Here is a 57202-nt window from a genome sequence, read left to right on the forward strand (position 1 = left end):
TTGCTTGTACCCTATAATTAAGAAGGGCAAGTTAAGCACGAAAAGGAAAACACCAAGAGGCAACCCAGACAGGTGCGAGGTAATAATCGAGATACCTACGATTCCACCGTCGATAATATTGTTCGGTACGAGAAAAATCTCGAGTGCTACTGAGAACAGGGAAGCACCAATCAGGATACCGAAGACCCTCTTGAGCAATTTTCCAATGGGTAATTTCTGATGAGTCGATTTTGCAAGTGGTTGTTCCATCGTTCCTCTCCCCATTGTGAAATTTTTTACTTACTTAGTTATTATAGCATTCATTCTTATGCGATTACTGCACAATTACACTTTTTAGTAAAAAATATTCGATTCAGACTTGTTCAGACTCATTTATACGCTTGAAATCTCGTTCAGGCGTGAAAGTGGGGATAGCGAGTGTTCTGTATTGACTGGTCATACAGAAATTGCTATTTTCAAACTGTTAGGAAAATAGTTGGGGGGAAGGATAATGGGTTTCTTGAAAAAGGAGATAGAAGTATCATCATCTATAGAGCTGGTTTGGTGGGCGTGGACACGAAAGGAACGGCTTGTTCAGTGGTTTGCACCTGATGCAACGATTGAGCCGTATCTGGGCGGAGCATACGAATTGTACTTCAATCCAGCAAATCGCGACCAGATGGGGACGAAAGGGTGCATCATTACCCATTTTGAACCGAAGGAGCGCTTGGGTTTTACATGGAAGGGACCGGATGAATTCGCAGATACCATGAATCACGAGGATGCCTTGACTTACGTGCTTGTCACCTTGTCTGAAGCAGAGGGGAAAACGCAAGTATTGGTCGAGCATTTCGGTTGGAAAGAGGGAGAGGAGTGGGAAAAGGCTCGGGGCTGGCATGAAATGGCTTGGTCTCATGTATTGGGGAGCCTGAAATCTTCACTTGAATCGGGCAAAGGAGATCTGTGCTGCTCTCCACAGGCTGCTCATCAAGGGTAGAATTTGAGGATTCGTCTTGGCGAGCTAATGTGATGGTACATATACAGACTATGAGAGACAATCAGATAATAGACGTCGGGGCGCTGATCCTGATCATTCCTACGCTTCACATCTTCCCTTCCTTCGGGCGGCGCTATCATCTGCCTGTTCGAAGTGAGCGTCATCTTGTGGGAGTCGCGCAAATAACTTTGGAGTGGAGGCTGAAATGAAAAGCTTCGAGGAATTGTACTGCGAAGAGGATTCAGCGATGGAAGAGATAAAGAAATGGCAGTCAGCATCAGACCGGAAGATTACTCTTCTGCCGTCTGAACGGGAGAAAGGGAAAAAACAGCTCGTTGATTTACAAGTAACGACGAGGTCAACACTAGGTGCTGTTGCTTTTGAAACAGGCGGGATTCTGATTCACCAAGGATGGCTACGGATTCTAGGGTCTGGTCATCCTCATTTCCCTCGTTCCATCACTTCTTGGAATCAGCAATGTGCCATGAATCAGATGCTGTTGGTAGCAGACGATGTCATAGGGGGATTCTTTGCGATCAATGGTGGAATGTTTCCGGAGTCGGTAGGCGGTATATGGTATTTCGCTCCGGACAGTCTTGCGTGGGAGGATCTTGAAATTGGCTATACCGACTTTTTGCACTGGGCAATGACGGGGGATATCCATACGTTTTATGCGACATTTTTCTGGAAGGATTGGGAGAAGGACATTTCCAAGCTAAAAAGCGATGAAATGTTTGCTATTTATCCTTTTTTGTGGTCAAAAGAAGCGCGTGAATTAACAATGGAGGGGTGCTCAAAAAAGACGGTACCTGCATTGGAAATTTGGGAGATGAACCCAAAAGTTGTGTAAAGGAAAAAAGAGCGGCCCACGAAGGACCGCTCTTTTGCTTTTATTGTTTGGTTGCTGCAACCTCAGCTTGAGCGCTGTGATTATCCAAGTACTCATCTGGACCGATAATTCCCGCAGCACGATCTTGTTTTTCCAGTTCAAGTGCTTTCGGAACGGAGAGCCAGTAAGCAAAAGCAATCCCGATAATACCTGCTCCCAATTTACCGATCATGACCGGCAAGATAATGTTTGGTTGGAAGTTAGCAGAGAAGGACAAGTGGTCACCCAGCAAGAAAGCTGAACAAACCCCGAAGGAAATGTTGATAACCTTGTCTTTTGGTGGCATGGAACGAATGAGACGGAACATCGCCAGGATGTTCGCGCTCGTTGCGAGCAAGCCTGCACTACCAGAAGGGCTCATTCCCAGCTTATTACCCAATACTTCGAGTGGCTTCGCCGCATATTTACGCAGCATGTATACCATTGGGAACGCACCTGCGAGCATGATACCGATGTAACCAGCGGTCTCCAACGCACGGTATTGGTCAGTTGGATCGGCGATGATCGGATCGAAGCCCCATGCTCCAAAAATCTTTGTGAAGATGCCAGTAAAGTGTTGCACGATCGAGAATACGAGTACAAGCTTGATAGCTGCATCCATTGTCTTTCCGAAAATCATGAAGCCTTTAATCATCAAGTCTGGCAAGAAGCGAAGACCTGCAGCAATCGCTAATACGAAGAACAAAATCGGTGAAAGGTTCAAAAGTACTTGACCAAAACCAATAGCAAAAGCGTAAGTAGATTCAGCGTTCGTCGAGATTTCATTGCGAACTTCTGCATTTGTCAAAACAAGAATGGCGCTGGAGATAAAAGCACCAATCGGAACTGTCAAAATACCGGACATTACGCCAAGCGCCATGTATTTATGGTCGCGCTTGTCCAACATAGCGAGTCCCATTGGGATGGAGAACACGATTGTAGCACCGGCCATCAGACCGACGATCATCGCCATAATCCAACCTTCCGTGGAGGTCTTCAGGAGGTTTGCCAACTGATAGCCACCCATGTCAGATGCGAGAATCGCAGTTGCCGCAATCGCAGGATCTGCTCCAATTTTGTTGAAGATGGGTGATACCGCTTTTTCTACGAACCAAGAGATGTACGGGAGGGACGCCATAATACCAGCAGCAGGAACGAAGATGTAACCTGTTGAGTGAATCCCTTCCATGAACTCCTTACCGAGACCTTCATCGCTGTTGCGGATCGCGGCAATGGCACCAATCACTGCACATAACATGATGATGTAAATAATGACGCTTCCAATGTGCTCCATGGATATCCCACCTTTTTTGCGGATGTAAACAATAAAAGCACTTAGGATCTCATTAAATAAATGAGATATACCCTAAGCGCCTTTGCTTACTTGTATGAACTTGTTTACAGGTAATGGTAATAACAGCCAACTGGAACCGCTTTCATAGCTCGCTAAAAATAAACGGAAAATACGTGTCGCGTTTATTCCATTGTGTACATTCTGAATATTTTATGCTAGAAAGCGCCGTTGCTTTACTCTGCATTATAAAGAGATTATATGGGGAGGCATGACTAATGTCAACTGCCCTTTAGGAACAAAGAACGAATTATGTGAGGAAAAAGTGCTGGAAAAAAAAGCCACCCTTGTTATTCGCAAGGGCAGCTTTATGTGTAATTTACAGTTTTACTACGTTCTCAGCTTGTGGACCACGGTTGCCTTCAACTACGTTGAATTCTACGCGTTGGCCTTCTTCGAGGGTTTTGAAACCGTCGCCTTGGATTGCGCTGAAGTGAACGAATACATCGTTTCCGCCTTCAACTGCGATGAAGCCATAACCTTTTTCTGCGTTGAACCATTTAACTGTACCTGTTTGCATGGGTGTTACCTCCAACAAAATAAAATGAATATGTAACTTTTATTTATATAAAATAAAATTCACACATTGTAAAAGGTTCAAACATAAGTGTAAACCCTTTACAATATGTGAACGCTTTAAATAAGAATCTTTTGTTTAAGGTAATAGTATCACAGATGAAAGCGGAAAGCAATCGCTCAATACACGAAAGGACGGCCCGAGTACGAAATCTCTGAGCCGTCCATTACGAACACGGAGCAAAATGTTACTTAGGAAAAGAACTTCACTCTCTCATCCAAAGGTTGGAATTGTTTTTCACCTGGTTGGGCGGTTGGTTTGCCAAAAGGCATTTGTGCTCTCAGCTTCCATGTGCTAGGGAGCTGCCACGTTTGTTGGACTTCTTCATCGATGAGTGGATTGTAATGCTGCAAGGAAGCACCGAAGCCCTCGATTTCCAATGCAGTCCACACAACAAACTGAAGCATTCCAGAAGATTGCTCGGACCAAATCGGAAAATTATCTTTGTATGCTTCGAATTGCTGCATCAGATTCTCGACGACGCTCTGGTCTTCAAAGAAAAGTACGGTTCCGTAGCCGCTACTGAAGGCATTCATTTTTTCTTCGGTCGAGCCGAAATGTTCAGCGGGAACGATTTTACGCAGCGTTTCCTTGGTAATGTTCCACAGCTTATCGTGCTCTGCACCCAAGAGAACTACAACGCGAGCGCTTTGGGAGTTGAATGCGGATGGTGAGTACTTTACTGCTTCCTGCACGATTTCTTTAATGCGCTCATCAGATACAACATTTTCCTTGCTGATCCCATAGTACGTTCTTCTGTTTTGTAAGGCTGAATAAAAATCTTTACTCACTCTTCATTCCTCCTGCGACTTGTTTTTACCTTAACATGATGCATTGAAAGGGAGGAGCTTATACTTGCGTTTGGATTTCTAATTGCAATAAACTGGATTTCTTTCGGTTACAATGGGGATGTGGCAAGGTACAAGCATGTAAGGGAGGATATTATGATTACTAAAATGGCAACGGTAGCTGTTTACGTAGAAGATCAGCAACGCGCAAAGGTGTTCTGGACAGAAAAGGTTGGATTTGAAGTCAAGCAAGAGCACCCGATGGGACCAAACAGCAGTTGGCTGGAGGTAGGACCAGCAGGTGCCCAGACTGCCTTGGTACTCTATCCGAAAAGTATGATGAGCAACTGGCAGGAACAAAAGGCCTCGATCGTTTTTGAATGTACAGAAATTGAAAAGACGTACGAAACGATGCGCGCGAACGGTGTTGTTTTTCAAGGAGAACTGAACAAGATGCAGTGGGGGACCTATGCGACTTTTCAGGATGAAGATGGCAACAGCTTTTTGCTAAAAGGATAAGCGTAATGACGACCTCTGGCCAAATGCGGCTGGAGGTTTTTCAACAGGACGAATCAAACAATCGCGCGAACGAGGTAATACATATGCGTAGTTGGCAGACCGTCAGAAGTCGCATAGTGGTCAAAAATCGGCATTACACTCTCCATGTGTTGTTCGATGACGGACGTGAGAATAGTGGGACTTTGCCCGAAGCAACGCATGCGAATGACATCGAGCGGGGTCTGAAAATACTCGGTGGCGATCACCGTCTGAATATCTACTCGCTGGAAAGCAGCTTGTCTGAGTCTCTCCTGTAGATTTTGCAGGATCGGAGTGTCAGTTGGACGTGAACCAAATAAATGAGGAAACCATTCGAATAACTCGGCGGACAACTGGTCGCCCGGATGTAATCCGATGAATGAGCCTCCTCTTTTGACGACCCGTGCTATATCTGGATAGGCGGAGGTAGGTCCCTTGCGATTGTAGGCGCAGTCGAACGTATCGTCATGGAAGGGGAGGGTATATTTCGTATTGGTGACAACGAAGGAGACGTTTTCGGGTGTTTGCGTACAGACCTTTTGCACAAAGTTTTCTGTCACATCTAAACCGACAATTTCTTTGGCAGAACGGCTCCAGTGCAGTGTGAATGCGCCGTGCCCGCAGCCAATATCGAGAACGGATTGATTCGGAACCATACGACTAATTTGTTCCATAAAAAGCGACTCGCCATTTGGTTCCGTAATGGTAGAGCGCCACGGGTATACGTATTCACCAGTCATTTCGCCCAGCTGAGCGTACCAGGCCAGAGAGTGGGGGGCGAGCCAGTCGGAATGGGTGTTCGGATTCTGTGGATGAAGCATGAGCGGTCACCTCTCATCTAACGAAAATGCACAACAGGTTTCATTGTAATAATTTCCCTGTCTTTTGACAAACTCTTTAAACGGCTTTACACGAACGAAAAGTAGCGATAACGTGGAAGAGGGAAAGCGGTTGAAAGGAGCCAGGGCAAATGATTTTGTCACAACAATATAGAAGCATTCTGGTCGTGACCTCTGTTGACGCAGAACGGGATGCGGTTATGCGCGGCATACAAGGAGATAAGCGTTTCACAGTCATCGCTGGGGGAGTAGGGCCAGCAGCAGCCGCAGCGAGTACAGCCAGAGCGCTTGCTTGCACGGACTACGATCTGGTCATTTGTGCAGGAATATGCGGCGGATTCGTGGGACAAGCAGAGATTGGGTCTCTCGTTGTCGCGACAGAGATTATTTGTGCGGATTTGGGGGCAGAAACGCCTGAGGGCTTTTGCAGTGTGGACGAGCTCGGATTTGGATCAGCTCGGGTAAGTGTCGATCAGGAATTGGTCGAGCGGGCAACGGAAGCAATGAGGGCAGCAGGCTTGGCCGCCAAAAAAGGCATTGTACTTACACTATCGACCGTGACGGGCACAGCAGAAACAGCCGCGGCTTTGGCACAGCGGATGCCAGATGCGCTAGCAGAAGCGATGGAGGGGTATGGCGTTGCGACTGCTGCCCAGGCTGCCAGACGACCTGTTCTGGAAATTCGCACGGTATCGAATGCAATTGGACCGCGGGATAAATCCGCTTGGCGGATAAAGGATGCGTTGGAATCTCTGGAAAAGGGAAGCTCTGTACTACGGGAGGTACTATCATGAAAATTGCGTTTTCTCCATGTCCGAATGACACTTTTGTTTTTCATGCTTGGGCACATGATTTGATTCCGGGAGCGCCGAAGCTCGATATTATGTACGCAGATATCGATATTACAAATACGCTTGCTGCACAGGGGGAAGGCCCTGAAGTAATGAAAATCTCCTATGCGGCATTGCCTTGGGTGATGGACAACTACTCGTTGCTCCCTTGCGGCGGTGCACTGGGCAGAGGATGCGGGCCACTCGTTTTGACCCAAGGTAATTCTGGCGAGAGTGCGAACGATCCAGCACGCCTGTCCAACAAACGTGTAGCGGTCCCGAGTGAGCGCTCCACAGCTTATTTACTTTTCCGGCTCTGGGCTGCACAAAATGTCCCAGGTGGTGTTGGCGAGATCGTCGTCATGCCGTTTCATGAGATTATGCCTGCTGTACGAGACGGCAAGATCGATGCGGGACTCGTGATCCATGAAGCGCGTTTCACGTATCAAAACTACGGACTATCTCTCATGACGGACTTGGGCAACTGGTGGGAGTCTGATACCAGTCTGCCGATTCCGTTGGGTGCCATCATCGCGAAAAAATCAATGGACATTGAGGCTCTGACCAATTGGACGCGCTCCTCTGTCGAACATGCATGGGCGAATCCAACCGCATCACAAGAATATGTCATGTCCCATGCCCAAGAGCTGTCCCAGGAGGTAGCGAAAGCGCATATTAACTTGTACGTGAATGAGTTTACGAGAAATTTGGGTAACGATGGTTATGCAGCTGTCGAGGCGTTGCTCGGTCGTGCAGCCGAGGAAGGGCTTGTGCCAGCATTTGATTTGTCGACATTACGTCGATAGCTGAAATAATGGGAGGGGGCAGCTTACAGGGCTGCCCCCTTTTCCTGTTCGAATGAAGCGTTAGCCAGCGTAGATCAATCCGCATGCCAGTCGTTTTCCGCTATTTCCTGCCGGCTGCGAATGAAAGTCATCGGGACTTTGATGGATGATCACGGTTCTGCCGACCACATCTGCTGCACTGATTTTGTTTGTGAAAAAAGTCATTCGTGCATAGCCGTCATTGGAAAACAGCACAGGGAAGTCGCCTACGTGGTTGCCGTGTGGCTGATGCGTAGGGTTCCAGTGACCGCCTGCTGCGGTAAAGGGATCATTCGGATTTCCTACCGTACAGACGCCATGCTCATGCAAATGAAAACCAAATGGCCCGATTTGCGGTTGATTGCCAGCGGGTGGCTGGAAAGCGGGAAGACCGCTGACCTCCACGAAAACTTCGGTACCGTAGGGGACATCGGTAAACACAACATATCCATTCAGATTCGGTGCCAGTGGACCGCCCTGAATTTCGGCAAAGGATTGTCCTGTTCTCCGCCCATGTTGTGAGGACACGGCTCGCAAGTCATATTCGTATGGGTATTCATATGGTTGGTATCCGTTCATGGTACACCACCTTACATTTATCCAGTTTGCCATATCTTATGTTAGAGATGGGCGTATGGTTACTGGGCTATGTAGGAGAACATTGACGCTGATAATTATTTTCATCTACAATCAGGTGGAATTCCCCGGCATGGGCAAAAGGGTGGGCAAAACGTGAAAAGAGTGCTGTTGATAGAAGATGAGATCAATATGGCCCGATTTATTGAACTGGAGTTGCGCTACGAATCGTTTGCGATTACAGTCGCGCATGATGGACATAAAGGACTCGAGCTGGCTTTGCAGGAAGAATGGGATGTCATATTATTGGACGTCATGCTTCCAGGGCTTGATGGTATAGCGGTTTGTCAAAAAATTCGCAGCGTGAAAAAAACGCCGATTATTATGCTGACAGCCAGAGACAGTATTATGGACCGCGTCTCAGGCTTGGACAGTGGTGCCGATGATTATATTCCGAAGCCATTCGCGATCGAGGAGCTGTTGGCACGCATACGCGTTGTGTTTCGCCGTCAGGAAGAGCAGCAGAATGTCCCCGGAACCATGCTTGCGCACCGAGGGCTGGTGGTCCAAATGGAGGGACGTATCGTCACCAAAAATAATCAACCTGTTGAGTTGACCAAAAGAGAGTACGATTTACTCGTGACATTCATGAAAAACATCAATCGAGTCCTGCCTCGCGAGGTGCTACTCGATACGGTGTGGGGATTCGAGGCTGCTGTGGAGACCAATGTTGTGGATGTGTACGTTCGGTATTTACGCAATAAAATCGATTCGCCCAATGAGGACGGCTATATCTCGACTGTACGCGGAATTGGCTATGTGATGCGAAAATGAGAGGACCATCGAGATTCTTAAAGCTCCCGATCAAATGGAAGCTGACACTCTGGTCGTCACTTCTGCTTTTTCTCGTATTCATTGGCTATAATAGCTTCCAATATTTTTTTGTAGAGAAGTGGATGTTTAATAAAGAGCAGCAGGTTGTGCAACAAACGATGCGAGAGTTCCTCAACTACGCACTGGAAAAAGAGCAATCTTTTGAGGGAAAGGACATCGCAGAGCTGCGCAGCTTCCTTGAGAAAATCAATCAACGAAACCAGATGATTCGCATTCTGGACGAAGAGGGTAATCCGATTGTCGTTGTCTCGGAAAATTTTCAAGATATCACACTGCCACCGCTTCCGCCTGTTCAGTCGATTCGCACCCAGACCCAAGAGGTGCGTGGTGACCTGTTGATCATGAGCAGTCCGCTTACGATCTTTCAATTTAATGGGACCGTCATGATTCTGAAGAATATGAAAGAGTTTGAGCAGTTGAGTGGTGCGCTTTTTCAGGTCATGGCAATTGGGTGCTTGACCGCTGTGATCATAAGCGGTCTGGGTGGTAGATTGCTTGCGCGTCAGTTGCTTAAGCCCCTGCAATCGATGAATGAAACGATGAGCAACGTCCGGCAAAAAGGGTTCCATGAACGTGTACAGTTTCACGATAATCAGGATGAGATCGCGACCTTGATGAAAATGTTCAATAAAATGATGGATCAGGTGGAGCGTTCCTTTTTGCAGCAGAGACAATTTGTCGAAGATGCCTCGCATGAGCTACGGACGCCGATCGCGATTATCGAAGGGCATCTGGGAATGCTACGGCGATGGGGAAAAAATGATCCAGCTGTTTTGGAGGAGTCCTTGCAGACTTCGATTCAAGAGCTCGCCAGACTAAAAGGACTGGTGCAGGAGCTGCTCGCTTTGACGAGAGCGGAGCATGTGGAGATCGAAGAGGATGTCGCGCTCCATGATCCGGATCGGGCTGTCTGTCACATGATCAAGAAATTCGCCATGATTCAGCCGACATTTACGATCGACCAAGAACTTGGGCCTTTGGCTGGAGAAATCCTTGCCATATCAGAAGAACACCTGGAGCAAGTGCTTCTGATCCTTTTGGATAATGCGGTCAAGTATTCGGGGGAGAGCAGGAGAATCTGCGTGAGGGCCATGGTGCAAGAAAATGTAGCCTGTATGGAAATCTTAGATGAAGGAATCGGTATACCCGAGCAGGATTTGCCATATGTCTTGGACCGATTGTATCGGGTAGACAAAGCAAGAAACAGCGGAGAGAGCGGGTATGGGCTCGGCCTTGCCATCGCCAAACGATTGCTTGCACGTTACAACGGAAGCATAACGATCCAGAGTGTGGAGCAGGAAGGGACGACTGTGACTGTTTTTGTACCGCTTCGTTCAGCGAATTTCAACCGATCCGCATCTCAAATAAAAAATTGAGGATGTTTTTTTATTTTCACAGCATTTTCTCATTTTTGTTCGTTACAATAAGCCTTGTCAATTGGCAATGATATTCATTATCAATAATCACTGCGATAGAGAGGGAGAATCAAAATGAGAAACAAATCGATGCTGGCGGTCATGCTGAGTACGATGCTGACATTGCCTTTCCTTGCTGCATGCGGAAACGGCGCGAATACTGCCCAGCCGCAAACAGAAGCGCCAAAGGCACAAGAGCCGGCTGCCACAGAGCAAGTCGTGAACGTATTTACAGCGCGCCATTACGATATTGATAGCAAACTGTTCGCAGAATTCACGAAGCAAACAGGCATCAAGGTAAACGAAGTGAAGGGTACAGCAGAAGAGCTGGTTGAGCGCTTGAAGCGTGAAGGAGAGAGCTCCGAAGCGGATTTGTTCATCACGGTTGACGGTGGTGTTCTGAACTATGCGAAACAAAATGACGTGCTGCAACCGATTCAATCTGCTGAAGTAGAGAAAAACGTACCGAAAGAACTGCGTGATCCTGACAACCAATGGATCGGTATGGCTACCCGTGCGCGTGTGATCGTCTATGCGAAGGATCGCGTGAAGCCAGAGCAGTTGTCTACGTATGAAGATTTGGCTACAGATAAATGGAAAGGCAAAGTATTGGTACGCTCTTCTTCCAACCTGTACAACCAGTCACTCGTTGCTTCTTTTATTGAGCTGAATGGCGAGCAGGCTGCATTGGATTGGGCAAAGGGTCTGGTAAACAATTTCGCGCGCAAGCCTGAAGGTGGAGACCGTGATCAGGCAAAAGCTGTTGTTGCCAAAGTCGGTGACGTAGCGATCATGAACACCTACTATGTTGGACAAATGCTGAACTCTAAAGATGCAGAGGAAGTAAAAGTTGCGCAAAACATCGGTGTCTTCTTCCCGAACCAAGAAACGACAGGCACACACCTGAACATCAGCGGTATTGGTTTGACCAAGCACGCGAAAAACAAGGACAATGCCGTGAAATTGATTGAGTTCGTCACAGGGAAAGAGGCTCAAACGATGCTGACAAACGGAAGCTACGAGTTCCCTGTCAATGCAGAGGCTGACAAGCCAGCTCTTTTGAAAGAGTGGGGAGAATTCAAAACGCAAAAGCTCGACTTTGCTAAGCTCGGCGAGTATAACAAAAAAGCGGTAGAACTGCTGAATCAAGCAGGTTGGAAATAAGCATGACGGGAGCACTTTTGCGTAGAAGCCTGAGACGAAAACTGAACGGGTGGGTAACGCTGAGCGTGATAGGGGCCTTTTTGGCCCTTCTCCCGTCTCTTTATATTTTTTTCGGACTCTTTCAAAAACAGAATGAAAACTGGCAGCATATCCAAGAGTACATGCTGCTGGATTACGCGCTGCAATCGTTATGGCTCGTGCTCGGTACCGGAGCCTGTACGATCATCGTAGGTGTGACCTTGGCCTGGCTGGTCGCTGCCTACGATTTTCCATTACGTCGCTTTTTTTCATTTGCTTTCGTGCTACCGTTGGCGATTCCTCCGTATATCGCAGCATACACGTACGGCTCCATGCTCAGCTATACGGGGAGCATCCAGACGTTTTTTCGCGATACATTCGGATTGACGCTCGATCAACGCTACTTTGACATTATGTCGATGAAGGGCGCTATTTTTATATTCACCCTGTTTTTGTTCCCGTACGTCTATTTGATTACGAAAACCTTTCTTGAAAAACAGAGTGCTGTGTTCATTGAAAATGCCAGATTGCTCGGAAAAAACCAAGCGCATATCTTTTTTCGCATCGTTCTGCCTATGTCGCAGGCAGCCATCGTCGGTGGCGCGAGTCTGGTGGCATTTGAAGTGCTCAATGATTTTGGCGTGACGAAGCATTTTGGGATTCAGTCTTTTACAGCGGCGATTTTCAAGACGTGGTTTGGCATGTATGACGTAGATTCGGCCATTCGTTTGTCCGCCTGGCTCATGACGTTGATTATCGGGATCTTTATCGTCGAACGACTCGTGCGTAAAAGGAAAAAATACAGCTCTCCTACGAACAGGAGCACGCCGCTCACACGCAGAAAATTGCGTGGAATGCCGATGTACGCTGCCGTAATCTTCGGATTGGTTATTGTTTCGTTTTCGTTTGTAATCCCTGTTGGGCAGTTGGTTGTCTGGGCGACGTGGACGTATGGGGAAGTGTTGAACGAGACTTTCTGGAAGCTCTTGAACAATACGCTGTTCATCTCCTGTATCTCCATCACCATCTTGATGTTGCTCGCAGTAATCGTAGCGAATGTCATCCGATTCTCCCGAGGCTCGATATTCGCTGTGGCGCTGACTCGCTTGATTTCCATGGGCTATTCCATTCCGGGGGCAGTCTTGTCCATCGGTGTAATGGCGGTGATGATGTCCGTAGATAAAGAGCTGAGTTCCTTTTATAGCTGGCTGGGCTTAGGGGCAAACAAGCTGGTACTCAGCATGTCCTTGTTCATGTTGACGTTTGCCTATATCATCCGCTTTCTTGCAGTCGGATTCAATGCAGTTGAAGCGGGGTTTGAGAAGACGGGAAACCGTTATTCAGAAGCGGCACGTATGCTCGGGATGAGCATGACACGAACCTTTTTCAAGGTGGATTTGCCATTAATCAAAGGGGCTGTGCTCACTGGTTTTATCCTGGTGTTCATGGAAATCGTGAAGGAATTGCCGCTTACCTTGCTCCTTCGTCCCTATAACTTCGAGACGCTGGCAACGAAGGCGTATCAATATGCGAGCGATGAACAAATTCATCAGGCCGCGATTCCTTCGCTCTGTATCATTGCAGTGGGGATCGTCTCCGTTATTTTCTATCACTGGTTAGGAGAGAGACAGGCAAAATGACTTTTTTTGAAGTGAAAAACCTGACGTTTGGTTATGCAAGCGGGAACGGCAGCGTCATCCGGGATTTTTCCTTGCAGATGGAGCAGGGGGAAGTTGTCGGGCTGCTGGGGAATAGCGGCTGTGGAAAAAGTACATTGCTTCGCTTGATAGCCGGACTGGAGTCCCCGAAGAGCGGTCGCATCCAGATTGATGGAAAAGTGTTGGTCGATCAGGGGCAGTTTGTGGAGCCCGAGCAACGCGGGATCGGCATGATTTTTCAGGACTATGCGCTGTTTCCGCATTTGACTGTCGAGCAAAACATCTTGTTCGGCCTGCATCGATTGTCCAAAGCAGAGCGTCTGATTCGTTTGAAAGAGATGTTGGCACTCGTACAGCTCGAAGGCTACGGCAAGCGATATCCACATGAGCTGAGCGGGGGACAGCAGCAGCGTGTCGCATTTGCGCGTGCACTGGCACCTAGACCGGCTATCTTGTTGATGGATGAGCCATTCAGTAATCTGGATGCTGAGCTGAAAACGAAAATACGCGATGACTTGAAGCGAATGCTGCGAGCTGCCAAGATGACTTCGATCCTGGTCACGCATGACAAAGCAGATGCGGAAACGATTTGTGATCGCATCATTCGCATGACTCGTTAAGGGCAAATTGTAGCTATCAGCCTCCAAAGTGCATAGTCGTACCGTGCGTTGTTGTATAATGTGCATACGACAAATTTTGCAGTGTACGGTCTGCTGTTCTTTTGATCTGCACCGTTCAAATAGAGGAGGATGGAACATGAAAATTGAAATTTGGTCTGATTTTGCCTGCCCGTTTTGCTATATCGGAAAGCGCCGTCTGGAAGGAGCGCTGTCTCAATTTCCGCATAAGGATCAAGTAGAGGTCGTATATCGCAGCTTCCAGCTCGACCCGCAGATGGAACGCGATACCGATATGGACATGCATGAAGTACTGGCAGCCAAGTACAGCATTCCGCTCGAACAGGCCAAGGGGATGAATGACCAAGTAACCCAAATGGCAAAAGGTGTTGGTCTCGACTATCATTTTGACACGATGATTCCGACCAATACATTCGATGCGCATCGCTTGACGCACTTTGCTCATGCGCATGGAAAAATGAGGGAAATGAAGGAGCGCTTGCTGAAGGCGTACTTTACCGAATCACTCCATCTCGGTGACCACGAGGTTCTGGCACAGCTTGCTTCTGAGGTGGGCTTGGACAAGGAAGCGACGCTCGCCATGCTGGCAGGAGACGAATACAAAGAACAAGTACAAGAGGACAAACAAAGAGGCAACGATTTGGGTGTCACGGGTGTACCGTTCTTTGTCATCAATAACAAATATGCAGTCTCTGGTGCGCAGCCAGGAGAAGTCTTTTTAGGCGCATTGAACCAGGTATGGGAAGAAGAAAGCGCAGCTCCTGCTCTGAAATTCGTGCAGAACGACGAGAAAAAAGACGAGCAATCCGGCGACAATTGCGTGGATGGCTCCTGCAAAATATAAGCGACACAAAACTAATAATTGTTGGTGATACCCCTTACCAGTAAAATCTTAAAAGCCGATCCTCCTGAAATAAAGGGGAATCGGCTTTTCTCATGAACGATCGCCTGAAATCACTGAATAACGAGATTAGTTCCTAACACTGTGAACTGTTTACCAATAGAAGAAGCAAATTGGGATGAAGCAGCGCTAACGCTTCCAATTTGCTTGCCAGAGCTGAAGTCATGACTTCCTTGGAGAGTAATATTCTCGAGACCAAAAAAGAAAAGTGTCAATGTGAGCATTGCCGTATTCTGGGCTTCAGTTCCCTGATGCACGGTGCGCTTCGTACTCGCGTAATTGGCTACATGGTTATTTCCATCAAACACTTTACCACCTTCATATTGCCATACACCAGCAGAGTCATCCACATTCGTCAGACTGAGTCGATTTAATGTCAGGTTCAAGTTTGTTACCTCCTGTAGTAGCCTTGTGCCTTGTTTCTACTGGTCATCATATGCCCTGGGTGCCCAAAGTTGTCGGCCTAACACGCCTATTTCCATTTGATTCATGATGTGGAATTATGTGGATTATCATAATATCCCTTTCAGGTCGAACCATCGGCTCCATTTCTTTGATGGGCCCTAACAACTCGTTACCGTCTATTTTCGGTGATTATTCAAGCATATTGGTGACATCTGGTTTCGTTTATTGCTCAAATACAGGCCGCATACAGCCGATTCCTTTTTGGGAAGTCGTTTTTTTATGGGAAAATTTTCTTCCCCACTGAAACAAAAAGGGAACTCATTCGAATAATGGACAGAGCGAAAAACGGCTGGGGCCCCAGCCCACTATCCAAAAAGAGTGAGGAATGGACGAACCATGAAAAAATGGGCGAAAAGTATATTTGTACTCATGACAGCGAGTCTGGCTGTAACGGCACCCATCAGTGCTATGGCGGCAACAGAATCGAGCGTATCGATTCAGGCTGAGAGCAAAGGCGATAGTGTAATCGATGAGAAGCTGATCAAGAAAATCGAAAAGTCTGTAGAGAGACTCGTTCAAGTTGTGCCTTATCTAAAGGACTATCCGATCACCGAATTTGAGATGAACGCAGAGACATCCCGGGTTGAAGTCAAAAAGTATCAAACGAAGGAAAAGAAAGCTCCTTATGTTCGAATACACGTTGACCAAAACACAGGTGAAGTCAAATTCTTCAGCCATATCACAGGCAAAGGAGGTTTCTCTTCCACCTATCCCCTAGAAGATGCGAAGAAAAGGGCAACGGAGTTCATGAAGCAATGGTATGGCGAGGACATGGCGGACTATCAGTTGGACGAGGAGGCCTCCAAGCGGAATTCTTCGATTTTGTTTCGCAAAATGGTAAATGGGATTCCGTTCCGCAATGATACACTGAATTTCGCCATCAATAGCGACGGGCAAATTCAGCATCTGGCAAGAGGCGACGGGTATGCAGAGCCAGTTGAAATGGAACGGGACCTTAGAAAAATTCAATTCGCTGATCCAAAAAAGGTGCATGCAAAAGAAAAGGTAGAAGCGATGTTTGCTTCTGCGATGAAGCCCTACTACGGACAGAGTGCGGATGGGCAAAGCTACAGGTTCTTGTACACTCCTTCTCTCGAGGAAATCAATGCGAGCATGGGAGCCGAACTGCCGGCCAAACCGAACAACAAAATCATCCAGTTCCAACCAAAAGCAAAGCAAATAATGATCAAGTCGAAAGAAGAGGCAGCGGCTTTCTTGGCAGCTAAGACAGGATACAACCCCACAAAAGGACGCGCAACTTTTCAGGAAGCGAGCGACCCGAAAACTGGAGTCAGCAATTATTTGTGGACGACGGAGGACGAGTTCATCGCCAATATCTTCTTCGAAACCAAGACAGGAAAGGTCACGAATTATCAAGTATTGGACACAAAGCGGAAAAGTGAGGCAGACAAAAAGCTGAGCGAAGAGCAGGCGCTAAAGGCTGCTGTGGAAGCCATGTCTGAGTTCCTTCCTCTCACCGATAAAGAAATGGTCGTCACCGCCAATCGATATGAACCCGATCAAAATTTGTACAACTTTGACTTTACCATGCTTCATGAAGGGTATCCGGTAGATGGTATGCTTAGACAGGCACACATAGATGCAGCCACGGGAAAAGCGACTTTACTAGATTGGAGAATCGCTCAAACGATCAAGCTGCCGGACATCAAGAATGCCATGACACAAGAGGAAACAGCCAAGAAATTTCTCGAAAAATATCCAATGAAGCTGTATTACTCCTTGGATGAGGAAAATAAAAACGTAGCCGAGCTCGTTTATATTTCGCCACTCGTTCCTAAAGAAGAAATCGATGCTCTGACCGGTGAGTTCTACACTTATGGAGAAGGAGAAGCAACCGAATAAGAAAGGGGGGAGTCACTTGTCAGGCGATTTGGCGGAACGAATCGGGGTAATTTACGAGGCTCACTATGATGACATCTACTATTTCTTGCTCTACTTTACGGGCAGACAAGAAGATGCAGAAGACATGGTGCAGGAAGTATTTACACGACTATTAAAAATACTGCCGAGGTATGACGGTCGGGTCGCAATGAAGACATGGCTTTTTTCCATCGCCAAGCATGTCGCGATTGATCATTACCGCAAGCAAAAGTGGCAGCGTTTGTTCTCAGACAACTGGTTGGCCCTCATGAAGTCTACGGAGGGCCTTCCAGAAGAGGAGCTGGAGACAAAAGAAGAGGTGCATAGTATTCAACGGGCTTTGCAAAAGCTGAAGCCCGATCAGCGTATCATAGTAATTTTGCGATACATAAAAGAGTACAGCGTAAAGGAAACGGCCGAGATTTTGGCGATTCCAGAAACAAAAGTGAGAGTGGACTGTCACAGGGGACTAAAGGCGTTGCAGAAGATACTCGGCAACGCTTGCGAGGAGAGGATTGCCAATGAGTTTGCCAGATGAAAACCACGTAATCGAATTACTGAAACAAGTCAGGCAGGAGAGCACCCCACCTCGTCAAGTGTGGAAGCAGATGGGCAAGGAAAGGCTCATTCGTGAGGCGTATCGCATGCAGCAGACAGCGAAGATCAAGCGAGTTGTCACCGGAGCAGGTTCCCTTGCAGCAGCCGTATTCATGGGTGTGTGGCTGAGCTATCATTCACCGCTGAAGCCAACTGTTGATCTGCAAAAAACGATCTCACCTCCAGCCGTTATAACAGCTACACCACCGAATGCTATCCCTTCCCTACCAGTTGAAAGTAAGGCTAAGCCAGAGGAGAAGCAAGAAGCTGCCGTAATTACTCGCGATGATCCACAGCCACAGACATTAGCACCAGAGACCGCACCGAACCCAATAGACAGGAGCCACCCCACACCAACACGTGAGAAGTCACCATTGGAAGTACAGGCAGAGGCCTATTTGCAAAAGAAGCTGGGAGAACAAAGCAAACAGTTTGAAGTGGATCATGCTCACTCGAATTTGGCACAAGGAGAAGTGGCTTTTCGCAAAATCATCAATGGCATTCCTCTTCAGGAGAATAGCGCGATGGTCCGCATCTCCCCCAAAACAGGTGAAATGACCTTGCTTCTTTACCCTGATCTCGAAGATAGTGGCGTAGCGTCACAGCCTGCCAATCGTGAGGGGACGATTGACAAAGTAAAGGCAGCCCAGCAACTGGGGAGTACGCTTCGGCTCGTTTATGCAGGAAAGAAACAACCAGGCCTTCAATACGTAGTAGCATCAGATGTTTATGTGAACGCGAAAACAGGCAAGCTGATCGGCCAAGAGAAAGCAGAGAAAAAATCCGTTGCTGTTTCGGGACAAGGAAAACCACTCGTGCTGAAATCTTCTGATGAGGTCGCAGAGCTGCTTGAGCGCAAGTTGGACATAAAGGTGGAGCAAAAAGCATTCATTGGTGTAAATCCGCATGGTATTTCATACTCTTGGAACGATGGACAGGGCAACGGCGTTTCCGTTGAGACGACAGATGATGGAGCATTCCTCGGGTTTTCACAGAGGACTGCGGATGGACGTAAGAACCACCGGGAAACGACCTATGAACAGGCAAAAGCGCTCGCGATAGCCCACCTGGAGAAATTCCTTCCAACCGATGTGCGTGAGTTGTCATTGGAAGCGTCGCAAGAGTCGCCTAGCACCATTCAGTTTACCTTTGTCCCGAAGGTCAACGGGATTCCCGTCATAGATCATTCTTATAAAGTGTCGGTCGAGCAGGCTAGCGGGCTTGTTACCGAGCTTACGGGCAACTTTTCGGATTTATCATGGTTACACACTGATCAGACAGCTAAAACGCTCTCCAAGGAAGAGGCACTTGATCAATTTGTGCAGCATGCTCCACTGGAACTCGTGTACTTGCCAGCGGAAAAAGGGGCGGAGCCAGTACTTGCTTACCAAATCCGCCGGGATTCCGAACAGCCATGGGCAATAGAAGCCACGACAGGCAAGGTCATCAATTAAAGAGCAAGCAACGAACCTCCATGAAAAGACGCTTCATGGAGGTTTCATTCTTTACTGGCGTTGGCTCGCAAGCTGTTTCTGTAAAGCAAGCGCAAGCTCGAAGGACTCGACTGCATGATCAACATCGATGATCGATTCTGTATGTTCCGCAAAGCATTGAATGGCATGACGCAAGCTCTCTTCATACGGATTGACAGGTTCGAGAACGAGGGCATTCTTGCCTGAGGATGTGTATTCCCATAAGAAAGATTCCGTTTGACCATGGCTATCGGCTTCCTGAAAAACGAGCTTTGCCTTCTCAAAGTACGCTTCGTAACCGACAGTGAATGGGTACGAGGTCGGCATCTGCGAGGAGGAGACTATTTCAGCATGCGCATCAGGGTAACGAAAGTGCGAGTGGACGATGGACTGTTTTTTATCCGATGATTCTGCCCCCCATGCGCTCATACTGGCATTGTGACCGAACAGCCATGTTACGAAGTCCAGCTCATGAATCATCAGATTCGTCGTAATGGAGGACAAGCCTAAATCCCCCCATAAGGGAGCTGTTTCTCTTTTAAGCGAGAGGGAGAGAAGCTGTCCGTACTTGTTTTCTGCATGTGCACTACGAAGGTAGGTGTACGCCGGGTCAAATTTGATAAACTGATTCACCAACAACTTTTTCCCCGACCGGTCCCTTGCATGCTTCATGGCTTGTGCATCGTCTAGCGTATAACAAACCGGTGTTTCGCAGAATACATGCTTTCCGGTTTCGAGTGCTTCTACAGCGTATTGCCGATGCAACTGTGAAGGCAGGCAAATATCCACGACATCGATAGTAGGATCGCGCATGATCTCGTCCATATGCTCTGTAATCTCCACATGCAGCTCTTCCTGTAGCTTTTGCAGCTTCGATTTACTTCGACCGAAAACTACCAATCTATCTACACCATCCATTTTTTTCAGCAGATGTGCATGGTACGCACCAAAGCCGGTCCCTAATACTGCGATATTCATCTTGCATCCCTCCTATCCTGATAGCTCTATGATATCTTTGTATTGTTGACAGCATCGTGTCATCAATTTGGTCGCGTTGAAAAATAGAGTAGTTTGTTTGTAGTGGAGGCTGGAGATGAGACTGCATCGATTGATTGCGATATTGCTACTGATCGAATCAAGGGGAAAAATGAAAGCAAAAGAACTCGCTATAGCACTGGAGACGTCTGTTCGCTCGATTTATCGGGATATTGACGCACTGTCCCAGGCAGGGATTCCGATCACGGCAACCTCGGGGCCTGGCGGTGGAATTTATTTGATGGAAGGATATACGGTCAATCTGAAACAACTGTATGTCGATGATGTCGTGCACTTGTATTTGACCGGGATGGGGATTCATGTAGGGCAGGATACCGAGACTGGACACAAATTAACGTCTGCTTTGCTCAAACTGGAAAAGACGCTGCCTCAGACTTATCAGCCGGATATCGAGAAAGCGAAGAAGCGTTTCTATTTCGATGAGACGCCGTGGTGGGAAGAGAGAGTAGTCATACCGAATCTGGAGGTTTTGCGGGCAGCGGTTTGGCGATCAAGCAAAGTGGTCATTTCCTACCGCAAAATGGATGGGAGCAGCTCGCTACGTACGGTATGTCCCTACGGTCTCGTCGTGAAAAAAACGGAGTGGTATCTCGTTGCTTTCTGTGAAAAAGCGCAGGAGATTCGAACATTCAAGTGCGAGCGGATTCCTTCTGTTCATGTACTGGAGGAGACATTCGGGATTCTAGAGAGCTTTTCGTTGGCAGGTTATTGGACGAATCAGGAGGCGGCGTTTAAGCAGGCTTGTCGTGAAGTCGAATATTTTCCTGTCGTGATCAGATTGCATGCTGAAAAGCTGGCCGTGCGAGAGAGGCTGGAGGTGATTTCCGCTGTGCAGCACGGAGAGTACGAGCAATTGACGGTTAATTTGTACAGTTATGAAAGAGCATGTCGCGATATTTTGGATATAATCGGACATATGGAGGTAGTGGAGCCAGCGGAATTAAGAGCTTTTGCAGAAGAGAGGCTGCGAGAATGTATGGCACTGTATACGTAGCGTACGCCAAAAGGCTTCACATCAAGTCGATGCGAAGCCTTCAGCGGGAAAGCATGGGATAACTCGAGTGAACATGTTGTTTGAAGCTCTCATAGTCCGAGGCATGTATATGAGAGTCGTGGTCACTGATACATACATGCTTCATGTTAAGGCGCTGAGCGAAACGATTGCCAGCTTCCGTAATATTATCCATGATGATTGATTGGATGCGGCAGCCACTCTGTTCGACATGAGCCAGTACATCGAGATAATGATGCAGCATCATGGGCAAGGCAGCGCTTTTCCGATAAGATTGATCGACAACGACACAGGACAGAAAATAATAGACTTGCTCGGGAGAAGTAGTTAAATCTTCAATATCCGCAGTCGTCATCAGGCTGTCTTTAAACGTCCCTTGCGCAATTTGCAGGTAGATATGAGGCTTGACGGGAAGCAGGTTCATAAAAGCGATGATGCCCCCATTCTCTTCGATCGCAACGACCGAATCGGGACGAAACAAATACCAATTGTAGCTCTCTTGGTACGGTGTAATAAATTCAGCATCATAATATTGAAGCTCGAGTTGTTCCATTTGTCTAAAATGCTCAAGGTGCAGATGCTCCATGATCTTCATAAGCAAATCTCCTTCTTTACGGAAAGCGGCTTTGCCGTAGAGCTTCGGCTCGCTGCAAGCTTTCTTTTGGTCCAAGGTGGAGTCTTGGGATGATCTGTGCGCCATGTTTTGTGTGGTGTTATTCCGTCTTACTAGGCGACAGCTCGCAGATATAGTGTATAAAGCGCTGGGTTTCCTTTGCCCGCTTGATTCTGTTCGAAAATAAAGATGGTTCGTTTGGGTGGTAGCGTATTCGCAAGGATTCTTTCAGTAAAAGATGCCATTCATTTGGGAGTTCTTGCAGAGCCTGTTCTACGGCTTTTCTCTTCGGAATAATGTCCTCATGGATGAGCGCGTAATAGATTCGGCATAAGGTGAAAACGGCGAAGTCTACCCATCCATCGAGCAAGAATTTCCGCATGCTTTTTCCTTTCGGTGACCAATAATCATGTACATTGTATTTCATCGTTTCCCCGACATCAAACCACTGGGTAGGGATGTGTAATGCTTCAATACTTTTCCCCATAACGGTAATGCCCTGTTGCTTGAGGATCCACCACGTCACATGATTGACATCATAGTGGCCGGATGATTTGAATGTCCCATTGTCAACGTAAGGATAAGGCTCCAAGGATAGATTGGTTTTTCCGATGTCATCCAGCTTGATATACATGCCGTCCATTCTTTTAGCGAGTGGGTTGGCGTTTTGGAGAGCATAATGAATGTTCTTGAGCGTTTTTATTTCTGCATTCGTTAACCCACTATGCAAGATCGTTACAAAATCAATATCGCTGTTATCTTCCTCGAAGCCTGACAGCGCAATAGAGCCATACAAATACACACCGTAGATGGCATCAGGCAGTTCTGCCATGAGTCGTTGCGTATAGTCGTGTAAGAAAGGTCTAACACTTTCTGGGATTCTCTTGTCCATAAGGAAACTCCTTCTCCCCAACTTTTTCGAAGTCGCCTGTGAAATTGATCATTTCCATAATTTTCATACCACCAGTAAATGAGATAAAGTTTACTTGGTTTTTAATTTTCTCGCAAGATGAATTCTAATCTGATAGAAAAATGGTTTGATAGCCAAGGAGGGACACGGTATGATAATTTGGATGGTAACAATTGTTAAAGGAGGCGTTTATTGTGATTGAGTACATGCTAACAAAGGTCAAATTTTTGATAGGGAACTCGCGTAAGTAGCCCGCAAACCCGCGATATTCCCCGAGGATGAAAGGGGTATTATTGTGAGTCAATTATCAACCGGTATGATTATTCGGAATTTTCAAAATGAAGACTTCTCGTTACTTGGCGAGCTATATCAAGCCGTTACCTCAAAAGAAAACGCCACGTTTTGGTGGGTCGGTGAAGAAGCAAATTGGAGTAATGTCTATTGTGCATTTGAAAATGGAAAGATGGTGGCGAAGGGGCAAGTCAGTATTATTACGATTATCCCTCCTGGACGTTCAGCAGCAAATAAGCATTCGATCTACCTGAATCTGAAGGCGCTACCGGAAAGAGACAATGACTTCGATTTGCTAGAAAACGTGTACCAGCACCTATTTCTAAGAGCCTTGCAAGTAAAAGAAACGTTGCCAAGTGAATACCAAACGATGCTGTGTGTCGGTAACGATTCATCCGAAGTAGAAAACAACCGCTTTTTTATCCAAAAGGGCTATACCCATTGGAATAGCTTGTTTCAGATGAAGCGTGATTTACTAGAACCCATCCCCGCGTTAACGCTGGATGAAAACTTTCACTTTTCGTATTGGAAAATGGAGAGCGCACAGGAAGAAAAAGATTACTTGGATCTGGAAGCCACGATTTGGCCGGACGCTCCTTTAGGGTTTGAAAGACTTTCTGAATACAAGAACAAGGCGCTTTGGACATCCATGGTGATTCGTCAAAACGACACGATTGCTGCCAGCTTGATGGCATGGCAGGAGGAAAAAGTAGGAGTAGTCGAGGATGTTTTCGTACAGGAACCTTGGAGAAAGCGTGGGCTTGCGAAGTTTTTACTGACACAAGCATTGGGATATCTAAAATCGCATGAACTGAAATCCGCGTATCTCATGGTGGAAACGACGAATGAAACTGCTTTGTCTCTATACAAATCGGTTGGATTCGAGGTAGATAAAGAGGAGATCAGGTACTATATGGTGCTGAAATAAGAAGGACATGGGAGGAGCGCTAGAGTAGCGCCCCTCTTTTTTGTGCAAGTTGATTCGAAATTCCCTTGCAAGAATTACAAAGATAAGGTAAATGTTGGGTGTATCTCATGCCGATACAATAGAGAGGACCCAGCGTCTAAATATGAGAAGGTGAGGATTTGCGATGAATTTTTTCAAGAAGCTATTCGGCGGTACGAACAACGGAGAAAAGTCAGGGGACGGCACTGCGATTTACACATATAACGAACAAGCTGATTATGAACCCCCAGCTCCCATGGAATATGTAGAAGAAATTGTTGCCCACTTTGAGACGGTATTTGCGGGAAGAGAAAGCAGTGTTTTTCACGAAATTATTTCCGATATGATTCATATTGATGTGAATGTAATGAGTCCTACAGAAGAAGAACCATTTTGGGTTCTGTATACGACTGGGATGAGTGATTTACCGATGACGATCCCGGATGAAATACAGGAGCAGATGGAAGAGAATTTCGATCGAGCAGAAGTGATGATATTTTTGCCGGCTTCCTGGGAGCTGACACAAGAATCGCTACAGGATGAAAACAACTACTGGCCGATCAGGCTGATGAAGCAAATGGCTCGTTTTCCTCACCAGTACAATACGTGGTTGGGATACGGACATACGATACCGAATTATGAGGACTATGTACCGTATGCGGATGGCACTGGCTTAAATGGAGTCGTTCTGTTTCAGCTATCCGAAGAGATCAGCGTCATTCCCACCAAGGATGGGAACAAGGTTCATGCCTATTTCTTGATTCCTTTGTATAAAGAAGAGATGGAATATAAATTGGAGCATGGCTTGGATGCGCTGTTGGATAAATTGTTTGAGCTGGAAGATGATGCGCTAATTTTGAATCCGAATAGAAGAAATACGTGCAAGTAAAAATATATGAAAGCATGAGCGTGTAACAAAACGGGTTCCATATACGATATAGAACCCGTTGCTCCTTTGCTGTGACCTCCAAACTCAAAGTCAGTCTCTTTCTATACCGATCCCATAAATCGTTCCAACATCCCTATCAAAAAGCTTTATGGATAAACGTGGTTTCCCAGGAGTGTCACTTCTCAATATATAGCCGCCCCAATCCTTGCCGCCATAAGCCTTGTACCCAGTAGTGTCTATGCCAAAAATATCTTGAATAAGCGGCTTCGTGACGGGAATCGCTTCATCGATTGATTTGATGATAATATGCTTGTGTTCCGTTACATGCTGCACATCATATACTTGGCCTGTTTTTGCTCCGACTTCCACCTCATATCTTTCTTGCTCGTTGTGAAACGTCCACCTATCCTCTTTCTCATCTGATGATTTTACGGCTAGGGTGAAGGAGAGATCATTTTTATTGGTGAAGCGCGTCAAAGCTTTTTGCGCGATGTCCAGAGACTTTTGATCTGCATCCTTAGGGTTGTAATTCAAGGTATAATCAATGACTTTGTTTGTAGATAAATCAACATCAACATCCTGATCTTGATCCAAGTCAAAGCTTAGAATAGCTATGTCTTTTCTTTTATAAAATTCTGTTGTTTCGAAGTTAACCGGTTGTTTCGTAACCCTATAGGCTTCACGTGCAGTCTCTACATATTTTTGATAAGGTTCCGTCAATTCTTGGATGGCAAAAGTTGCTTTGACGGCAATCACCTCTGTCGTATCGGCCTTAAAATATACCCAGGCTTCTTCATCCTTTGTCAGTACAACAAAGGACTCCTCGTTTTTCTCGATCTCTGCAAAAGTAAAATTCTTCTCAATGCCGCTCGCCGTAGTGATTGCCTGCTGGGCAGCCGTAAAATACTTTTGCTCTTCGGGAGTCAAAGCTGCACTGCTCGTTGATTCTGCTGGTGCAGAAAATGGTTTCATCCAGAAAAAACCGAGCAACAGGCCGCAGGTGATCAGCCCTTTTGCCATCCATCCATAGTACATTCTTCGTTTGTTCACTTTTTGAAGTCTACCTCCTTCTTCTCGCACACCCTCTAATATTGCTTGGCTTCGTTCTCGGGAAAGGATTTGCTCCGGGAATTGATTCAATTCTTCTAGAATGATCTGCTCATCACATGATGGCATCGTTCATCACCTCCGCAATCGAAACATGCCTTTTGTTTTGAATCGCTTTTATTGCTCTGTGCAAAGTAAGATTGACCTTGTTTTCCGTCCATCCCAAAACCTCCGCAGTCTCCTTGCTCGATAATCCCTTGATCCCTCTGAGTATCAACACGTCCCGATAAGAAGACTTTAACTGATTGATCATTTCATAGAGCAGACGCTTGTTTTCACTTAACATCAGGGACTCTTCCGGTGTTTTGTCGTGCGAAACGAGGTGCTGCAAGAAGATATCCGGCAACCAGCTAATTAGCTTTGTCTTGCGTCTTTCATCAATAGCTACGTTTCGTGCTATGGCAAACAGCCACGTTTTGGGATTCTCAACCTCTGTGTCGTGTATGGCTTTCAGGGCACGAATAAAGGTCTCCTGAACAAGATCGTCGATATCGGTTCGTCCCGTGTAATAGACGAGAAATCGATATATATCCTGGCTGTATGAGTGAAACCATTGCTCGATTCGTGCGCCACTATGATCCTCCACTGGTGTTACACCTCCTTGTCACTGTATAGACGGAAAAGCTGCTGACAATCTTTCACTTGCAAAATAAAAAAATGAGACACCCCAGATGATCAGTCAGGTGTCTTTGCTCGTTCGTATAGATCTAGTAGGCGGGGAAGATCAGTTTGGCTGTTGTCCCTTTTACCCGGTTCCGATGAGAAGTGGAGCTCTGCCGCATGGCAATCAGCTGGCAAAGCTCAAGCCCGCACCCCCGCCGTTTCGAGTGCGGGAGGGATCTACGCGATAGAATGCCTCTGTTATGTGGACGAGATGTTCTGCTGATATTCCTTTGCCGTTATCCTCGACTGTGATCACCTTATGTTCATTCTCTAGCTCGGCGACTACCTTGATACGTCCGCCAGCACTACATGCCTTCAGCGAATTGTCTATCAAATTGACGAGTAGGATATGAAGCAGGTCTGGATCGCAATACAACGTATCCATGCGATATTCCCATGTAATTTGAACGTCCTTCTCGGCTGCCATGATAGAGAGCACTTGTTGGACGCCAAGCATCAATTGTTCCATACGAACAATGCTTTGTTCAAGCTTATTTTCACGGAGGGTTGCCAGATCCAACTGGCAGCGATACGCAATATTTTGAAGTCTACGGCTCTCGGACATAATGTAGGAAGTGGTAAATAGTTTATCCTCTTCTATGCTAGCCACATTCTAAATGTATTCCGCATAACGATAAATGGTAGTGAACGGTATTCTCATTTCATGGGTAAAATTATCGATAAATTACTGTTTGTGATCCGCAGCTAGCTGCTGAATCTGGCTTTAAATTTCACTTGCCACGTGATTGAAGCTTTGTGCCATTTATACATATTGAAGATGTGAGGGCTTTGAATCTTGAAATTTACATTGTTTTAGATAATATAAAAAATGACGATATATAAAGAAGATCGTGTTTAACTGATTATTACAGTGAAAGGACGTTTTAACGTGATTAGTGGTCAAAAAGTTGTTCTTTACGGTACAAATAAAAGAGCAGAATTATATTTTAATAGTTTAAATCTTGATTGCTCTTACATTATCGACAATGATGAAAAAAAATGGGGAACAACGCTCTACGGCAAAATTATTTACGGCAAAGAACAATTGAAGAAGGAAGATCACTCAAATTTGCTTATTATACTTACCTTTCTTCCTTCAAGTCCATCTTACCAATTGGTTTCAAATGATTTAAGGAAAATGGGCTTTGAAGAGAATAAGCACTTTTTTTCTATCCATGAAATATTTCCAGAAAATTATCCGTATGAAGAAATTAAGCCTCGTAACGATTATGCTCCTTGGAAAGAAGATGAGTTATTTAAAGAAACTTACAATCAAGTAGAGAACTACACATTAGTAGATATTTATCGAGCATACACTTTGTGGTCTTTAGTTGAACAAGTGTCAAAATGTGAAGAGGGGGTCTTCATTGAAATAGGAGTTTGGAAGGGGGGGACAGGTGCCTTAATCGCAAAAAAGGCTGAATTGCTAGGATTAAATGAAAATGTATATTTATGCGACACATTTTTAGGTGTCGTAAAAGCAGATTCAAAGTATGACACTGTTTATCGTGGCGGAGAACATAATGATACAAGTGAAGAGATTGTTAGGGATCTTATAGAGAACAGAATGCAACTAAAGAGAGTCAATATACTCAGAGGAGTATTCCCAGATGATTCTCATGATAAAATTATGGAGAAGAAAGTTCGGTTGTGCCATATTGATGTTGATGTGTACCTTTCTGCAGCGGAAATATTTGATTGGGTGTGGGAAAGGATAACTATCGGGGGAGTAGTTATTTTCGACGATTATGGATTCATGTTTACAGAAGGTATAACTAAATTAGTTAATCAACTAAAACATAGAAATGACTTACTTTTTATTTATAATCATAGTGGACAGGCTGTGTTTGTAAAAACTAGTTAAATAACTATGTGCAAAGGGAGTCTAATTAGAGGCTCCCCTTAATTTAATCAATACTACACTCTCCACATGTGACGAGGTGACAGGGAGTACACATATAAAGGAATAGCATTTTGTTTTTAAAAGGGCGATTCCGCTGTCAAAAAAATAGTGGGCGTCCCATGAATTTAATTGAAAACCTCATATCCGTCAATCTCTGGCAGCATGATGTCCAGTACAACGAGATCCACCTTGTGTTTATCCATCTCTTCCAGTGCCGCTTTTCCGTCCATCACCGAAATACATCTATGTCCCACTGCTTGCAGGTTTCTTTTGATGAGCTCATTGATTGGAATCTCATCCTCGACAATTAGGATGGTACCCACTTGGGTCACCTCTCGTAAAGCATAGCATGGGGATGTAATCAAGTTGTAAAAAAATAGATGGTCAAAAAAAACAGCCGCAATGAAAAAGTGGAACGCAGATTAGTCGCGTCCCACTCCAATAGCGGTCTCTAGCCCATAAAAGTGATTTGAATTTTCGTGTTAAACCGATCGGTAACAACCCAGCCTGCTGGAATCTGTTGATTATACCTGATCCATAGCTTCGCTCCCTTTGGAGCTCTTTGAATACTCGTAATTTCAAATTTATCCGTCGTACTATCTGTAATGACCCATCCTTGAGGCATGATTTGATTGTTTCGTACCCACAGTTTATCTCCGTAACCAGCGCCTTGTGTATAAATCATTTGAAGGGAAGTACCACTGCCATCTATAACAGCCCATCCATCGGGAATTCGTTGGTTGTATTTGATCCATAGTGTCGATCTGTACGTAGCTCCAATCACGCATGTAATTTCGAATTGAGTACTAGTACTGTCGGTAATCACCCAGCCTTGTGGGACCAGTTGATTATTCTTGATCCACATTTTCGCTCCATAAGAAGAGCTGGTTGATAGGGATTGCTTTAGTGATGCATGGGATGAAATATTTTGTTCAGATGATTTCGAAAGCGTTGGTTCTGCAGCCTGAGTAGGAAGTGTGAAAGACAGTACAACGAAGAGAAGACCTAGACTTGAAGCCATACTTTTTTTTAGCATAAACAACCCACCTTTCTTTTATTTGCATCCATTATTTGTAATTTAAATCCATTTTTAACAACTGTAAAGCGACGTTTTTGTGAAATGCTCGATATTCACTGCCTTTCACAAAAAGAAAAAGAGGGCACGAGACCCTCTTGCGAAAACGACCTATACGTTAAAAAATTCTTTCGCAGTCTTGGTTGTAGCGCTGGCCACTTCCTCAGGGCTCAACTCCATACATTGTGCGACCGCGTGCAATATATGTCTCAAATACATTGGCTCATTTCGACCATCCACAGGCTTTTCTTTCAAATCACGAGGGGTTAAAAATGGCGCATCTGTTTCAATCATCAAACGATTCAAGGGGATTTTTTTGACAAGCTCCCGAAGATGTTTCCCACGTCGTTCATCACAAATCCATCCCGTAATCCCAATATGGAAGTCCATTTCTAAATAGGTTTCCAATTCCTTGGAGGTTCCGGTAAAGCAGTGCACAACCGCACGATTGATATTTTGACGATGCTCTTTCAGAATCGAGACAAAATCAAGATGAGCATCGCGTTCATGCAAAAACAACGGCAGTTGAAGTTCTGTGGCCAGGGAAATTTGTTCAATGAACCACTTTCTTTGAATATCACGCGGGGAAAAGTCACGGTTATAATCCAACCCGCATTCTCCAATTGCTACCACATGGGGAAGAGACGCCAGTTCTCTTAATTTCTTGATCGTCGATTCATCACAGCTTTTGGCATCGTGAGGATGAATCCCTGCCGTAGCGTACAGCTTTCCTTTGAAGCGACTCGCATATCGGGAGGCATCTATACTGTTTCTCAAACTTGTTCCCGTCAAAATTAATGGGTAAATTCCTTGTTTTTCTGCTCTGGCAACGACCTCATCGCGGTCTTGTTGAAAGGAGCGGTGCATCAGGTTTACGCCTATATCGATGATCTGTGTATCCAAGAGAATCAATCCTTCCTATGTAAGAGGTATAATTTTGCTGAAATTCCCGTTTTTGGCTGTTTTTCATTATAGCTGATCGAGTTGTGATGTTCTAGAGACGAAAAAATCCTCCCTGCGGTGAAAGAGAGGACTCGTTTCTTTCTATTCTCATGAAGGAATGGCATCTAATGCTCGCCTTACTTTTCTTGCGAAAGCAAGAGGTTTATCGACTGCTTCAATATTTACATAAATCACGCGGGGACGATCGAATAACCATTCATTGCGGACAGACGAGACTATTATGCCTTGATTTCGAATGGCTGTAATGAATGGATTGACTTCTTTCTGTAGGAATGCCGCTCTCCCTAAACAGAGGGCCTTACCCGTTTTGGGATTCAAGGATTCAAATGAAAATGAAGACGTTACGCGAAATCTTTTTCCCAAAATGGTCGCTTTTATTTGATTTCGATTGATGGTCGAGACGCATTTTCCGCCAGCAAAGCCAGATTGCCCCCGGATAATTCTGGAGAACTGCTCACAAAGCGATACTTTTTTGGGCATTCCTCGTTTCCTCCCTGTTTTTGTCATCGTATGAAGACAGGTACAGAATGGAAACGGATGATGGCCTATTCTACGGGGGCTTCTCCTAACTAGTGCGTACATTATGAGGCATAGATTGCCCACCCAATAGCCAGATTTGCCACGAATGCATTACACGTAAGGCAGTTGGTCAATAGTTTTAGTCCACTCCTTTTAAGGATTCAATCATATTGATGTTGGTTACTTTTCTACGAAGTAGCAGATTGGACAGAATCGTAAGCAAGTAAGCAAGCATAACAGAAACCAACAGGATAGGAAGCGTTAATTGATCCGGGATTTGTTGATGGGTACTAGACAGTGCCTTGACAATCATGGAATAAACGTAACCGCTTATCGGTAGAGCTACAAGGATCGCAAAGGTAGTGAGTATCATGTTTTCAAAAAAGATAAGTCTGTTTATTTTATGTTTTTGATAGCCTAATACCTTAAGTGTTGCAAGCTCGCGATTCCTTTCATAAATGTTGATGGAAGAGATTGTGTAGATCGCGCCAAAAGAGAGGATGACGGCGCAAACAATAAACATGATAAAGACAAAATTGTTTTGTTTCAAAATATATTCTGCGGTTTTCTTTAGATCATTTCTATCTGCAAGGGCTTCTACTTGAGGATCTTGTTCAAAGAAGTTACGAATGCTACTAAGATCTACAGAGCTATTTGCTTGAACGAAAAGCGAGGTTGGACTGTAGTCTATGCCAAAGCTCATTAAATAGTCTGGTGTGATATAAAACGAAGGGTTCGAATACTGCGTAGATATATGTAAAACCTTCATTTCTACAGATTTATTTATAAGCTCTGGTGCTTTGAAAGCTATATGGATGATATCTCCTGCTGAAATCTGATATTTGTCGGCATAGGATTTTGGTACCAGCACACCATTATTTTCTAACGTGATCAGATTATCATTTTCGTCAAAGAAATGAATGAGAGTGTTTTCTTTTTCCGTAACAACGAGAGTGGCATTATCTTTTTCATCACCGTTGATGATTTCAACAGGAAAGGTGGATAAATAATATTGATTTTTTATGCCGGAGGGTAATTTTACCGTATCAGGAGATGTTCCCATCGCATAATCTACTCGCAAATCATACGTATAGACTTCTTCAATTTGGCTAGCTACTTTTTGCAAGGCAGATTGAGTGCCAAAAGCCGTTATCAATAAGACCGTGCTTACAACAACACCAACTGAGCTTGCTAAAGCTTTTTGTTTATTGAGGAAAATATTTCTCAAAATAAGCTTGTAGCTATAGGAAATATGACTCCAAATACCCGGAATTCGCTCTATCAATAACGTTTTCATCTTCTTTGGCGGTTTAGGACGCATAGCCTGAGCCGCATGTTCTTTTAACAGGGTTCTACCACTTAAGTAACACGCTAGGATACCAAAAGCACTGGAGAAAATAATGGGGGGAATGAAAGAATAAAAGGAAAGGGAATATGTAATGCCAGGCAGAGAGTAGGCTCTTGCAGACGATGCCGTTACCAATGGAACAAATAAGAGAGCGGCAATCGCACAACCGATGATTGAGCCGATGATACCTGCCAGCACAGGGTATCCCATGTAATGAAACATGATGTTTCTGTTTTTGACACCTAAAGCCTTCATAATCCCTACTTGGTTTCTTTGCGAATCAATCATTCTCGACATGGTAAGATACAGGATAATAGCTACAATCAAAAAGAGAACGAAAGGGATAACCATACTCATCAATTTATTATTTTGGATCGTTTCATTTATTTTCGAATAGCTGAAAGTCCGTTCTTTCCTGACTTGGTTTATATAAGAAAGGTGTTTGGATTGTGCTTCTATGGATTGACCCAATTTATCAATATCGTAACCTTCTGTAGCATCGATCATGATTTCATTATAGGAAAGGCTCCCTAAGATTTCAGGGATGGTCTCTTCGGCAATATAAGCGACTCCGTAGGTTTTATGGTCTTGGATTTCGTTCTTTTTTGCATGTTCGACATTCTCACCCAAGCCGCTAATGGTAAATGTAAAATTTCTTTCATTCGCGCTAATACTGATTTCATCGCCGACTTGAAAAAGATGTTCTTTCGCATAGCGAGAATCTAATAAAATCTCATTCTTTTTTGCCGGGATTCTGCCCTCAATCATAGCAATCGTGTTTATTTCGTTTTTGACAGGGATGGAATGAATTTTCAAAGAAGTTTTTTCACCTTCAAAGGCTTGCTTGGCATCAAAAGTATAACGTCCTTCCATTTTTTTAATGCCTTCTGTTTCACTTAAAACAGCGACATCATTTTGGGAAATTTGATTGTAAAATACGTTTAGGTCACTTATGTTATGTTCTTGAAAATAACCTTCTGTATAAGCACGAAGATTATCGCTATAAGTGACTAGCCCCCCATAGAAAAAGGCTCCTACTGCGATAACCAAAACAAAGGCGATAAATTGCCCGATCGATTGTTTGATATCCCTTCCTAATTTTAAAAATAATTTCATGATCACCACTCAATCCCTTCCACACTTTGCTTTTCACGATTAATGGTAACGCTTTCAATCATTCCGCTTTTCACTTTAATAATTTTGTCAGCCATAGGAGCAATGGCGGAATTGTGTGTGACCAATACGACGCACTTCTTCGTTTCTTTGTTCAAATCCTGGAGAAGCTTTAAGACGGACTTACCTGTCACATAATCCAATGCTCCGGTTGGTTCGTCACATAGTAAAAGCAAAGGATTTTTGGCAACAGCTCGCGCGATTGCAACTCTTTGTTGTTCGCCACCAGAGAGCTGAGAAGGGAAGTTTTTCATACGATTTTGTAATCCAACTTTATGTAAAATCTCTTTCGCATCCAGATGGTTTTTACATACTTCCGTAGCAAACTCAACATTTTCGAGAGCGTTTAAATTCGGAATTAAGTTATAGAATTGAAAGACAAAGCCGACTTTCTCACCGCGGTATTGCGTTAATCTTTTTTCGTTGAATCTGGTGATTTCTTGTTCGCCAACAAATACTTGACCTGAGGTAGCCGTATCCATTCCGCCTAGCAAATTCAAAATCGTACTTTTACCAGCACCACTCGCACCCAAAATAACGACGAATTCTCCCTCAGCTATGGAAAAATCAACACCATTAAGTGCCTTGATTGGCACTTCTCCGATTTTGTATTCTTTCGTTACTTTTTTGAATTCGATTAACGTCTTCACGGATTACATCTCCTCGTAGCTTATTAATTGAAACCTATGTACCATAATATACCAATAGGGAGTAGTTACATCCCGCAGTCGATGTATTTTGACATCCGTCTCCAGTAGGAGTTTGATCTCGCATGTTCGAAAAAAACGCTACACGACCAGTATCGCCTTTACATTCGCCGACTATTACAAATAGCATTACACCTTGCTACGAAAAAACGGAGCAACCTCTAAAGGGCTACTCCGTGTCCATACGATTTCCTCACGAGAAACCAAAGGGACTAACACCTCACATGTTTCCGTTTGAAGCCGAGCTGACCTTTCGTTACTGCCTTTTGAATATTATCGAAAGCGTTTAGGAACTTGCTCTTTGCTTTGTCTTTTTGGACTTCTACAGGCCCTACTGCCTTCGCGATTTCGAACGCCTTATCGTGAAGGGGCAAATAAGAAGTCCCCACGGTGTAAATAAAATGATTCATAGCGTATTTCGTTCGTTCGGGAGAATCGTGAATCGTATTTTTCACAGTTTCAAGCATGTTGGCAATTTTGCTTTCGGAAAATTCACGATCTGGGCGATTACCCAAAAGCCAGCAGTAACAACTCCAGCCAGCAGACATTCTGAGCTCTTCGCCGCTCGTGATCCAGTGATCGGCAACTTCTTGGGCAATATCTGCTTCAGATAAGGTTACTGCAACCACATAGTCGGAGAGCATATAAAAATAAGCTGAATCCATCCACCGATCAAAATCTGCCTTGGTCATTGCTTTTGGGTCTGCGATCACACCGGCAAAGTACATAGCGTCGTAGTTCCCGGTAGCGTAAAGCTGCTCAGCCAAGGGTTGATTGATCTTGATTTTTCTCGCCATGGGCTTCATAGCGCCTGTAGCCACGCCAAAAAGTGGTTCGTGAGCACCATTGGATAGATAAATTTTCTTGGTTCGTTCCTTGCCGAGAGCTTCAAGCTCTTGCATGACTGTTTCTAAATCCATCGAATATCACTTCTTTCATTGTTTTCACTACTATACAAACACCAAAAAGGATTGACGATATTATTAGTGATTATTATAATAACTACCATAAAACGTAGAGGTTATTATAATCATCACGCAAGACTAAAGTTAATATGAAAAGTGGTGGCTTTCTTTGGATGAAATCTATAAAGAACTTCAGAAATTGGGATTTTCACAATATGAATGCAAAGCATATATCGGGCTTCTGAAGCAGTCTCCTATAACTGGATATGAGATTAGTAAAAGATCGGGTGTACCTCGTTCCATGATTTATGAGGTATTAGGGAAATTGTTAGATAAAGGAGCCGTTTATACGGTACCATCTGAGCCTTTGACCTACTCTCCTTTGCCAGCTAAAGAATTAATCACGCGATTGCGTAATTCCTTCGAGCAATCATTTGATTATCTTGAAAGAAATTTATCTGCATTAGAAAGTGAACAGCAAGTAGACGTGGTTCGACGCATTAGTAGTGATGAACTGGTTATCACAGAAATGGTCGACATGATAAACAAAGCCCGAGAAGAAATATGGTTATCGATTTGGCAACCACAGATTTCTTTTATTAAACAGGATGTAGATAAGCGTGTAGAAGAGGGCGTTCCTGTGTTTTCCATTTTGTTTGGAGCACCCGATACCGAGATAGGCTCAACCACTCATCATGATTACATGTCTCCTAAAGTAGCAGAGGAACGTATGAGTGGTCGTTTAACGATTGTCTCCCGGGACAATGAAGAAGTATTAATAGCAAATTTCGCTCCAAATTCTGCTGCATGGGCTATAAAAACACAAGACCCAGCACTTGTATTAGTAGCAATGGAGTACATCAGGCACGACATAATGTTTGCGCAATTAGTTAAGGAAATTGGCTCCGAGAAAGCCGAAGCTCTCTGGATTAACCATCCTGACCTGTTCCACGTAGTTACAGGAAAACGGTTCAAGTAATTTGAACCGTATTTTCTTTCACTTTTTCATAGTAGTTATCATAATAACTCCCTGAATATAAATCAGGATAAGGAGGGATAAAATGGGTCTAGCGAATGACCAAATCGAAACGGTGGCAGATTCAAGAGATAAGGATACTTTTCTCCAAGGTGTAAAGGATTGTGTCCCTACGTTGCTGGGTTATTTAAGTATTGGATTCGCTGCTGGTGTTATCGAAAGGACAGCGGGTCTTAGTATAGCTGAGATAGCCTTGATTAGTTTAATTCTTTATGCTGGCTCAGCCCAATTTATCGCTGCTGGAATGATGGCAGCAAGTAGTTCGATTACCACCATTATTATTACGATTTTCTTTGTTAATCTTCGGCATCTTTTACTTAGTGCAGCTCTAGCACCATATTTTCGGCATCTTTCTCCGCTTAGGAACATGCTAGTAGGGTCGCTACTTACCGATGAGTCGTTTGGTGTTGCCATCAACGAAGCTGCAAAAAAGAACTACATTAGTGAAAAATGGATGCACGGTCTAAATATAACGGCTTATTTAAACTGGTGCGCAGCCAATATAGCCGGAGCATTCTTCGGACAATGGATTTCAAATCCTGAAACATTAGGTTTGGATTTTGCCTTGACCGCGATGTTTATTGGACTTCTGGTACTTTCGATGTTAAGTCGAAAGAAAATGAAACGTGATGTGGTTGTTGCGATAATTGCAGTTGTTATTGCTGTGGGAACCAGTTCCATGTTGTCTGGCAGCATGGGAGTTATCGTTGCGACAATTTTGGCTTCAACAATAGGGATGGTGATAGAAAAATGGAAGTAAGATTGGATGTTTTTTTGATGATTGTAGGAGCAGCTCTTGTTACATTCATCCCTAGAGTCCTTCCTCTTATGGTACTGAGTCGTTTTCAATTACCGGAGTGGGCAACACGATGGTTAAGCTATGTCCCCATATCTGTTATGGCTGCTCTAGTAGCTCAAGAAATATTTAAAAATGGTGAAAAGGCTTCTCTTTCTATTAATAATGTTGAACTTTTAGCAGCCATACCAACCTTTTTCATTGCGATAAAAACACGTAGTTTATTGGTAACTGTACTCGCAGGCATTATTGTCGTGATGGTATTACGTTTTTTGTTTCCATCTTGATCGCTTCAAGATGTTCATATGATTTCCGTTTTCTTCCCTGACCATAACTGTCAGTGGAGTTGTTTTACAATTCATTTGTACATGACTTTACAGGGAGGGAATCACTTTGAAGGAAGTGTTGATTTTTATTACGGATGGTTTTGCGGATTGGGAGGCAAGTTACGTCAGCTCAGAGCTGAACAAACCTGGTACAGGGTATCGCGTAAAGACAATCGCCATTGATCAGGAGCCTAAAGTTTCGATGGGTGGTTTAACGGTCCTTCCCGATTATAGCGTAAACGAATTCAATCCGAATGTAGATATCGCCATGTTAATCATACCTGGCGGAACGGGATGGAGAGAAGAGAAGAATCAGCAAGCAAAAGTAATGGTTGAGTACTGTGTGAGCAGGGATATTCCTGTCGCAGCCATCTGTGATGCTACGACTTTTTTGGGGAATCACGGATTTTTGGACAATCATAGACATACAGGCAATACGTTAGCTTATTTGAAGGAAGGAGCTCCGAACTACAGAGGAGATCAACATTATGTAGAGGGTCAGTCAATCTGGGACGAGAATCTCATCACTGCGAATGGAAGCGGTGCATTGGAGTTTTCAAGACATATTTTGGAGAGATTGGGCGTTTTGGAAGGCGATGAATTGAATCAATGGTACGAATTATTTAAAAAGGGCTACTTTCCCTCCTAATATTTTGGCTTGATAGGAAAGCACGAAAGCATACATGCTTGGGTGCTTTCCTATTTTTTTTATTTTCATACTGTACTAAGCCGTAATTCATAAAAATACTGCACAATTGGATGCTTTAACTTCATCTTCTCGGACATATTTAAAATCCTCTTTTTTCCTACCCTTCTGTCCACCAAGGCTAGAATATTCAATAAGATATCATTGCTCTCTATGCTTTCCTCTATAGAAGTAGATAAAAACTTATTAGCCACAACGATAAAATTTGATTTACTTAATGATGCCTGTGCTGACAAAAGCTCCTTTGCATATTCTGATATTTTTCTATTTCTTGCCATTACTTTTAGGCGATCCTCCGGAACGATTCCCTTGGTATCTTTTCTGACTGCTTCAATTTCTTCATTGCTGATAGGAATTTGGATATCTGAATCATTCTTAATTTCCTGCTCCGTCTGATACCATCTGATTGAGCTAGTTATATCACTCATATTAAGTACGTTCTTTTTATCTACGGCAATATAACAAATTCCAGATTTATCAGGTAAATAGCGGTAACCGGTTGCACGGTATTCGACCCTTCCATATAACGCAGGACAGAGAAAGCTCTCCAGTTGTTTTTTCAATTTACTCCAGGACATGTATCCTCCTAAGGTTATCATCTCACTTTGTAGCGATTTTACATGATTCGTTCCTGCTCGTGAACCTTCTAAAGCTACGATTTCTACTTAATCAATATTCTTCCTCTCCGTTTCTGTTACATTCTGCAGAAAATCAATTAGAAGCAACAAAGGTTTCATATAGACTAATGTAAAAAAGAGCGGTTTTCCACCCTTCTTTGCTATTTATATAATATGGTAGAATAATGAAATCATATAAATTTTTCGAAATCTCTATAAATACAAATTCAAAGATAAAGATGAAAAAAGATGAGCTCATCTTTCAGAACTTCGTCATTGAAGGTAGCCATTCAAGGGGGAGAGCGATGTACACATATTTAGAGTTTGAAAATAAAATGGTTGATGAATTAGTGGAATTTTTAACATCAGAAACATGGAGTTTTCATGGACAGGAGAATCCTACTGAGGAGTCTATAAGAGAAAATTTAGCAAACGGAAATTATACCGAAAACGGGAACCAAACATTTTGGATCATGGATAATCAAACAAAAATTGGTTTAATAAGAGTTTTTGATTTAGAAGATCCCATATGTTTATTCGATTTGCGATTGAAAGAAAAGTTTAGAGGTAAAGGAATAGCAAAGGATGTCCTTAATTGGTTAAGTACTTATGTATTCAATAATTACACTCATATTATTAGAATCGAAGGTCATACCAGATATGATAATTTTGCGATGAGAAAAACGTTCTTTAATAGCGGATTTGTAAAAGAATCTTATAACCGTAGATCATGGAGACAAAGCGGACAATTATTTGATTCTGTTGGGTATGCAATGATAAGAGAAGACTGGGAGAACAATACAAAAACAATAATAGAAGATACCTTTCCATACTAACTTAAAGGAAGTATAGATGAAGAAAGACTCTGAAATATAATTGGTGGTAATGGCGGCTGAGACAGCCGTCCTTTTTATTTTATCTTGTAGCCCCCTATTTTAGAGATTATTTAATGATTAGCAAAAGAGAGTTGAACTTCAGAATAGACATGATAAAAAAGAGGCTAAGTCTGTAGGTCATGGAAGTCAACCTAAAAACGTAGCCTCTTGATTTTCAGATGATCTAATATCTAAGCGTGCTCTATCAAAAGATATTCTTTTCGAGCCATTTTCCATAAATATTCAAATCTTCTTCTGTGTGAAAATAATGCTCGGAAGCATTTGAAACAGCAAGATTACAATTAAATTTTGTGATAAATGTTGATAAGACATCATACTCGCACAGTTCGTCTTTTTTTCCATATAAAATGGAAGTTGGAGAATCCCATTTTATAATTGGATTCTTGATAACATACTGGTAATAATCCCAATATAGGATTTGACCAATAGGTGTAGATATTTCTTTTTCTCTGCACAGATGTTCTTCTGTAATATCAAACCATTTCATCATATTTTGAATCAGGCGGCTCATGTCTAAAACAGGAGAAAGAAATAGGCTTTGCTTTAAAACTTCATCTTTATAAGCTAACAAGCTAAAATATGCTCCCATACTATTTGCCCATAGGCTGATAGTATTTGATTTTGTGTGTGCAAATTCTAAAACCTTCTTCAAATCAGAAACGCAGTTTTGCACTTTACAAAGCGTAGAACTATTTTTTCTATCGCCGTGTTCAGGCAAATCAAAACTGAGCACTTGATAGCCCAATGGAACAACTTTTTCGGCTAGAATACGAATCGGAATATCTGATTTTGAAGACATATTGCCATGTACAGCAATAAATATTTTCGTGCTGTCGTTTCCCCACAAAATAGCAGGAATATCATCTATTAAAATATTTTCTTTTAACATATATCCTCCAAATTATTGAGGTGTTACCTTACCATAGGTAGTTGTAGATTATTTTGTTACGCAGATCATATCCTTTATTTGGGGCCTACACGTCCCTCACCAGTAAAGCGACAGATTCCACATGCGCCGTATGCGGGAACATATCCACCGGCTGCACACTCTTCAACTCATACCGCTGCATCAGCTTCCCAACATCCTTCGCCAGCGTAGAAGGATTACAAGACACATACACAATCTTCTTCGGCTGTACATCCAACAAGGAACGAATCAGCGCATCATCCAGCCCAGTCCGCGGCGGATCGACTACGACGACATCCGGTCGAGTCCCTTGTTTGGCCCATTTCGGCATCAAGACCTCGGCACGACCCACGTGAAAGCTGGCATTCGACGCTTGGTTACGCTCTGCATTACGATTGGCATCCTCGACAGCCTCAGGAATCAGCTCGATTCCACGAACCTCGCGGGCGTAAGGAGCGAGCCACAAACCAATCGTCCCTGTTCCACAATACAAATCGAGCACGAGTTCTTTTCCAGTCAGTCCAGCAGCCGACTTTACCTGATTGTACAGCTTTTGCGTCTGTTCGGGATTCAATTGGAAGAAGGCACGAGCAGACAAATCGAAGGACAGCTCTCCCAGCTTTTCAGCGATGGAGGCCTTGCCCCACAACGACACTGTCTTGTCCCCGAAAACAAGCGATGTTTTTTGCGTGTTTACGTTTTGTGCGATACCTACAAGCTCAGGCAGTCTCGTACGCAGCTCCAAAAGAAGCTCTTTCACGCGTGGGATTTCTGGGGTAGCCGTTACAAGCGTTAATTGCGTTTCACCCGTTGCAAAAGCGACACGAGCTACGATCGTGCGGATGACGCCCGTCCGTTTTTTCTCGTCGTAGACCGGAATTCCGAGCTCCTCGATGATTTGCTTCGCTGTTTGGACGATTTTCGTTGTCGCTTCATGCTGCACCTGACAGCCTTCCAGGTTGACGAGCTTGTGGCTACCTGTTTGATACAATCCAGCGATGAGCTTGCCGTTTTCCTTGCCTACCTGAAACTGTGCTTTATTTCGATACGACCACGGGTTATCCATACCAATCGTAGGGGAGACAGGTGGCTGATTCAGTCGAGCATACTTGCGCAGTGACTCGATGACGATTTCCTGCTTGCTCGCGAGCTGTGCGGCATAATCCATGTGCTGCAAGCTGCATCCGCCACACTCCGCATAGACTGGACAGGGGGGCTTCGTACGAGATGCTGATTTTTCAACAACTCGTAAAAGACGCGCGGTCGCGTATTTTTCTCTTGCCTCGGTCACCTCTGCATGGACGACCTCGCCGGGGAGGGCACCCTCTACAAAAACGATTTTTCTTTTAAAATAGCCGATCCCTTCGCCATTAATGCCCAAGCTCTTAATCGTGAGCGTCATTTGCTGGCCGACACGGATGCTGGCGTCTTGTTCTTTTTTATGCGTTGTCATCTGTTCCGTTCTCCTCAAGCAATTCAGTATTTCCCTATTATAGAGCATTACGAGAGACGTTGCATGCTTGCGGGAGTCTTGCATGTACCACTTGCAGCCTCACAGATAATGGCAACTTCCTGTAGCGCATTGTTTTTGTTATAATAGAGGTTGTTCAAAAAGTCGTCTTTTGATCACGAAGTAGTTCTGAGGGCTAATGCGACATCGAAAGAGGCGTTCACCTTTGAAGTCCGGTGCTCATGTAGGTTCCCCTACACTCCGCTCCTCCTTCTTCAGGTTCCCGCCACTTTCTCGGTGCTGAAAAGACGACTTTTTGAACGCTTTTGAAATAGTGCGGAGAATAATGAGGGAGTTGTGACGCTAGATGCAAGATCTATTTGAAAAAATGAAAGAATATCTCAACATGGATACTGAGATTTCTTTTGACGAGTTTGATGGCTACTACAAAAAGGTAACTGCGTTTCTAAACGATAGCTGGCAGACGCTGAACGAGGAAGATACCATGCACATGCTGTTCATCCTCGACAACCTCAAGTCAAACGGTGAAGATCGCTCCAAGCGCAAAGTGAAGGAAGCGAAAAAATACGCAAAAATGGCGCAACGCACTGAGATTTGGGCGAATGCACTGATCGGCCGTCTGCGTGAGGCTGGTTTGACAGATGAAGAAATCGGCAAGCGTTACGAAGCGATTTACGAAGCAGTTTAGGATGTAGTGAATAGAAAAACGGGTACCGTTTTGAGTGCAATCGCTCGAAAGGGTACCCGTTTTTTTTTGTGTTGCGATGTGGCAGTTATCGGAGGGTCTGGCATTCGACGTTAGCTAGTTGTTACCATCATCCTCATCTTCTTGATAGCGTTTTGCATATAATCGTTCCTTCGATTTCAGCTTTTTTTCCTCACGTTGTTCATCATCCGAACTGAAATCATCTTCACGTTTAGGAGACATATAATCGATAATTGCTTGATCTCTAGCAGTCAGATCATCGTAGTCCATTTCCTCATCGAAATAATCCTGGTAACGAGCTACCTGTTCGCGCCCCGCGTCAGCGCTTTGTATGAATTCAAAATCTCGTAAGAAATCATCAAAAGTGGCTTCTTCGTCGATGATCTGCCTTAGGAGTGAACGATAAATTTTGCTTGCCCCTTGTTTTCGCCATTCTTCCGCGAGATTGACGGTTGTGCTTAACATAGCGGCAGCTCGCTTTTGTAGGTTGGAATCCAATAGACTCAGATCTTCAGTGAGCAGGGCTTCCGCCAGAGTAGCATCGTCTTTTGAGGTATTTTTTCCGTCTCGTAAGCCCCTGATAAAATCCTTGTAAGTAGTCCCCAGTTTCGCGCCTCCAAAATCCTCTTCCTTGGACGTAAGATAGGGGGCGCTGCGATTATGCCTAGCAGCTACTGGCCCAAATCCACTGTCTATGGACAGATTGGTCGTTTGAGCAGAAGTCCAGTTTTGATAGAATGGGAGAATTTTGGAGGTTGTAACAGAATCATCGTAAGGCTGGACGATCAGTTCACCTCCAATATTAGAAACTTCCTCGTATTTTTGTCTGGTTTCAGAATGCAAGTAGAGTTGTTTGCCGGAAGAAGAAAACTCCCCCGTCAACGTTTTTAGATTGACCTTGCTAGGTGAACCTGGTACCGTCGCCCAAACCCCCTGAATCGGTTTGCTGGCTGGCGGCGAAATAGCTGCAAGTGCTTGATAATCGGTAGAATCAGACAGAGGTTCCCCCTGCTGCAACGCTTTTGCCCCCATCTGATCAGCTTCGGACTCCAGCCCCACCTCATCATTGACGGAAACACCCACATCTTGCATTTGCAACGTAGGCTTTACACGTCCCTGCATTTGTTGGACAACATGCCAGCCTTCATGGGGAAGATGATGCTCCTGCCCCGGCCCGAGGTGGATATCGGTACCTTGGGCATAAGCCAGCGCCCCGATCTGCTCCGGTTTATCCGACTGATAGTGTACTTTTACATCAGACAAATCAATTCCAGAAAGTCTTTCCAAGCCAGATTTCAGCGTATCGGGCATGCCTGTTTCATTTTTCTTAGGCTGAATCACTTTTTTTCGAAGCAATTGCAGGACTGCTTGATTGCCGATGCTTTGTTGGAGCTGCATGACCTGTGCAGGTGGGAGTGCGTCTCTCGATGCCAAAGAGTGAAGATGTGCTTGCTTTTGTCCCGGAAAAGTTTTTTGCTGCGCAGTTGTCTCGTTAGAGGAGTGAAGTTTTTCACGGCTGTAGCTTCTCAAAAAGGTCACCTCCGATCGAATGCTTGAGTATCCATTCGGATTTTTGCTATTACTTTCCTGCCAAATAACAAGAAGATTGACATCTTGTGGGTTTCGGCGTAGAATGTTTAACTAATTCGAATAGTTCGTATGTATCAGCGTTGAAAAGGAAGAGTAGAAACAGTAAGCAGCGTGCAGAGAGCCGTTCCCTGTGCTGAAAGAATGGCCGCCAGCCTGTTTTGAAAATCACCTTGGAGCATTGTCCTGGAAAATCAGCTTGTCTAGCCAGTGAGTATAGGACAACGAATTCGTCCTCGTTATCGGACGGGAGTTTCATAGTGAACTTCCTAAGTCTGTCTTTCGTGAGGAAGACAGAGAAGCTGAGTGGTACCGCGATGGCCCTCGTCTCAGCCAGCCGTGCGCAACTTGTGCGTAGCTGGTTTGGGGCGGGGGCTTTTTGATTTGGTCTGGTCCCTATAACAACAGAGAAGTTACTGAGGAGGAACATATATATGCATACGGTCAGAGTGGAAGACATCGTAGTAGCCAATCACGCACTGAAAGACGTGGTGGAGAAGACGCCCTTGCAAAAAAACAAAGTACTTTCAGAGCGCTACGGCTGCAACGTGTATTTGAAAAGAGAAGACTTGCAGGTCGTTCGTTCCTTCAAAATCCGCGGTGCTTATCATTTTATGCGGAATCTTTCCACAATGGAGCGAGAGCGTGGTGTTGTCTGTGCAAGTGCGGGCAATCATGCGCAGGGTGTAGCCTATTCGTGTAACCATCTGGAAATCAAGGGCACGATCTTTATGCCAGCGACCACCCCGCGTCAAAAAATATCGCAGGTCAAGCTGTTTGGCGGCTCCTATGTAGAAGTTGTATTGATCGGTGACACCTTTGATGATTCATTCGCAGAAGCGATGAAGTATTGCATTCAGGAAGATCGGACCTTTGTCCATCCGTTTGACGATCCATTAGTGGTGGCTGGACAAGGAACAGTCGGTCTGGAGATTATGAATGACATGGAAGAACCAGCTGATTTCGTCTTTATGAGTATCGGCGGAGGTGGATTGGCAGCGGGTGTGGGAACGTACGTAAAAGGCATCAGCCCGAACACACAGATCATTGGTGTGGAGCCGGCAGGAGCAGCTTCGATGCAAGCCGCTCTGGAACAAAACGACGTTGTCACCTTAGATGAAATTGACAAGTTTGTCGATGGGGCAGCCGTCAAGCAAGTGGGGCAGCTAACGATGAGTATTTGTCAGGAGCTGCTGGATGACATCGTGCTGGTACCAGAAGGCAGGGTGTGCACAACCATTTTGGAGTTGTATAACAGCAATGCCATCGTCGTAGAACCTGCGGGTGCCCTGTCGATTGCCGCTCTCGATTACTACCGGGATCAAATCGCCGGGAAAAACGTAGTGTGTGTCATCAGCGGTGGAAACAATGACATTGACCGGATGCAAGAGATCAAGGAGCGCTCCCTGCTGCATGAGGGCTTGAAGCACTATTTTGTCATCAATTTCCCACAGCGTGCCGGAGCTTTGCGAGAGTTTATGGAAAAAGTACTGGGGCCGCACGATGATATCACGCGCTTTGAGTATACGAAAAAGAACAATAAAGAAAATGGTCCAGCGCTGGTTGGTATTGAAATGAAATGCAAAGATGACTATCAGCCATTAGTCAGTCGGATGAAGCAGCACAGTATCCGCTATGTAGAGATTACACATGATCCGTATTTGTTCAATCTGCTGATTTAGGTCTTTGTGTTACAACAGATGTGGAATTTACGAAAATGTATGAATACAGCGAAAAAAGGAGCAATGAAGAGAGAATGAGCGAGAGAGAAAGATAAATCGGCGTAATGTATTATAACAAACTTTTATAAAACAGCTACTGTTGTAATACAATACAGATAATAACACACGGGGGGTTTTAATCATGACGCCGATCACTACTTTCTTTCGCAATCTCGAAGCAAAATGCTGTGCTGCTTGCGGTCAGATGATTCACGAACAAGCTGAATCATATGCAACAGAATGCGTACCTTGCCAAGAGCAAGCATCCTTTGACGCTTACAAATACTATCATCAAAAACGCTAAGCCGAACATGAATACTGGATAAATCAGGTGTACCACAGGGCATGAGCCATGGCAGGTATACCTTTTTTTTATTCAAAGAAAAAGCCGCTGTTCCATAACAACGGCTTTTTCGCGTGTCAGCGCGGTTTATCGGCGTGCTTTGCAGCTTCCTGCTTGACGTAATCAATCAGCCCCAATTGAAAGCCTTCCTGTGTAAGGAGACGTTTGGCTTCATACGTACTCGCATAGTAGGCTTGGACATGCGGATCGTTGTCCAGAACGTAACGACATGCCTGATCACGAGACAACTCCTGGTACCAGTCTGTCTGTCTGATTTGGGCGACGAGATCCTCATAGGCTGGTTCCGGCTTTTTCCATGGATTCAAACGATGAATAATTTCACCAAGGATTGCAACAACGATTAGAATTCCAATTAAAAACATGGCTGTCACCTCAAAGGTTGGATCACTCTCATGGTACCACTCTCCAGAAGGCACCGCCATGGGGAAGTCGGTCTGCTTGCAAAACAAGTAGAAAGCAGGCATGCTATATACTGTAAAAAGAAAGGGCCCGATTGTCTGGGAAAAGGAGGGCGCGAGATGTTTCATCCGCTTGTTTTTGACAATATCAGGGTTGTGCTGGAAGGTGCGGTATACGACCGGGACTTCGAAGGGGCAATCACGATTACGAGCCGTTCGGATGTCATGGATATGGCTACGTTCCATCGACAGTTTCAGATCGAGTTCAAGCTGGCTGATCAACATGATCATACCGTTGCTGTCCGTGCTGAGATGCAGCTTCGTACCCAGTTAGCTGATATTGCAGCCGAGCAGCTAGAACAGCCGTTGACAGAACATATCGGATGTACGATTTGCATCCATTTTTACTTACAGATGGAAAATTACAGAGATGTGCCCGCAGAAGCGAGAGAAATCACATCGATTCTCAATCACATCTGGGGTCAGCGGCCTTATATTACACAGAAAGTATCGGCAACGCTTGCGGAGCAGCGAATCGATTGGCCGCCGAAGCAAATAACCAATCAGGTGACGCTGGACTTTCATCGGAAAATTGATGAAGGCAACATCGATGACTTGAACGAATTAATCGATCATACGGTTCAGTCACTTCAAAAGCTGCAGCTACACATGGATCAACAAGCAAAAAGGTAAGCGGAAAGAACGGGGATTTACAAAAGGGCAGATGCGTATTATTATTTTGTTAACCTTATGATATTTTTAGTTAACAAAACGGAGGCTAGTACGCATGAGAAACGAACGCTTGAGATGGCTGTTGCTCTCTGCCATCTTTGCTGCAATGACTGCGGTATTGTCGCAGGTGACTATTCCCTTGCCGTTAATTCCGATTACCGCGCAAACGTTAGCAGTAGGGCTGACGGCGACTATTTTGGGAAAACGATACGGGACACTGGCTTTGGTTATTTACGTTTTGCTCGGTGCAGTCGGATTACCTGTATTCAGCGAGGCAAAAGGCGGCTTGCAAGTATTGGTCGGCAAATCCGGCGGGTACATATTTGGGTTTATTGCAACCGCTTATGTGACCGGGCTTTACTTGGAGAAAACAAGATTCACCTTGAAAAACGCCATCATCGCCAACATCATTGGCATGTTTGTCACACTCGCTTTTGGTACTGTACAGCTCAAATACGTCATGGACATTCCATGGGATAAAGCTGTCGCTTTTGGTGTAACTCCTTTCCTCGTTGTAGGGGTTGTCAAAGCAGTTCTGGCTTCTCTGATTGGCATTAAGGTACGCGAGCGACTGATTGCTTCTCGTCTGTTGCGCACAGATCAACCAGTTACACGATAAACAAAATGATTTCGTAAGCCATCCGAAGTTCGGGTGGCTTTTTTTCGCATAATCTCCTTATCGTGCCGGATACTATCGGTAGGATTTTGCATGTAAAAAGGAGGAGACGCATGAATATCACGATAACCGGCCCAAAAGGCCTTCCGATCTCAGGGAACCTGATGGCATTTCGCCGCTCGCCGCTTCAGTTCATCCGCGACGCAGCAGAAGAACATGGAGAAGTCGTCCATTTTCGCTTCGGTCCTTCCCGCCATGTTTACCTGTTAACGAATCCGGATCACATCAAAGAGGTTTTGGTCAGCAAGCAGGCGCATTTTCGAAAAGGGAAAGGACTACAGGCGGCACGACCTGTTGTAGGGGATGGAATTCTCACCAGTGAAGGAAAAAAGCATCTGCGACAACGGCGTCTTATGCAGCCAGCTTTTCATCGAGAGCGTATCGCCAACTACGGAGGGGTGATGGTCCGCCAAGCAGTTGATCTGATGTCGGATTGGAAAACAGGGGAGCTGCGCGATATTCACTCGGACATGATGAAAGTAACCCTTGCGATCATTACAGAGACTATGTTTGGCAAAACCGTCAAGGAAGGCGCCGATCAGATTGGACATGCCATTGATGTCGGTTTGAAATACGTGGCAAACAAAGGCTCCTCTTTTATCGACATTCCGTTGTCCGTACCTACCAAAAGCAATCGGGAGTTCCTGGAGTCGAGTGAGCTGCTGGACAAAACGATCTATTCCTTGATCGAAGCTCGTCGTAATAGCGAAGGAGAAGAGCACAAGGACTTGTTGGGGATGCTTTTGGCTGCGCGTGATGAAGATGATGGGGAAGGAATGACAGATGAGCAGGTGCGCGACGAGGTCATGACCATTTTTGTAGCTGGTCATGAGACGACTGCGAATACCATGTCGTGGATTTTCTATTTGCTGGCTACTCATCCCGAGGTGGAGAAAAAGCTGCATGACGAGCTGTCGACGGTGCTATGTGAAAAGCTGCCGACAGTCGAGGATCTTCCCCAGTTGAAGTATACGAATCTCATTGTACAGGAAACGCTGAGGCTCTATCCTGCGGCCTGGACGATTAACCGGGAAGTGGTAGAAGAGGTTGAGATAGGCGGTCACACGTACAAGCCTGGCGATACGCTGATGATGAGCCAATATGTCATGCATCGTAACCCACGCTATTATGAGCAGGCTGAACAATTCATTCCAGAGCGTTTTGACAGTGACCTCTTAAAACGAAACCCTGCTTATGCGTATTTTCCCTTTGGCGGTGGGCCGCGTGTTTGTATCGGGAACAACTTTGCTTTGATGGAGGCAGCTTTGCTATTGGCGACGATCGCACAGCGATATCGACTACGACTGGCTGAACCGAATCAGGCAGTAGAGCCCGAGCCGTTGGTCACCTTGCGTCCCAAGAACGGACTGCCGATGCGTTTGGAGAAAAGATAGAAAAAAATGGAAATAGGAGGCAAAAAAAGAGGCATCTTATCACTACGGTTTCGCCGATTGTGTCAGATACCGAACTGGGGGTTATTTATCACTGAAAGCAACATGCTTACAAAAATTATTTTACAAGTAAAATATAAAGAAATAATTAACTAGGAATAAATCTATATAAAGTAAGGGTAGCTTGTGAAAGCTACCCGTGGAAGAAGGGGATGGTGAAGGAGAAACTGCTTCCCATTCCCAGTTCACTGTTTACCATCAAATCTCCGCCGTGAAGCCGGACGATGCTCTTGCAAATTGTTAAGCCTAAGCCTGTACCGCCACTGTTGCGATTGCGTGATTTTTCCGCCCGATAAAACTTGGTGAAAATCTTCGGCAAGTCTTCAGAGGCGATTCCTTCTCCCTTGTCGATCACAGTAAAAAGGACATGACCTTCTCGTTGATCACAAGTAAGGTAAATGGAGCCATCCGGTTTATTGTAGTGAATGGCGTTGTTCAACAAGTTTTCCATGACACGACGCAGCTTGGTCTCATCCGCTTCGATGTGTAGTTCATTGGAAATACGCAGCTTCCAGTGAAAGGTGAGGCCTGCTTCTTTGATTCTTGGCAAATAGTCCTCAATGATTCCTCTCAAGAAGCTTTTGACATGAATGCGGTTAATGTTGAGTCGGACTTCGGAGCTTTGGGCGGTGAAGTCCTGCAACTCATCCAGCAGTTTTTCCAAGTCCGTCGTTTTTAGCTCGATTTTACTCATCTGTTTCTGTATTTTGGTCATATCCGTCACACGACCGGAGCCGATATATGATGCATATCCTTTAATCGTGGTGAGTGGTGTGCGGAAGTCGTGGGCGATCGAAGCAATCATTTCGGCCTGTCTTTCTTCCGCTAAGCGAAGCTCATCAACCATATCCCCAAAATATCGAAAGAGTTGTCCAAACTCATCATGCGAGCGATACGTAAATGTCACTAACCGTTTCCCTTCCTGGATTTCTTGGGTGACGCGCGATAATTCGTTCACGGGCCGTAGTATCCAGCGAACGAACAAAGCGAGCAGAACCAATCCTACCAGACTAATGCTTCCATAAATAAACCAAAGCATCATGGAAACCCCTGTCGTAGCCATCATGTCGTAATCATCTGTGTAGAAATAAACAACGATCTCCCCTGTACGCGGTGGCTCCTGCTGAAAATGGTACTCAGCGACCACTTTGAGGTCACTTTGCTTGGCAGAATCGCCACGGTTTGATGCGGAGGGAGAAGGCATTTTCAAATTATAGGCGCGTGATGTTTTGCTGTAGATGGTGTTTCCATTGGCATCCTTCACGAGCATGCGGTACATCACGTCGTCTGGCAACTGCTTTTCAAGCTCCAAACGCTCGATGGGGTCCTTGAAATTACTGACGAGAAGCAATTGATTGAGCATGACCTTCTCAGCGGCTTCCTTCTCAGCCTGGTACTGATTATGCCGATCATTTTTGAGTTGAGCGACAATAATGTCTTGAAAAACAAATTTAAACAACAAGATGTTGAGTGTGATCAAGGCAATGAAGGAGAGAAAAATTTTATTGCGTAAACTCATTTAAAGCTTCTCCCCGATAAATACGTAGCCTGTCCCCCATTGTGTTTTAATGAACTGACGCTCTGTTTCCAACTTTTCACGGAGGTTTTTGATATGGACGGTCACTGTATTGAGCGAGCCGTACCCATATCCCCAGACGCGGTCATAGATTTGCTCTCTTGTAAAGACGATGCCCGCATTTTCTGCGAGGAATGTGAGCAGTTGAAATTCTTTTGTCGAGAGCTCAATCTTTTGATTACATACATAAACGGAATACGTTTCTTTATGAATTTCTAGGTCCTTGAATTTCAAAACGGTAATCGGAGAAGAGGCCGTTTCCTTCTCAGGCTGCTCTTCCGTATGCTTGCGAATGCGCTCATAGCGGCGCAGGTGGGCACGAATACGAGCGAGCAGCTCTTCTGTATCAAAGGGCTTCGTGATGTAATCGTCTGCACCGATTTCGAAGCCAACTACCTTATCTACCGCTTTTCCTTTTGCACTGAGAAACAGTATAGGCAAATCCCACTCACGGCGAATTTGAGAACAGAGCTCGTAGCCACTCATGTTGGGCATCATAATATCCAAAAGGATCAGGTTGGGTCGGTCTCCTTGGCTGAGCAGGGAGAGTGCATCTTCTCCGCTCTCTGCGGAGGAAACGGTGAAGCCCTCGTTCTCCAAAATGTCTTCTAGCAGTTCAATAATCTCCAGATTGTCATCGACAATTAAAATGTGATCTTTCACCGGAACAACCCCCAGTTACTTCTATTAATAAGGAATACCATTCAAAGAATGGGTCTTGTCTATCATAACATGCTTTGACCTGATCAGGGGAAGAAACCCCGTAAGTTATTAAGTTGTTCGAATATATGGGGGTACATCTTTAGACCAGGTACTAAATTTCGTCAGAAAAAGCCAGAGACGGAGTGTCCCTGGCTTTTATTATTTTGCCGAACGACTATTTTTGAGCTGGTTTTTCCGGCAACGATGCAGCTTGCACCGCTTTTTCCTTTTTCGGAGTTTCTGCTTTCGCTAGAACAGGAACGCTGAGACGCTTGGCGCCTACATACCGCTTGCTCCAGTAGTATGGATCGTTCAACTTGGTGTTGACGACTCCACGACCAGATTCCGAGTGCACGAATGTGCCGTCTCCAATGTAGATACCCACGTGAGAAATGCTGCGACCGTTCGTATTGAAGAACACGAGATCGCCTGGCTGCAAATCTTTTCTGGCTACCTCTGTACCTAATTCGTACTGGGAAGCAGAATTGTGAGGCAGGTCTACACCTAACGCATCAAATACGTAGCGCGTGAAACCGGAGCAGTCAAAGCCCTTTTTGGACGTGCCGGAAGATTTGTAAGGGGTACCGTACAAGTCGCTGACCACTTCATTGAGAGAATTCTCCTCAGCAGCCTGTGCAGCGCCTGCCCCCATAGCAAGCAATCCAGCCATAAATAAAGATAAAACCACCTTGCGCAAAAGAAACTGCTCCCTTCGTGAGCCTACGAGGTTAGCTGAAGGGTTCGGTCGAAAGGACGCCCTAGGCTGCTAGGAGTAGCAACCATTCACCCCAAAAACGTGGTTCCCCCGTTTCCGCCAAGCGGAATTCGGCTATTTTTCGATGTTTTTTTACACGCACTCTTACGAAGATTCTACGCGAGTCCTTTTTTTCCTTCTTTTTATCTGTTCGTTCACATATTCGTCACAAAAATACCGTCAAATGCTGTAACGTTTTCGTTCGACAGTGCAAGCCGCCGTTCGACGCGGGCTGGTTCTGCCTTGTGGGACAGCTCGTCCGATTAGGGCAGGAAATTGTCTCCGTCCAAGGACGGAGGGAAAAACCAACCGCACGCCCGTTATGGGAAGCCTATACCGAGGGCTACAATAAGGGCATAACGTTCCACAAGCACCACATGCAAAACGAATGGAGGTAAGCGAGTAATGAGCGAACGGTCTGGCAAAGTTCTACTCGGGCTGGTTCTGCTGCTAGTCGGTGGGTTGGTTCTACTAGATCTGGTGGGTATCGATATCGGAGACTTGCTCGGGTTCATCATTCCCGGTGTGATCATGATATACGGTGCCAAAAAGATTATGGGACAAACCGGTTCACGCTTTTGGGGAATCCTGGTCTTCCTATTCGGGTTCCTGATGTTGATTGGCAAGCTTGACCTACTATTTCACGCACTTCTGGCCATTGGGGTGATTTATCTGGGATATCGCTTACTGCGTCCCAGCCAAGAACCTAAACAAGCTCCACCTGCTTGGGAGCGTGAATGGGCCCAAAAAGTATTAAAGGAAGATACGCTAGACGCTTGGGAGAAAAACGTAACCAAACGGTCATAACCGTTTTGGTAACCGCAATAACACTGTGTCGCAAGAGTCTTTTGGATGAACAATATGATGTGATATGATGAGGAGGAAAAAATAATGAGTATCTTTAAACGTTTGCGTGACCTGACAGTAGCTTCGGTAAATGATGCATTGGATTCAATGGAAGATCCGGTAGTAATGCTGAATCAATATATGCGTGACATGGAAGTAGAAATCGGACAAGTTGAAGTAGCGGTTGCCCGTCAGGTTGCACTGGAAAAGAAATTCCGCCAGCAATTGGACGAAGCCAATGCTCTGATCGAAAAACGCGATCGACAAGTCAAGCTCGCCTTGACTGAGGGAGAAGATGAGTTGGCTCGTCGAGCACTCGCTGACAAGAAGCAGTACGAGGGCCGTGCAGCGGAATATGAAGCTCTCTACCTGTCAGCATCCGAGGCAGCTACGCAAATGCGCGAGAAGCTGGCTGAGCTGAAGGAAGAGTTCTATAAAATGCGTGCGAAAAGGTTCACACTGATGGCACGTGCACAAGTAGCTCGTACACAAAAGCAAGTCAATCAAGCAGTTGTCGGTATCGGCAATCAGTCCGCAGGCCGTGGCTTCGCCCGCATGGAAGAGAAAGTCATGCGCATGGAAGCAGAAGCGCAAATGAGTGGACAATGGCGCCAAACGAACCGCGCTTGGGAGAACGCTTTGTCTGACCTGGAAAAGGATGATCTCGATGCAGAACTTGCCAGCATCAAAGCATCCATCAATGAAGTGAAAACACCGGTAGCTAAACCAGTACAATCCTAATTCGACAGGAACTGGGGGACTGGGTGTAGAATAGATTGTGTCAATTCGGCAGCCTGTGTATATCAGGCTGCTTTTCCCCTAGGAGGTACGATTCTTGCAGGACTTCTTGGTCTTTTTGCGACGGTTTATCGCTGAGCCTGGACGCGTCGGTAGTATAATCCCTAGCTCTCGTTTTTTATGTGAGCAAATGTTGAAAAGCGTCGATTGGGCTTCAACCGATGTGATCCTGGAGCTGGGACCTGGTACAGGGGCATTTACCCAAACGATCTATCAGCGCTTGCGTCCCGGCACACAGTACGTGCTTGTGGAACGAGATTCCCATTTTCGCTCTATGCTTCAATCACGTTTTCCCGATCTTCCTGTCAGGGAGGAAGCGACTAAACTTAGGTCTTACTTGGAGGAGCAGAACCTTGCAGGTGCAGATGTCATTATCTCAGGTCTGCCATTCGCCAATTTTCCACAAGAGCTGCGGGCAGCAATTCTGGACGAAGTTCAATCTGTACTGAAGCCAGGGGGCCTATTTATTACATTCCAATATTCGCTACAACTCCAAGCTGAGTTGCAGGATCGTTTTCCCCGGGTCAAGATCGACTTTACCCTGTTGAACATTCCGCCTGCATTCATCTATACCTGTCGTAATGGTCAAAGTGAAAACGATCAGCATGGGGCGTGAGAGAGGAGACTTTTGTGAAACTGTCCCGTTTGCACAAAATGTTGGCTGGTATCCTGATTATTTTTACGGGAATCGGCCTTTTGTTAGATAGTTTGGGTATCATTTCGTTCGGTCTGTTTGATTTGTGGCCGATGGTGCTTATTTATTTCGGCCTTCGTTTGTGGGGGCAGAAAACTAGGATTGGCGGAGGGATTCTAATCTCCCTGGGGACCATCATCGCGATGGATATGTGGTTTGGTGTCGGGATCGATGATTTGTTCCAGATTGCAGTGCCAATCGTGTTTATTTATTTCGGGTTTCAGTTGATTCGGGGCAAGAGCAGCAGACAAGATCAACGTGCGAATCAACCTTTAGGCGATAGGGAGACCCCGTCTGCTGCGGAGACGATTATGACAAGTGATGCGAGTGTTCAGAGTGACGTAAAGGTTTCAACAGAGGAACGCCCTTGGCTAGATAGCTGGAATAAATGGAAGCATGTTAGTGGCAAAATTCCTCATCACGATGGAATGTCTTCATCACCTGACGACACGTTGCCAAAAGATTCCCGCAGTTCTCTGATTGGAGATTATCACCTGACCTCGGGGCGTTTTGAACTGAATCACTTACATGTCTGGCATGGAATCGGGGATGTCGTGATTGATCTTTCCCGGGCAGTGTTGATACGGGATGAGGCGATTCTTGTCGTAGAGGGCTGGGTAGGCGATGTGACGATTTATGTGCCTGTCGATCTTCCTGTATCGGTAACGGCAGGGTTGAGTATTGGTGACCTGGAGGTGCTAAGCCACCGTCAGGGAGGTATCAATCGCAGTGTTAAGATTCGTTCAGATCAGTATGATGAAGCATTGCAAAAAGTAAACTTGCATATCTCGCTGCTTGTCGGCGATATAAAAGTCAAGTACATCTAGGAGGTACTGGCGGATGCGTCGACAGCGATTGGCAAGTATTCAGTGGCAATACGTGCGCTATGGCATGTTACTGGCCGTCAGTGCAGTTACTGCCGCGTTTATTTGTTTCTTTTGGCTATACTTTTTATGGAAAGATCACCCGGGGATTCATCGGTGGTACAACGAAGTAATCAGCGACCGCAACTTCGTGTGGTGGCTTGAAGAATATATAGGCATCAATCTGCCTGCCGATCCAGAGGGCTTGATTCAGCTTGCTGCTTTTGTTGTCTCTTTGCCTGCAGGTGTCTTAGTAGCATTGATCATTTCCTATATCATCGGGAATTTGTTGAAAAAGAGACTCAGTGTACTGTGGGAAGCTGCCATGAAACTTGGGCGCGGGATGCTGTCGTATCGGGTTCCCGAATTGGGAGTCGATGAAGTTGGCGAATTAGGATGGCAGATCAATCGCTTGGCTTCGCAATGGGAAGAGCAAGTGGCATCCTTGCAGCGGCTGTCGAACCACAATGCGGCTCTCGCAGAACAATTGAAGCATGCAGCGGTAACAGAGGAGCGACAGAGATTGGCGAGAGAACTGCATGATGCAGTCAGCCAGCAGTTGTTCGCCATCGCCATGACGACGGCGGCGATGAAGCGGCTTGTAGAAAAGAATCCTCAACGTGCAGCACAGCAGATTGAATTGGTCGAAGAGATGGCAGCAGCTGCACAAGCGGAGATGAGGGCATTGCTCTTGCATCTTCGTCCGGCTACGTTGCAAAACAAGTCATTGAAGGAAGCCGTTCTGGAACTTTTAGATGAGCTGACGCGTAAAAATACCATGCAGCTAACTTGGGAGATCGAAGACGTCGAAGGCTTGCCGAGTGGAATTGAGGATCATTTATTCCGCATTTTGCAGGAATCCTTGTCCAATACATTGCGGCATGCCAGAGCTACCCAGATTACAGTGAAGCTGTTTACGCTGCAAGAGCAGGTTCGCCTGCGAGTAACGGATGACGGTGTTGGTTTTGATCCGGATGGGGAGAAAATGACGTCCTACGGTTTACGCAGTATGCAAGAGCGCGTAGCAGAGGTCGGAGGCTCCATGGAGATTTACTCGGCAATTGGGAAGGGGACGCAAATTGAGGTGCGTATTCCTCTAATGTCACAGACGGAACGGGAAGGGTGAAGGCTCGGTGATTCGGGTACTACTGGTAGATGATCACGAAATGGTTCGGATGGGTCTGGCTGCTTATTTGTCTACAGAGGACGATATTGAAGTCGTAGCAGAGG

Annotated in this window: 63 protein-coding genes, 1 riboswitch and 1 other annotated feature (2 of these 65 running past the window's edge); of the genes, 35 read left to right on the plus strand and 28 right to left on the minus strand. The window is 45.2% G+C overall.

Translation table 11 applies throughout. From position 1 onward, the window contains the following. Positions 1-249, minus strand: the 5' end (the start) of a protein-coding gene (locus AB432_RS05260; RefSeq protein ID WP_017250060.1) for a YitT family protein. It extends 633 nt beyond the left edge of the window; the window shows 249 of its 882 coding nt (coding positions 1-249); the start codon lies at positions 247-249; its stop codon lies beyond the left edge, outside the window. A gap of 241 nt (positions 250-490) precedes the next feature. Here AB432_RS05260 and AB432_RS05265 point away from each other — a divergent pair, with 241 nt between their 5' ends. Next, on the plus strand, positions 491-976 hold the full coding sequence (locus AB432_RS05265) for an SRPBCC family protein (protein ID WP_048031359.1): 486 nt from the start codon (positions 491-493) through the stop codon (positions 974-976). A 205-nt stretch (positions 977-1181) separates the two neighbouring features. Beyond that, on the plus strand, positions 1182-1826 hold the full coding sequence (locus AB432_RS05270) for a DUF2625 domain-containing protein (protein WP_048031360.1): 645 nt from the start codon (positions 1182-1184) through the stop codon (positions 1824-1826). 40 nt (positions 1827-1866) lie between these two features. Here AB432_RS05270 and eutH read toward each other — a convergent pair whose 3' ends face one another. The 3 genes from eutH to AB432_RS05285 form a co-directional block, all read right to left on the minus strand. Continuing rightward, positions 1867-3138: an ethanolamine utilization protein EutH gene (gene eutH / locus AB432_RS05275; RefSeq protein ID WP_048031361.1), complete on the minus strand. Its 1272-nt coding sequence runs from the start codon at positions 3136-3138 to the stop codon at positions 1867-1869. Positions 3139-3514: 376 nt separating this feature from the next. Beyond that, positions 3515-3715, minus strand: coding sequence for a cold-shock protein (locus tag AB432_RS05280; protein ID WP_048031362.1), 201 nt, complete (start codon positions 3713-3715; stop codon positions 3515-3517). 248 nt (positions 3716-3963) lie between these two features. Beyond that, complete coding sequence (locus AB432_RS05285; RefSeq protein WP_048031363.1) at positions 3964-4563, minus strand: nitroreductase family protein; 600 nt, start codon at positions 4561-4563, stop codon at positions 3964-3966. Between the two features lie 153 nt (positions 4564-4716). On the opposite strand from AB432_RS05285, the gene AB432_RS05290 reads away from it, so the two are divergent. Continuing rightward, positions 4717-5079 carry a VOC family protein gene (locus AB432_RS05290; RefSeq protein WP_048031364.1) on the plus strand — a complete coding sequence of 121 codons (363 nt, stop codon included), beginning with the start codon at positions 4717-4719 and terminating at the stop codon, positions 5077-5079. A gap of 53 nt (positions 5080-5132) precedes the next feature. Here the strand turns inward: AB432_RS05290 and AB432_RS05295 are convergent, their stop codons facing one another. Beyond that, positions 5133-5918, minus strand: coding sequence for a class I SAM-dependent methyltransferase (locus AB432_RS05295; protein ID WP_048031365.1), 786 nt, complete (start codon positions 5916-5918; stop codon positions 5133-5135). A gap of 149 nt (positions 5919-6067) precedes the next feature. Here AB432_RS05295 and AB432_RS05300 point away from each other — a divergent pair, with 149 nt between their 5' ends. Continuing rightward, a complete protein-coding gene (locus AB432_RS05300; RefSeq protein ID WP_048031366.1) occupies positions 6068-6730 on the plus strand; it encodes a futalosine hydrolase in 663 nt (220 codons plus the stop codon). Then, positions 6727-7572 carry a 1,4-dihydroxy-6-naphtoate synthase gene (locus tag AB432_RS05305; protein WP_048031367.1) on the plus strand — a complete coding sequence of 282 codons (846 nt, stop codon included), beginning with the start codon at positions 6727-6729 and terminating at the stop codon, positions 7570-7572. Before AB432_RS05300 ends, AB432_RS05305 begins: the two co-directional genes overlap by 4 nt. Before the next feature lie 60 nt (positions 7573-7632). On the opposite strand, the gene AB432_RS05310 is transcribed toward AB432_RS05305, so the two are convergent. Beyond that, positions 7633-8169, minus strand: a complete 537-nt coding sequence (locus tag AB432_RS05310; RefSeq protein WP_048031368.1) for a superoxide dismutase family protein — start codon at positions 8167-8169, stop codon at positions 7633-7635. A gap of 153 nt (positions 8170-8322) precedes the next feature. On the opposite strand from AB432_RS05310, the gene AB432_RS05315 reads away from it, so the two are divergent. The 6 genes from AB432_RS05315 (at position 8323) to AB432_RS05340 (ending at position 14797) form a co-directional block, all read left to right on the plus strand. Next, positions 8323-9000: a response regulator transcription factor gene (locus AB432_RS05315; protein ID WP_048031369.1), complete on the plus strand. Its 678-nt coding sequence runs from the start codon at positions 8323-8325 to the stop codon at positions 8998-9000. Continuing rightward, positions 8997-10436, plus strand: a complete 1440-nt coding sequence (locus AB432_RS05320; protein ID WP_048031370.1) for a sensor histidine kinase — start codon at positions 8997-8999, stop codon at positions 10434-10436. Before AB432_RS05315 ends, AB432_RS05320 begins: the two co-directional genes overlap by 4 nt. Positions 10437-10550: 114 nt before the next feature. Continuing rightward, positions 10551-11639 carry a Fe(3+) ABC transporter substrate-binding protein gene (locus AB432_RS05325; RefSeq protein WP_048031371.1) on the plus strand — a complete coding sequence of 363 codons (1089 nt, stop codon included), beginning with the start codon at positions 10551-10553 and terminating at the stop codon, positions 11637-11639. Positions 11640-11641: 2 nt separating this feature from the next. Then, positions 11642-13297, plus strand: coding sequence for an ABC transporter permease (locus tag AB432_RS05330; RefSeq protein ID WP_048031372.1), 1656 nt, complete (start codon positions 11642-11644; stop codon positions 13295-13297). Next, the gene (locus AB432_RS05335; RefSeq protein WP_048031373.1) at positions 13294-13935 is read left to right on the plus strand and encodes an ABC transporter ATP-binding protein; all 642 of its coding nucleotides are present in this window, start codon (positions 13294-13296) and stop codon (positions 13933-13935) included. Before AB432_RS05330 ends, AB432_RS05335 begins: the two co-directional genes overlap by 4 nt. A gap of 136 nt (positions 13936-14071) precedes the next feature. Continuing rightward, complete coding sequence (locus tag AB432_RS05340; protein WP_048031374.1) at positions 14072-14797, plus strand: DsbA family oxidoreductase; 726 nt, start codon at positions 14072-14074, stop codon at positions 14795-14797. A 110-nt stretch (positions 14798-14907) separates the two neighbouring features. On the opposite strand, the gene AB432_RS05345 is transcribed toward AB432_RS05340, so the two are convergent. Continuing rightward, positions 14908-15240: a hypothetical protein gene (locus AB432_RS05345; protein WP_048031375.1), complete on the minus strand. Its 333-nt coding sequence runs from the start codon at positions 15238-15240 to the stop codon at positions 14908-14910. Positions 15241-15655: 415 nt separating this feature from the next. Here AB432_RS05345 and AB432_RS05350 point away from each other — a divergent pair, with 415 nt between their 5' ends. Genes AB432_RS05350 through AB432_RS05360 form a run of 3 tightly spaced genes read left to right on the plus strand, consistent with a single transcriptional unit; the run spans position 15656 to position 19251 of the window. Beyond that, the gene (locus tag AB432_RS05350; RefSeq protein ID WP_048031376.1) at positions 15656-17182 is read left to right on the plus strand and encodes a YcdB/YcdC domain-containing protein; all 1527 of its coding nucleotides are present in this window, start codon (positions 15656-15658) and stop codon (positions 17180-17182) included. Further along, a complete protein-coding gene (locus AB432_RS05355; RefSeq protein ID WP_048031377.1) occupies positions 17157-17738 on the plus strand; it encodes an RNA polymerase sigma factor in 582 nt (193 codons plus the stop codon). The genes AB432_RS05350 and AB432_RS05355 overlap by 26 nt, the downstream gene beginning before the upstream one ends. Then, positions 17722-19251: a YcdB/YcdC domain-containing protein gene (locus tag AB432_RS05360; protein WP_048031378.1), complete on the plus strand. Its 1530-nt coding sequence runs from the start codon at positions 17722-17724 to the stop codon at positions 19249-19251. The genes AB432_RS05355 and AB432_RS05360 overlap by 17 nt, the downstream gene beginning before the upstream one ends. 51 nt (positions 19252-19302) lie before the next feature. Here the strand turns inward: AB432_RS05360 and AB432_RS05365 are convergent, their stop codons facing one another. Next, positions 19303-20247, minus strand: a complete 945-nt coding sequence (locus tag AB432_RS05365) for a Gfo/Idh/MocA family protein (RefSeq protein WP_048031379.1) — start codon at positions 20245-20247, stop codon at positions 19303-19305. 115 nt (positions 20248-20362) lie between these two features. Here AB432_RS05365 and AB432_RS05370 point away from each other — a divergent pair, with 115 nt between their 5' ends. Further along, a complete protein-coding gene (locus AB432_RS05370; RefSeq protein WP_048031380.1) occupies positions 20363-21319 on the plus strand; it encodes a helix-turn-helix transcriptional regulator in 957 nt (318 codons plus the stop codon). Positions 21320-21359: 40 nt separating this feature from the next. Here AB432_RS05370 and AB432_RS05375 read toward each other — a convergent pair whose 3' ends face one another. Next, entirely contained in the window at positions 21360-21932 is a 573-nt protein-coding gene (locus AB432_RS05375) for a hypothetical protein (RefSeq protein ID WP_048031381.1), read from the minus strand. A gap of 118 nt (positions 21933-22050) precedes the next feature. After that, positions 22051-22842, minus strand: a complete 792-nt coding sequence (locus tag AB432_RS05380; protein ID WP_048031382.1) for an aminoglycoside adenylyltransferase domain-containing protein — start codon at positions 22840-22842, stop codon at positions 22051-22053. Positions 22843-23155: 313 nt separating this feature from the next. Between AB432_RS05380 and AB432_RS05385 the strand changes: the two genes are divergently transcribed. Both AB432_RS05385 and AB432_RS05390 read left to right on the plus strand, forming a co-directional pair. Further along, positions 23156-24079: a GNAT family N-acetyltransferase gene (locus AB432_RS05385; RefSeq protein WP_419178464.1), complete on the plus strand. Its 924-nt coding sequence runs from the start codon at positions 23156-23158 to the stop codon at positions 24077-24079. A gap of 163 nt (positions 24080-24242) precedes the next feature. Beyond that, positions 24243-24986 carry a suppressor of fused domain protein gene (locus AB432_RS05390; RefSeq protein ID WP_017250084.1) on the plus strand — a complete coding sequence of 248 codons (744 nt, stop codon included), beginning with the start codon at positions 24243-24245 and terminating at the stop codon, positions 24984-24986. Between the two features lie 90 nt (positions 24987-25076). On the opposite strand, the gene AB432_RS05395 is transcribed toward AB432_RS05390, so the two are convergent. From AB432_RS05395 to AB432_RS30955, 3 genes are all read right to left on the minus strand, one after another. Further along, entirely contained in the window at positions 25077-26162 is a 1086-nt protein-coding gene (locus AB432_RS05395; protein WP_048031384.1) for a hypothetical protein, read from the minus strand. Then, the gene (locus AB432_RS05400) at positions 26149-26679 is read right to left on the minus strand and encodes an RNA polymerase sigma factor (RefSeq protein WP_048031385.1); all 531 of its coding nucleotides are present in this window, start codon (positions 26677-26679) and stop codon (positions 26149-26151) included. The genes AB432_RS05395 and AB432_RS05400 overlap by 14 nt, the downstream gene beginning before the upstream one ends. Before the next feature lie 201 nt (positions 26680-26880). Then, positions 26881-27321, minus strand: coding sequence for a sensor histidine kinase (locus AB432_RS30955; protein ID WP_053079549.1), 441 nt, complete (start codon positions 27319-27321; stop codon positions 26881-26883). A 324-nt stretch (positions 27322-27645) separates the two neighbouring features. On the opposite strand from AB432_RS30955, the gene AB432_RS05410 reads away from it, so the two are divergent. Next, positions 27646-28620, plus strand: a complete 975-nt coding sequence (locus AB432_RS05410) for a TylF/MycF/NovP-related O-methyltransferase (RefSeq protein WP_053079550.1) — start codon at positions 27646-27648, stop codon at positions 28618-28620. 164 nt (positions 28621-28784) lie between these two features. Here AB432_RS05410 and AB432_RS05415 read toward each other — a convergent pair whose 3' ends face one another. The 7 genes from AB432_RS05415 to AB432_RS05445 all read right to left on the minus strand — a co-directional run bounded on the left by AB432_RS05415 (position 28785) and on the right by AB432_RS05445 (position 35364). Beyond that, complete coding sequence (locus AB432_RS05415) at positions 28785-28982, minus strand: response regulator transcription factor (protein WP_235617621.1); 198 nt, start codon at positions 28980-28982, stop codon at positions 28785-28787. Positions 28983-29110: 128 nt separating this feature from the next. Then, the gene (locus AB432_RS05420; protein ID WP_048031386.1) at positions 29111-29695 is read right to left on the minus strand and encodes a hypothetical protein; all 585 of its coding nucleotides are present in this window, start codon (positions 29693-29695) and stop codon (positions 29111-29113) included. A gap of 150 nt (positions 29696-29845) precedes the next feature. Then, positions 29846-30646, minus strand: coding sequence for a TatD family hydrolase (locus AB432_RS05425; protein ID WP_082195875.1), 801 nt, complete (start codon positions 30644-30646; stop codon positions 29846-29848). A gap of 138 nt (positions 30647-30784) precedes the next feature. Next, entirely contained in the window at positions 30785-31177 is a 393-nt protein-coding gene (locus AB432_RS05430; RefSeq protein WP_048031387.1) for a DUF1259 domain-containing protein, read from the minus strand. 178 nt (positions 31178-31355) lie between these two features. Next, complete coding sequence (locus AB432_RS05435) at positions 31356-33680, minus strand: ABC transporter permease (protein ID WP_048035707.1); 2325 nt, start codon at positions 33678-33680, stop codon at positions 31356-31358. A gap of 2 nt (positions 33681-33682) precedes the next feature. Continuing rightward, positions 33683-34387 carry an ABC transporter ATP-binding protein gene (locus AB432_RS05440; protein ID WP_048031388.1) on the minus strand — a complete coding sequence of 235 codons (705 nt, stop codon included), beginning with the start codon at positions 34385-34387 and terminating at the stop codon, positions 33683-33685. A gap of 269 nt (positions 34388-34656) precedes the next feature. Further along, positions 34657-35364: a DNA alkylation repair protein gene (locus tag AB432_RS05445; RefSeq protein ID WP_048031389.1), complete on the minus strand. Its 708-nt coding sequence runs from the start codon at positions 35362-35364 to the stop codon at positions 34657-34659. 154 nt (positions 35365-35518) lie between these two features. Here AB432_RS05445 and AB432_RS05450 point away from each other — a divergent pair, with 154 nt between their 5' ends. The 4 genes from AB432_RS05450 to AB432_RS05465 all read left to right on the plus strand — a co-directional run bounded on the left by AB432_RS05450 (position 35519) and on the right by AB432_RS05465 (position 38156). Then, positions 35519-36328: a TrmB family transcriptional regulator gene (locus tag AB432_RS05450; protein WP_048031390.1), complete on the plus strand. Its 810-nt coding sequence runs from the start codon at positions 35519-35521 to the stop codon at positions 36326-36328. Positions 36329-36410: 82 nt separating this feature from the next. Beyond that, on the plus strand, positions 36411-37145 hold the full coding sequence (locus AB432_RS05455; protein WP_048031391.1) for an AzlC family ABC transporter permease: 735 nt from the start codon (positions 36411-36413) through the stop codon (positions 37143-37145). After that, on the plus strand, positions 37136-37468 hold the full coding sequence (locus AB432_RS05460) for an AzlD domain-containing protein (RefSeq protein WP_048031392.1): 333 nt from the start codon (positions 37136-37138) through the stop codon (positions 37466-37468). Before AB432_RS05455 ends, AB432_RS05460 begins: the two co-directional genes overlap by 10 nt. 106 nt (positions 37469-37574) lie before the next feature. Continuing rightward, complete coding sequence (locus tag AB432_RS05465) at positions 37575-38156, plus strand: type 1 glutamine amidotransferase family protein (RefSeq protein ID WP_048031393.1); 582 nt, start codon at positions 37575-37577, stop codon at positions 38154-38156. A 65-nt stretch (positions 38157-38221) separates the two neighbouring features. Here AB432_RS05465 and AB432_RS05470 read toward each other — a convergent pair whose 3' ends face one another. After that, on the minus strand, positions 38222-38791 hold the full coding sequence (locus AB432_RS05470; RefSeq protein WP_048031394.1) for an SF0329 family protein: 570 nt from the start codon (positions 38789-38791) through the stop codon (positions 38222-38224). Positions 38792-39015: 224 nt separating this feature from the next. Between AB432_RS05470 and AB432_RS05475 the strand changes: the two genes are divergently transcribed. Beyond that, positions 39016-39666: a GNAT family N-acetyltransferase gene (locus AB432_RS05475; RefSeq protein WP_235617622.1), complete on the plus strand. Its 651-nt coding sequence runs from the start codon at positions 39016-39018 to the stop codon at positions 39664-39666. A 244-nt stretch (positions 39667-39910) separates the two neighbouring features. Here the strand turns inward: AB432_RS05475 and AB432_RS05480 are convergent, their stop codons facing one another. After that, complete coding sequence (locus tag AB432_RS05480) at positions 39911-40615, minus strand: alpha/beta hydrolase (RefSeq protein WP_048031395.1); 705 nt, start codon at positions 40613-40615, stop codon at positions 39911-39913. An 85-nt stretch (positions 40616-40700) separates the two neighbouring features. Then, positions 40701-42086 (minus strand): 23S rRNA (uracil(1939)-C(5))-methyltransferase RlmD, encoded by a 1386-nt coding sequence (gene rlmD, locus AB432_RS05485; protein WP_048031396.1) that lies wholly within the window; start codon positions 42084-42086, stop codon positions 40701-40703. 364 nt (positions 42087-42450) lie between these two features. On the opposite strand from rlmD, the gene AB432_RS05490 reads away from it, so the two are divergent. Next, positions 42451-42792 (plus strand): hypothetical protein, encoded by a 342-nt coding sequence (locus AB432_RS05490; protein WP_048031397.1) that lies wholly within the window; start codon positions 42451-42453, stop codon positions 42790-42792. 114 nt (positions 42793-42906) lie between these two features. Here the strand turns inward: AB432_RS05490 and AB432_RS05495 are convergent, their stop codons facing one another. Beyond that, the gene (locus AB432_RS05495; protein ID WP_053079551.1) at positions 42907-44340 is read right to left on the minus strand and encodes an eCIS core domain-containing protein; all 1434 of its coding nucleotides are present in this window, start codon (positions 44338-44340) and stop codon (positions 42907-42909) included. Positions 44341-44471: 131 nt separating this feature from the next. Continuing rightward, positions 44472-44732 (plus strand) — a binding site (T-box leader). Between the two features lie 99 nt (positions 44733-44831). On the opposite strand from AB432_RS05495, the gene ilvA reads away from it, so the two are divergent. Further along, complete coding sequence (ilvA, locus tag AB432_RS05505; RefSeq protein WP_048031398.1) at positions 44832-46079, plus strand: threonine ammonia-lyase IlvA; 1248 nt, start codon at positions 44832-44834, stop codon at positions 46077-46079. A 181-nt stretch (positions 46080-46260) separates the two neighbouring features. Further along, positions 46261-46422, plus strand: coding sequence for a protein YhfH (gene yhfH, locus AB432_RS05510; RefSeq protein WP_082195876.1), 162 nt, complete (start codon positions 46261-46263; stop codon positions 46420-46422). Between the two features lie 116 nt (positions 46423-46538). Here the strand turns inward: yhfH and AB432_RS05515 are convergent, their stop codons facing one another. Continuing rightward, complete coding sequence (locus tag AB432_RS05515; RefSeq protein WP_235617623.1) at positions 46539-46931, minus strand: hypothetical protein; 393 nt, start codon at positions 46929-46931, stop codon at positions 46539-46541. 69 nt (positions 46932-47000) lie between these two features. On the opposite strand from AB432_RS05515, the gene AB432_RS05520 reads away from it, so the two are divergent. The 3 genes from AB432_RS05520 to AB432_RS05530 all read left to right on the plus strand — a co-directional run bounded on the left by AB432_RS05520 (position 47001) and on the right by AB432_RS05530 (position 49682). Then, entirely contained in the window at positions 47001-47573 is a 573-nt protein-coding gene (locus AB432_RS05520) for a hypothetical protein (RefSeq protein WP_048031400.1), read from the plus strand. Positions 47574-47667: 94 nt separating this feature from the next. Next, complete coding sequence (locus AB432_RS05525; protein ID WP_048031401.1) at positions 47668-48231, plus strand: biotin transporter BioY; 564 nt, start codon at positions 47668-47670, stop codon at positions 48229-48231. Positions 48232-48341: 110 nt separating this feature from the next. Next, complete coding sequence (locus AB432_RS05530) at positions 48342-49682, plus strand: cytochrome P450 (RefSeq protein ID WP_048031402.1); 1341 nt, start codon at positions 48342-48344, stop codon at positions 49680-49682. A 190-nt stretch (positions 49683-49872) separates the two neighbouring features. On the opposite strand, the gene AB432_RS05535 is transcribed toward AB432_RS05530, so the two are convergent. From AB432_RS05535 to AB432_RS05545, 3 genes are all read right to left on the minus strand, one after another. Further along, positions 49873-51258, minus strand: a complete 1386-nt coding sequence (locus AB432_RS05535; RefSeq protein WP_048031403.1) for a sensor histidine kinase — start codon at positions 51256-51258, stop codon at positions 49873-49875. Continuing rightward, on the minus strand, positions 51259-51978 hold the full coding sequence (locus AB432_RS05540; RefSeq protein ID WP_048031404.1) for a response regulator transcription factor: 720 nt from the start codon (positions 51976-51978) through the stop codon (positions 51259-51261). A 214-nt stretch (positions 51979-52192) separates the two neighbouring features. Then, complete coding sequence (locus AB432_RS05545; RefSeq protein WP_048031405.1) at positions 52193-52714, minus strand: C40 family peptidase; 522 nt, start codon at positions 52712-52714, stop codon at positions 52193-52195. A 4-nt stretch (positions 52715-52718) separates the two neighbouring features. Further along, positions 52719-52858, minus strand: a riboswitch (cyclic di-AMP (ydaO/yuaA leader). A gap of 318 nt (positions 52859-53176) precedes the next feature. On the opposite strand from AB432_RS05545, the gene AB432_RS05550 reads away from it, so the two are divergent. The 6 genes from AB432_RS05550 to AB432_RS05575 all read left to right on the plus strand — a co-directional run. Further along, complete coding sequence (locus tag AB432_RS05550) at positions 53177-53578, plus strand: LiaF transmembrane domain-containing protein (protein WP_048031406.1); 402 nt, start codon at positions 53177-53179, stop codon at positions 53576-53578. A gap of 84 nt (positions 53579-53662) precedes the next feature. Further along, on the plus strand, positions 53663-54358 hold the full coding sequence (locus tag AB432_RS05555; protein WP_048031407.1) for a PspA/IM30 family protein: 696 nt from the start codon (positions 53663-53665) through the stop codon (positions 54356-54358). 94 nt (positions 54359-54452) lie between these two features. Beyond that, positions 54453-55031 carry a class I SAM-dependent methyltransferase gene (locus AB432_RS05560; RefSeq protein WP_048031408.1) on the plus strand — a complete coding sequence of 193 codons (579 nt, stop codon included), beginning with the start codon at positions 54453-54455 and terminating at the stop codon, positions 55029-55031. Between the two features lie 14 nt (positions 55032-55045). After that, on the plus strand, positions 55046-55936 hold the full coding sequence (liaF, locus tag AB432_RS05565; protein WP_048031409.1) for a cell wall-active antibiotics response protein LiaF: 891 nt from the start codon (positions 55046-55048) through the stop codon (positions 55934-55936). 13 nt (positions 55937-55949) lie between these two features. After that, a complete protein-coding gene (locus AB432_RS05570; RefSeq protein ID WP_048031410.1) occupies positions 55950-57098 on the plus strand; it encodes a HAMP domain-containing sensor histidine kinase in 1149 nt (382 codons plus the stop codon). 7 nt (positions 57099-57105) lie between these two features. Continuing rightward, a protein-coding gene (locus AB432_RS05575) for a response regulator (RefSeq protein ID WP_007721557.1) crosses the window boundary here: on the plus strand, positions 57106-57202 show its start. 533 nt of this gene lie beyond the right edge of the window; 97 of the gene's 630 nt are visible here — the first part of the coding sequence; it begins with the start codon at positions 57106-57108; the stop codon falls past the right edge of the window.

Source organism: Brevibacillus brevis, assembly GCF_001039275.2.
Classification (GTDB): Bacteria; Bacillota; Bacilli; order Brevibacillales; family Brevibacillaceae; genus Brevibacillus; species Brevibacillus brevis_C.

Coding starts and splice junctions, on each gene's coding strand:
- AB432_RS05340 (WP_048031374.1), top strand. CDS start 14,072: ATGAAAATTGAAATTTGGTCTGATTTTGCCTGCCCGTTTTGCTATATC.
- AB432_RS05360 (WP_048031378.1), top strand. CDS start 17,722: ATGAGTTTGCCAGATGAAAACCACGTAATCGAATTACTGAAACAAGTC.
- AB432_RS05430 (WP_048031387.1), bottom strand. CDS start 31,177: ATGCCCAAAAAAGTATCGCTTTGTGAGCAGTTCTCCAGAATTATCCGG.
- AB432_RS05370 (WP_048031380.1), top strand. CDS start 20,363: ATGAGACTGCATCGATTGATTGCGATATTGCTACTGATCGAATCAAGG.
- AB432_RS05525 (WP_048031401.1), top strand. CDS start 47,668: ATGAGAAACGAACGCTTGAGATGGCTGTTGCTCTCTGCCATCTTTGCT.
- AB432_RS05420 (WP_048031386.1), bottom strand. CDS start 29,695: ATGCTAAAAAAAAGTATGGCTTCAAGTCTAGGTCTTCTCTTCGTTGTA.
- AB432_RS05455 (WP_048031391.1), top strand. CDS start 36,411: ATGGGTCTAGCGAATGACCAAATCGAAACGGTGGCAGATTCAAGAGAT.
- AB432_RS05530 (WP_048031402.1), top strand. CDS start 48,342: ATGAATATCACGATAACCGGCCCAAAAGGCCTTCCGATCTCAGGGAAC.
- AB432_RS05265 (WP_048031359.1), top strand. CDS start 491: ATGGGTTTCTTGAAAAAGGAGATAGAAGTATCATCATCTATAGAGCTG.
- AB432_RS05445 (WP_048031389.1), bottom strand. CDS start 35,364: ATGGATTTAGAAACAGTCATGCAAGAGCTTGAAGCTCTCGGCAAGGAA.
- AB432_RS30955 (WP_053079549.1), bottom strand. CDS start 27,321: ATGTCCGAGAGCCGTAGACTTCAAAATATTGCGTATCGCTGCCAGTTG.
- AB432_RS05490 (WP_048031397.1), top strand. CDS start 42,451: ATGCAAGATCTATTTGAAAAAATGAAAGAATATCTCAACATGGATACT.
- AB432_RS05570 (WP_048031410.1), top strand. CDS start 55,950: ATGCGTCGACAGCGATTGGCAAGTATTCAGTGGCAATACGTGCGCTAT.
- AB432_RS05295 (WP_048031365.1), bottom strand. CDS start 5,918: ATGCTTCATCCACAGAATCCGAACACCCATTCCGACTGGCTCGCCCCC.
- AB432_RS05520 (WP_048031400.1), top strand. CDS start 47,001: ATGTTTCATCCGCTTGTTTTTGACAATATCAGGGTTGTGCTGGAAGGT.
- ilvA (WP_048031398.1), top strand. CDS start 44,832: ATGCATACGGTCAGAGTGGAAGACATCGTAGTAGCCAATCACGCACTG.
- AB432_RS05355 (WP_048031377.1), top strand. CDS start 17,157: ATGGAGAAGGAGAAGCAACCGAATAAGAAAGGGGGGAGTCACTTGTCA.
- AB432_RS05460 (WP_048031392.1), top strand. CDS start 37,136: ATGGAAGTAAGATTGGATGTTTTTTTGATGATTGTAGGAGCAGCTCTT.
- AB432_RS05350 (WP_048031376.1), top strand. CDS start 15,656: ATGAAAAAATGGGCGAAAAGTATATTTGTACTCATGACAGCGAGTCTG.
- AB432_RS05300 (WP_048031366.1), top strand. CDS start 6,068: ATGATTTTGTCACAACAATATAGAAGCATTCTGGTCGTGACCTCTGTT.
- AB432_RS05320 (WP_048031370.1), top strand. CDS start 8,997: ATGAGAGGACCATCGAGATTCTTAAAGCTCCCGATCAAATGGAAGCTG.
- eutH (WP_048031361.1), bottom strand. CDS start 3,138: ATGGAGCACATTGGAAGCGTCATTATTTACATCATCATGTTATGTGCA.
- AB432_RS05325 (WP_048031371.1), top strand. CDS start 10,551: ATGAGAAACAAATCGATGCTGGCGGTCATGCTGAGTACGATGCTGACA.
- AB432_RS05290 (WP_048031364.1), top strand. CDS start 4,717: ATGATTACTAAAATGGCAACGGTAGCTGTTTACGTAGAAGATCAGCAA.
- AB432_RS05365 (WP_048031379.1), bottom strand. CDS start 20,247: ATGAATATCGCAGTATTAGGGACCGGCTTTGGTGCGTACCATGCACAT.
- AB432_RS05305 (WP_048031367.1), top strand. CDS start 6,727: ATGAAAATTGCGTTTTCTCCATGTCCGAATGACACTTTTGTTTTTCAT.
- AB432_RS05480 (WP_048031395.1), bottom strand. CDS start 40,615: ATGTTAAAAGAAAATATTTTAATAGATGATATTCCTGCTATTTTGTGG.
- yhfH (WP_082195876.1), top strand. CDS start 46,261: ATGACGCCGATCACTACTTTCTTTCGCAATCTCGAAGCAAAATGCTGT.
- AB432_RS05475 (WP_235617622.1), top strand. CDS start 39,016: ATGAAATCATATAAATTTTTCGAAATCTCTATAAATACAAATTCAAAG.
- AB432_RS05550 (WP_048031406.1), top strand. CDS start 53,177: ATGAGCGAACGGTCTGGCAAAGTTCTACTCGGGCTGGTTCTGCTGCTA.
- AB432_RS05310 (WP_048031368.1), bottom strand. CDS start 8,169: ATGAACGGATACCAACCATATGAATACCCATACGAATATGACTTGCGA.
- AB432_RS05375 (WP_048031381.1), bottom strand. CDS start 21,932: ATGAAGATCATGGAGCATCTGCACCTTGAGCATTTTAGACAAATGGAA.
- AB432_RS05270 (WP_048031360.1), top strand. CDS start 1,182: ATGAAAAGCTTCGAGGAATTGTACTGCGAAGAGGATTCAGCGATGGAA.
- AB432_RS05280 (WP_048031362.1), bottom strand. CDS start 3,715: ATGCAAACAGGTACAGTTAAATGGTTCAACGCAGAAAAAGGTTATGGC.
- AB432_RS05335 (WP_048031373.1), top strand. CDS start 13,294: ATGACTTTTTTTGAAGTGAAAAACCTGACGTTTGGTTATGCAAGCGGG.
- AB432_RS05395 (WP_048031384.1), bottom strand. CDS start 26,162: ATGCCATCATGTGATGAGCAGATCATTCTAGAAGAATTGAATCAATTC.
- AB432_RS05380 (WP_048031382.1), bottom strand. CDS start 22,842: ATGGACAAGAGAATCCCAGAAAGTGTTAGACCTTTCTTACACGACTAT.
- AB432_RS05330 (WP_048031372.1), top strand. CDS start 11,642: ATGACGGGAGCACTTTTGCGTAGAAGCCTGAGACGAAAACTGAACGGG.
- AB432_RS05535 (WP_048031403.1), bottom strand. CDS start 51,258: ATGAGTTTACGCAATAAAATTTTTCTCTCCTTCATTGCCTTGATCACA.
- AB432_RS05390 (WP_017250084.1), top strand. CDS start 24,243: ATGAATTTTTTCAAGAAGCTATTCGGCGGTACGAACAACGGAGAAAAG.
- AB432_RS05555 (WP_048031407.1), top strand. CDS start 53,663: ATGAGTATCTTTAAACGTTTGCGTGACCTGACAGTAGCTTCGGTAAAT.
- AB432_RS05470 (WP_048031394.1), bottom strand. CDS start 38,791: ATGTCCTGGAGTAAATTGAAAAAACAACTGGAGAGCTTTCTCTGTCCT.
- AB432_RS05435 (WP_048035707.1), bottom strand. CDS start 33,680: ATGAAATTATTTTTAAAATTAGGAAGGGATATCAAACAATCGATCGGG.
- rlmD (WP_048031396.1), bottom strand. CDS start 42,086: ATGACAACGCATAAAAAAGAACAAGACGCCAGCATCCGTGTCGGCCAG.